This window comes from Amycolatopsis sp. NPDC104587 (genome assembly GCF_055583645.1).
In genome coordinates this window covers 113,998-156,917 of record NZ_JBVJNO010000012.1, presented here as the reverse complement: position 1 = coordinate 156,917, position 42,920 = coordinate 113,998, and the positions used below count along the sequence as shown (strand labels likewise).

General features: G+C 68.9%; 41 protein-coding genes (1 of these 41 running past the window's edge). 22 read left to right on the top strand and 19 right to left on the bottom strand.

What is annotated here, in order from left to right:
- Window positions 1-134: 134 nt before the first annotated feature.
- Complete coding sequence (locus ACZ61C_RS33650) at window positions 135-674, bottom strand: Uma2 family endonuclease (protein WP_465311903.1); 540 nt, start codon at window positions 672-674, stop codon at window positions 135-137.
- 446 nt (window positions 675-1,120) lie between these two features.
- Between ACZ61C_RS33650 and ACZ61C_RS33645 the strand changes: the two genes are divergently transcribed.
- Window positions 1,121-2,779 (top strand): TIGR04141 family sporadically distributed protein, encoded by a 1,659-nt coding sequence (locus tag ACZ61C_RS33645; protein ID WP_465311902.1) that lies wholly within the window; start codon window positions 1,121-1,123, stop codon window positions 2,777-2,779.
- Window positions 2,780-2,991: 212 nt separating this feature from the next.
- Here the strand turns inward: ACZ61C_RS33645 and ACZ61C_RS33640 are convergent, their stop codons facing one another.
- Window positions 2,992-3,648 carry a hypothetical protein gene (locus tag ACZ61C_RS33640; protein WP_465311901.1) on the bottom strand — a complete coding sequence of 219 codons (657 nt, stop codon included), beginning with the start codon at window positions 3,646-3,648 and terminating at the stop codon, window positions 2,992-2,994.
- On the opposite strand from ACZ61C_RS33640, the gene ACZ61C_RS33635 reads away from it, so the two are divergent.
- From ACZ61C_RS33635 to ACZ61C_RS33620, 4 genes are all read left to right on the top strand, one after another.
- Window positions 3,629-3,964, top strand: a complete 336-nt coding sequence (locus tag ACZ61C_RS33635; protein ID WP_465312096.1) for a Uma2 family endonuclease — start codon at window positions 3,629-3,631, stop codon at window positions 3,962-3,964. The genes ACZ61C_RS33640 and ACZ61C_RS33635 overlap by 20 nt on opposite strands.
- Window positions 3,965-4,273: 309 nt before the next feature.
- Window positions 4,274-5,560 (top strand): GGDEF domain-containing protein, encoded by a 1,287-nt coding sequence (locus tag ACZ61C_RS33630; protein WP_465311900.1) that lies wholly within the window; start codon window positions 4,274-4,276, stop codon window positions 5,558-5,560.
- A gap of 507 nt (window positions 5,561-6,067) precedes the next feature.
- Window positions 6,068-7,087, top strand: a complete 1,020-nt coding sequence (locus ACZ61C_RS33625; protein ID WP_465311899.1) for a helix-turn-helix domain-containing protein — start codon at window positions 6,068-6,070, stop codon at window positions 7,085-7,087.
- 345 nt (window positions 7,088-7,432) lie between these two features.
- A complete protein-coding gene (locus ACZ61C_RS33620) occupies window positions 7,433-7,843 on the top strand; it encodes an Imm1 family immunity protein (protein ID WP_465312095.1) in 411 nt (136 codons plus the stop codon).
- A gap of 912 nt (window positions 7,844-8,755) precedes the next feature.
- Here the strand turns inward: ACZ61C_RS33620 and ACZ61C_RS33615 are convergent.
- Entirely contained in the window at window positions 8,756-9,061 is a 306-nt protein-coding gene (locus ACZ61C_RS33615) for a helix-turn-helix domain-containing protein (protein ID WP_465311898.1), read from the bottom strand.
- Window positions 9,062-9,188: 127 nt separating this feature from the next.
- On the opposite strand from ACZ61C_RS33615, the gene ACZ61C_RS33610 reads away from it, so the two are divergent.
- Window positions 9,189-9,458 (top strand): hypothetical protein, encoded by a 270-nt coding sequence (locus ACZ61C_RS33610; protein ID WP_465311897.1) that lies wholly within the window; start codon window positions 9,189-9,191, stop codon window positions 9,456-9,458.
- A 247-nt stretch (window positions 9,459-9,705) separates the two neighbouring features.
- On the opposite strand, the gene ACZ61C_RS33605 is transcribed toward ACZ61C_RS33610, so the two are convergent.
- The 7 genes from ACZ61C_RS33605 to ACZ61C_RS33575 form a co-directional block, all read right to left on the bottom strand.
- Window positions 9,706-10,806 carry an AcrVA2 family anti-CRISPR protein gene (locus ACZ61C_RS33605; protein WP_465311896.1) on the bottom strand — a complete coding sequence of 367 codons (1,101 nt, stop codon included), beginning with the start codon at window positions 10,804-10,806 and terminating at the stop codon, window positions 9,706-9,708.
- Between the two features lie 226 nt (window positions 10,807-11,032).
- Complete coding sequence (locus ACZ61C_RS33600) at window positions 11,033-12,907, bottom strand: AcrVA2 family anti-CRISPR protein (RefSeq protein WP_465311895.1); 1,875 nt, start codon at window positions 12,905-12,907, stop codon at window positions 11,033-11,035.
- A 217-nt stretch (window positions 12,908-13,124) separates the two neighbouring features.
- Window positions 13,125-13,709, bottom strand: a complete 585-nt coding sequence (locus ACZ61C_RS33595; protein ID WP_465311894.1) for a hypothetical protein — start codon at window positions 13,707-13,709, stop codon at window positions 13,125-13,127.
- An 81-nt stretch (window positions 13,710-13,790) separates the two neighbouring features.
- The gene (locus ACZ61C_RS33590) at window positions 13,791-14,639 is read right to left on the bottom strand and encodes a DUF6283 family protein (protein WP_465311893.1); all 849 of its coding nucleotides are present in this window, start codon (window positions 14,637-14,639) and stop codon (window positions 13,791-13,793) included.
- Between the two features lie 740 nt (window positions 14,640-15,379).
- Entirely contained in the window at window positions 15,380-15,925 is a 546-nt protein-coding gene (locus ACZ61C_RS33585; RefSeq protein ID WP_465311892.1) for a GNAT family N-acetyltransferase, read from the bottom strand.
- Window positions 15,926-15,981: 56 nt separating this feature from the next.
- A complete protein-coding gene (locus tag ACZ61C_RS33580) occupies window positions 15,982-19,308 on the bottom strand; it encodes an error-prone DNA polymerase (RefSeq protein ID WP_465312094.1) in 3,327 nt (1,108 codons plus the stop codon).
- Window positions 19,309-19,701: 393 nt separating this feature from the next.
- Window positions 19,702-20,604, bottom strand: coding sequence for a helix-turn-helix domain-containing protein (locus ACZ61C_RS33575; protein ID WP_465311891.1), 903 nt, complete (start codon window positions 20,602-20,604; stop codon window positions 19,702-19,704).
- 101 nt (window positions 20,605-20,705) lie between these two features.
- On the opposite strand from ACZ61C_RS33575, the gene ACZ61C_RS33570 reads away from it, so the two are divergent.
- The 7 genes from ACZ61C_RS33570 to ACZ61C_RS33540 all read left to right on the top strand — a co-directional run bounded on the left by ACZ61C_RS33570 (window position 20,706) and on the right by ACZ61C_RS33540 (window position 25,502).
- Window positions 20,706-22,067, top strand: coding sequence for an MFS transporter (locus tag ACZ61C_RS33570; RefSeq protein WP_465311890.1), 1,362 nt, complete (start codon window positions 20,706-20,708; stop codon window positions 22,065-22,067).
- Window positions 22,068-22,093: 26 nt separating this feature from the next.
- Complete coding sequence (locus tag ACZ61C_RS33565; RefSeq protein WP_465311889.1) at window positions 22,094-22,414, top strand: carboxymuconolactone decarboxylase family protein; 321 nt, start codon at window positions 22,094-22,096, stop codon at window positions 22,412-22,414.
- On the top strand, window positions 22,411-23,184 hold the full coding sequence (locus tag ACZ61C_RS33560; protein WP_465311888.1) for a glucose 1-dehydrogenase: 774 nt from the start codon (window positions 22,411-22,413) through the stop codon (window positions 23,182-23,184). Before ACZ61C_RS33565 ends, ACZ61C_RS33560 begins: the two co-directional genes overlap by 4 nt.
- Window positions 23,185-23,218: 34 nt before the next feature.
- Window positions 23,219-24,241 (top strand): zinc-dependent alcohol dehydrogenase family protein, encoded by a 1,023-nt coding sequence (locus tag ACZ61C_RS33555; protein ID WP_465311887.1) that lies wholly within the window; start codon window positions 23,219-23,221, stop codon window positions 24,239-24,241.
- A gap of 20 nt (window positions 24,242-24,261) precedes the next feature.
- Entirely contained in the window at window positions 24,262-24,669 is a 408-nt protein-coding gene (locus ACZ61C_RS33550) for a (R)-mandelonitrile lyase (protein ID WP_465311886.1), read from the top strand.
- A 314-nt stretch (window positions 24,670-24,983) separates the two neighbouring features.
- The gene (locus ACZ61C_RS33545; RefSeq protein ID WP_465311885.1) at window positions 24,984-25,181 is read left to right on the top strand and encodes a hypothetical protein; all 198 of its coding nucleotides are present in this window, start codon (window positions 24,984-24,986) and stop codon (window positions 25,179-25,181) included.
- Window positions 25,182-25,346: 165 nt separating this feature from the next.
- Complete coding sequence (locus ACZ61C_RS33540) at window positions 25,347-25,502, top strand: hypothetical protein (RefSeq protein ID WP_465311884.1); 156 nt, start codon at window positions 25,347-25,349, stop codon at window positions 25,500-25,502.
- A 37-nt stretch (window positions 25,503-25,539) separates the two neighbouring features.
- On the opposite strand, the gene ACZ61C_RS33535 is transcribed toward ACZ61C_RS33540, so the two are convergent.
- Complete coding sequence (locus tag ACZ61C_RS33535) at window positions 25,540-27,732, bottom strand: ATP-binding protein (RefSeq protein WP_465311883.1); 2,193 nt, start codon at window positions 27,730-27,732, stop codon at window positions 25,540-25,542.
- A gap of 77 nt (window positions 27,733-27,809) precedes the next feature.
- Window positions 27,810-28,463 (bottom strand): toll/interleukin-1 receptor domain-containing protein, encoded by a 654-nt coding sequence (locus tag ACZ61C_RS33530; RefSeq protein WP_465311882.1) that lies wholly within the window; start codon window positions 28,461-28,463, stop codon window positions 27,810-27,812.
- 728 nt (window positions 28,464-29,191) lie between these two features.
- On the opposite strand from ACZ61C_RS33530, the gene ACZ61C_RS33525 reads away from it, so the two are divergent.
- Entirely contained in the window at window positions 29,192-29,680 is a 489-nt protein-coding gene (locus ACZ61C_RS33525) for a hypothetical protein (RefSeq protein WP_465311881.1), read from the top strand.
- Between the two features lie 110 nt (window positions 29,681-29,790).
- Here ACZ61C_RS33525 and ACZ61C_RS33520 read toward each other — a convergent pair whose 3' ends face one another.
- The 7 genes from ACZ61C_RS33520 to ACZ61C_RS33490 form a co-directional block, all read right to left on the bottom strand.
- A complete protein-coding gene (locus ACZ61C_RS33520) occupies window positions 29,791-29,988 on the bottom strand; it encodes a hypothetical protein (protein ID WP_465311880.1) in 198 nt (65 codons plus the stop codon).
- A 267-nt stretch (window positions 29,989-30,255) separates the two neighbouring features.
- Window positions 30,256-31,134 (bottom strand): Scr1 family TA system antitoxin-like transcriptional regulator, encoded by an 879-nt coding sequence (locus tag ACZ61C_RS33515; RefSeq protein ID WP_465311879.1) that lies wholly within the window; start codon window positions 31,132-31,134, stop codon window positions 30,256-30,258.
- 87 nt (window positions 31,135-31,221) lie between these two features.
- Window positions 31,222-31,524: a helix-turn-helix domain-containing protein gene (locus tag ACZ61C_RS33510; RefSeq protein WP_465311878.1), complete on the bottom strand. Its 303-nt coding sequence runs from the start codon at window positions 31,522-31,524 to the stop codon at window positions 31,222-31,224.
- Complete coding sequence (locus ACZ61C_RS33505) at window positions 31,521-31,697, bottom strand: hypothetical protein (RefSeq protein WP_465311877.1); 177 nt, start codon at window positions 31,695-31,697, stop codon at window positions 31,521-31,523. The genes ACZ61C_RS33510 and ACZ61C_RS33505 overlap by 4 nt, the downstream gene beginning before the upstream one ends.
- A 35-nt stretch (window positions 31,698-31,732) precedes the next feature.
- Window positions 31,733-32,053, bottom strand: a complete 321-nt coding sequence (locus ACZ61C_RS33500) for a hypothetical protein (protein WP_465311876.1) — start codon at window positions 32,051-32,053, stop codon at window positions 31,733-31,735.
- A complete protein-coding gene (locus ACZ61C_RS33495; RefSeq protein ID WP_465311875.1) occupies window positions 32,040-32,414 on the bottom strand; it encodes a hypothetical protein in 375 nt (124 codons plus the stop codon). The genes ACZ61C_RS33500 and ACZ61C_RS33495 overlap by 14 nt, the downstream gene beginning before the upstream one ends.
- A gap of 358 nt (window positions 32,415-32,772) precedes the next feature.
- Window positions 32,773-33,765, bottom strand: coding sequence for a helix-turn-helix domain-containing protein (locus ACZ61C_RS33490; protein ID WP_465311874.1), 993 nt, complete (start codon window positions 33,763-33,765; stop codon window positions 32,773-32,775).
- A gap of 280 nt (window positions 33,766-34,045) precedes the next feature.
- Between ACZ61C_RS33490 and ACZ61C_RS33485 the strand changes: the two genes are divergently transcribed.
- The 8 genes from ACZ61C_RS33485 to ACZ61C_RS33450 form a co-directional block, all read left to right on the top strand.
- Complete coding sequence (locus ACZ61C_RS33485; protein ID WP_465311873.1) at window positions 34,046-37,153, top strand: NACHT domain-containing protein; 3,108 nt, start codon at window positions 34,046-34,048, stop codon at window positions 37,151-37,153.
- A gap of 532 nt (window positions 37,154-37,685) precedes the next feature.
- Window positions 37,686-38,171 carry a YbaB/EbfC family nucleoid-associated protein gene (locus tag ACZ61C_RS33480; RefSeq protein WP_465311872.1) on the top strand — a complete coding sequence of 162 codons (486 nt, stop codon included), beginning with the start codon at window positions 37,686-37,688 and terminating at the stop codon, window positions 38,169-38,171.
- Window positions 38,168-38,479, top strand: a complete 312-nt coding sequence (locus ACZ61C_RS33475; RefSeq protein ID WP_465311871.1) for a hypothetical protein — start codon at window positions 38,168-38,170, stop codon at window positions 38,477-38,479. The genes ACZ61C_RS33480 and ACZ61C_RS33475 overlap by 4 nt, the downstream gene beginning before the upstream one ends.
- A complete protein-coding gene (locus ACZ61C_RS33470; protein ID WP_465311870.1) occupies window positions 38,476-38,853 on the top strand; it encodes a hypothetical protein in 378 nt (125 codons plus the stop codon). Before ACZ61C_RS33475 ends, ACZ61C_RS33470 begins: the two co-directional genes overlap by 4 nt.
- 5 nt (window positions 38,854-38,858) lie before the next feature.
- Window positions 38,859-39,608 carry a WXG100 family type VII secretion target gene (locus ACZ61C_RS33465; protein ID WP_465312093.1) on the top strand — a complete coding sequence of 250 codons (750 nt, stop codon included), beginning with the start codon at window positions 38,859-38,861 and terminating at the stop codon, window positions 39,606-39,608.
- Window positions 39,605-40,198 (top strand): DUF3558 family protein, encoded by a 594-nt coding sequence (locus tag ACZ61C_RS33460; RefSeq protein WP_465311869.1) that lies wholly within the window; start codon window positions 39,605-39,607, stop codon window positions 40,196-40,198. Before ACZ61C_RS33465 ends, ACZ61C_RS33460 begins: the two co-directional genes overlap by 4 nt.
- Before the next feature lie 544 nt (window positions 40,199-40,742).
- Complete coding sequence (locus tag ACZ61C_RS33455) at window positions 40,743-41,774, top strand: hypothetical protein (RefSeq protein WP_465311868.1); 1,032 nt, start codon at window positions 40,743-40,745, stop codon at window positions 41,772-41,774.
- A gap of 8 nt (window positions 41,775-41,782) precedes the next feature.
- Window positions 41,783-42,920, top strand: the 5' portion of a protein-coding gene (locus ACZ61C_RS33450) for a NucA/NucB deoxyribonuclease domain-containing protein (protein ID WP_465311867.1). The gene runs 98 nt beyond the window's last position; only the first 1,138 of its 1,236 coding nucleotides appear in the window; it begins with the start codon at window positions 41,783-41,785; its stop codon lies off the right edge, out of view.

Genomic DNA, 42,920 nt, shown 5'->3' with positions numbered 1-42,920 from the left:
GCGCTCCTCCCACGATGGGGGGAGGGACGATGCCCACAGGACACAGAACCTCCTTCTCTCCGGACGGTGCGTGGGGGTGAGGGGCCGGGGACCCGTTCCCCCCCCCCCGCGTCACCTCATCGGTTCCGGGGGCATCAGTGCGGGGAAACCAGTTCGGCCGCGCGCAGGGTCAGCGCGTACGGCTCCGTCAGGACGAGCGGCTCGTCCTCACGGCTTTCGCCGGTCAGCTCGTAGCTGCCGCCGGCCAGGCGGAAGCATTTGAGGCTGGGCACCCCGGGGTCGATCACCCAGTAGTGCGGGCACCCGGCTTCGGCCAGCCGGGCGGGCTTGAGGTGCAGGTCGATGTGCCGGCTCGACGGCGAAACCACCTCGACGGCGAGCACGGGCACGCCGACCAGGGCTCGTTCGGTGAACGTGTCGCGCCGGCCCACGACGACGTCCGGGATGAGGACCGTGTGGTCGTCGAGGACGACGTCCACCGGGGCGGGCAGGACCTCGCAGTCCGCGGGACAGACCGGGGTGAGCGCGGCGAGCAGCCGCGCGACCACCCTCTGGTGCAGCGGGCGCGGGGACGGGCTCACTAGAAGGGTCCCGTCCACCAGTTCGTAACGGCGGCGCTCATCGGTGATCAGCTCCAGGTCCCGACGGGTGAGACGGTCTCCGTGTGCGAACATCGGGACGGTCTCCATGCTGCCCCCAGTGTCGGGCCGGACGGGAATCGACCAGCCCAGGGTAGTGGGGTACCGCGCGCAGCGCGAACTGCCGCCGAGTGACCGGGCCTGGCCCGACCGGACCAGTTTCGGCGGGGTGGCGCGGCCCTGCTCGTCACGATGCGTGCGACCCTTTTTCCGGCGCCGCCCGAACAGCGCAGAATGGGCGCGAAACGCGGCCATTGGAGTGCATTTCGACAATTCTTTCCGGCGTTGTTCAGTGGTCTTCCGCCGGTTACTCGCCGATCATCTCCTGGACGCCTGACCAGTCACGATGTCACGATGAAAGCACGAACCAGGGTACCCGCCCGGGTCGGGAATCGCGTGTTCAGGTGAATTTAACCGGGCGGGAACGGGGCGGCACTATTCTGGGTGGACGCAGTTTTCCCCAGGCCCAGGCCGGTGATCGCATGGCGTCCACGTCCACCCCGAGCAAGCCCGTCTCGCTGTTCCGGCTGGACGGCGGCACGGGCGAGCACGAGCTCCTGGTGCCGCTGAAGGACGGCCAGGTCACGACCGACACCGAGGTCGACCTGTCCGGCACCCGCGCCCGGCTGGTCGCGGGCCGGTTCCGCACCGAGGTCCCGCAGTGGCTGCCGCACGCCGCGTCGCTCACCGGGACCGATCTCGCGCTCTCCTCCGAGCTGCCGTTCGCTGTGCTGCTCGTGCCGCGGCCGCCGTGGACCTACGCCGTCACCTGGGGCGCCGGGCACCTGACCCTCAACGACGAGCACGTCGAACAGGGTTTCGGCCTGCTGTTCGGGATCCGGCGGCTCGACCCGTTCGACCTCGGCCTGGTCGCGAGCGCGGCGCTGGACCCCTCGGCCCGCGCGACCCAGACGTCGATCCCTGGCGGCGGCGACCTTTCGGCGTTCCGGCTGGAGCCCTACGGGGAGCTGGTCAACCGGCTGGCCGGCACGGCGGACCTGACCGACCTCACCTACGGCCGGGTCACCGGCCGCCGGCACCGCATCCGGGCGGGCAACGCGGTGTGGCTGCCGCTGGCCAAGGACCCCGCGGCGTTCCTGACCGACCTCGACGCCGTCGGCGCGGTGGTCGACGGCCCGGACGCGCACTCGGCGCTGCGGTTCGTGGCCCAGACCCGCCCGCTGGACCGCCACGACCGGCTCGTGCCGGTCCTGGAGCGCCGGCTGGCGGAAAGCCTCGCCGGGGACGACGAGGGCCGCCTCGGGCTCGCCTGGCCCGCCGCCGCGGTGCACCAGGCGGAGAACGCGGGGTCGTTCCGGGTCGGCGGGCTGGGCCCGGGCGGCCCGTTCGCCGTCGAAGGCCGGCTGGAGCTGGGGCACCTGACCGACCGGCTGGCCGAGCTCGAGACCGGCGACCGCGTGCGGGCGATCCGCGCCGGCCGGATCGTCGCGTGCGCCGACGACGCCGGTGCGGAGGAGGCGGGCGCCGCGATCCCGGTCGCGCGGTGGCTGGTCTTCGAGACCATGATCGACCACGCCCGGTTCGTGTTCCACCAGGGGCGCTGGTACCGGATCGGCGAGACCTACGTCCGGCAGATGCGCGAGCAGGTGACGGCGCTGCTGTCCCGCCGGTACGCGTGGCCGCCGGTCACCTGGACCCCGTCCGGCGAGCCCGACGACGAGAACCACTACTGCCGCCGGGTGGCCGAGGAGCCTGGGTACCACTGCCTCGACCGGGACTTCGCGACCACGCCGCTGCACCCGCGGTTCGAGCTGTGCGACCTGCTCGGGCCGGGGAACGAGCTGATCCATGTCAAGTGGCTCGGCCGGGCGACCGCGGCGAGCCACCTCTACACCCAGGCGCTCGTCTCGGCGGACGCGCTCGCCCACGAACCCGAGGCGCTGGCCCAGCTCGCCGCCAAGGTCGCACCCGGCCGGGTGATCACCGAGCCGCCGCGCACCGTCGTCCTCGCCGCCGCGGGCCGCCGGTGGGACGTCGACGAGCTCTTCACGCTGTCCCAGGTGGCGCTACTGCGGCTGGACCGCGCGGTCCGCGGCCTGCACGGCACCCTGCGGTTCGCGGACATCCCGTTCGAGCCCAAGGCCCGCGGCCGCGCCCGGGCGGCCCGCCGACGCGGCTGAGGATCGGCCGGATCTCCCGGCCACCGCCGCGGCGGTGTGCGAAAGTGGCGGGATGAACGTCCGGATGGCCGGCCCGGCCGACGGCCCCGGCGCGGTGACCTCGGTCGCCGACCTCGCGCGGATGTCGGCGTGGACGGTCACCCGCTCGCGCGGACACTGGACGACGGCCGAGCGGGTCCTCACCCTCGGCGGCCGGCGCTGGGTCGTCGGGCTCACCCCGACCGTGGGCGGCGCGACGGCGCTGGTCCTGTGGCGTGACGACGTGGTCGTCGCGCGGCGCGCACACGACGTCGGGGCGCACCTTCGAGAATCGTCTCCAGGCTTTTGACCGTGTAGTCAAGCGCGAAGTGGCGATCGACCCACATTTGCGCTCGGTGTGAACGTGCGCCGATCCGCCAGTCGGCGAACTGAGCCTCGACCCGGCCCATGGCGGGGTCTGCCGGGCCGGCGAGGCCCTTCGCGTGCACCGCGCGGGTGTAAGGGGCGCCGATCAGGCACTCCATCGAGACCAGCATGTAAGAGATCTCGGTGTAGAACGGCCGCCCGGTCGCATGCTCGACCACGAAGTCCGGGTCCTTAACACCGTCTACGATCTGCTCGACCGACAGCTCCGGCAGCGGTGCTAGCAGCAGGTCCGTGCGGGCTTGGAAGGCGTGGCTCGCCGCCAGCTCGTGTTCGGTCATCAGGTGGTCGAAGGTGATGTAGGTGAACCGGGTCGGCACTCCGAGGGCCGAGAGGGTGCGGATCGCCAGTGCGTTCTGTTCGGCGACGCTGTCTTTGGCGAAGCGTTGCGGGCCGGAGTTGGCGGTGGTAACCGGTGCGGATCTGCGGGTCCAGGAGGCCCCGTTGGTGAACCGGCGCCCGGACATCGTCGTCTACGACGCGCGCGTGCCGGAGGAGCAGGTGCTGAGGCCCGCGGACTGCCGACTGGTAGTCGAGGTCATGTCCGCGGGCTCGGTGACCGCGGACCGGCTGAGCAAGCCCGCCAAGTACGCCGCGGCCGGAATCGGGCACTACTGGCGCGTCGAAGTCGAAGACGGCGACAGTTCTTCGCCGTGGCGCGTTATCCGGCACGTGCTGGACTCGCGCGCGCAGAGCTACGTCGTTGACGGACTCGACGACGAAGTGCTGAGCGTGGCCTCACCGTTCACCTTGACGGTCGACCTGCGAGCCCTGGCGGGCTGACCGGGCAGCGGGCAAGTCGGCGGACACAACGCCGCGCCCTGCCCCGACGCCGCCGGCGAGTCCCGGGGCCCGGCCCGGGTCAGAGGTGCGTGGTGAGCCGGCCCCCGGGTACGCCATCGATCAGCGGTTCCACTCGGTCGGGCGGCCGGGACGGGGACGGCGGGTCGGCTGGGTGCGGGTGATGATCATGGTCTTGCCTCCTGAACGCGGGCCGCTGGGCCCCGATGTGGTCACCCGGATGACTCACGACCGGGCGTGGTCATCCGATTACAGTGAATATTCTGATCCGGGGAGGGAGGCCGGCACGCCGTGGACCGGACATCGTCACGCGTTCGAGAGTCCCCGCTGGGCGCCCTGCGGGCGCTTCCCGGTGGCCTGCTGGCCTACGTCGGCGCCGTCGTCGGCCTCACCCTGGCGGTCGTCGCGGCTGCCGCGGTCACCAGCTCGGTCACCGGCCGGGACTGGGCATGGCTGGGGCTGCTGCTGGCCTGCGCGATCGCGCACCTGGAGGTCACCCAGGGCTTGGAGCGGATCCGGGAACTGCCCGAAGGCGCGCCCTACACCCACCTGCAGTCCACCTGGTACATCGCCGGGCTGCTCCTGCTGCCCCTGCCACTGCAAGTCGTCCTCATCGCGGTGACTTTCGCCTACGAGTGGGTACGGGTGTTCGCCCGGCGCGCCCCGGTGCACCGGAAGGTGTTCTCCGCCTCCACCGTCGTGCTCGGCGTCGCCGGCGCCACCCTCGTGCTCTCGGCGCTCTACCCAGGCGTCGCTGGGCCGTTCGTCACGGTGCTCGACGGGCCGCGCGGGGTGGTCGCGATCGTGCTGGTCGGGCTGATCTACCGGCTGACCAACTACGGCCTGGTCGTCATCGCGATCATCATGGACAACCGCGACCAGCCCGCCCACCGCGCGCTCGGCCCGGCCAGCGACCAGCTGATCATCGCCGCCGCAATCGGGCTGGGCTACGTCTACGCCCTGGTCGCCCTGACCCGGCCCTGGATGCTGGTGCTCGTGCTGGTCCTGGTCGTCGGCCTGCACCTGGGGCTGCTGCTGCCGCAGTTCCAGCACGCCGCCCGCACCGACCGGCGCACCCAGCTCGCCGACGCCACCTGGTGGCACGACGTGGCCGAACGCGAACTTGAGCGCGCCCGCCGCCTCGGCGACCACGTCGGGGTGCTTCTGCTGGATCTGGACCACTTCAAGGACATCAACGACCGGTTCGGGCACCTGACCGGCGACGCCGTGCTGCGCGCGGTCGCCGACGCGGTGCGCGGCTGCGTACGCGGCCACGGCCCGGACCTGGCCGGCCGCTGGGGCGGCGAGGAGTTCGTGGTGTTGCTGCCCGGCCTCGACCCTGCCGACCTGCGGTCGGCTGCAGAGCGGATCCGGGCCGCGATCGCTGCGATCACCATCTCGGGGACCGACCGTCGCACCGGCCGCGATGCGGTGATCACGCTGACGGCCTCGGTCGGCGCCGCGATGTTCCCCGACCACGGCCACGACCTCACCACGGTACTGCTGGCCGTCGACGACGCCGTCTATCGTGCGAAGGACCGTGGCCGCGACCAGACCGTCACCGCCTCAAGCCGGTAGTTACCCGCTCCCGACGCGACCCCTGCCTGCGAGAGCCTCCGACATCCGGGCCGATGATCTTGTCGTCGAGAATGCTGAGTACGAGGTCGCGCCAGTCTCCGCGCCGAGGACCGGACGTCGGGTGAGCAGGTGGTGACGGTGCTCGGCGGCGGCAACCTCCTGCTTCGTTGGATCGGGTGAAGCATCCTCTGATGTCCCCGATCATGTGGTTCCTCTTGCTCGATGCGATCGAGCGCCGTGACTACCCCGAGGTTCTGCGTCACGCGCGCGAACGGGCCGGGTGGAGCCAGCGCGAACTTGCCCGTCGACCAGGTGTCATCCGAGCGTGATCTCGCGCATGGAGGCGCGGCACCGGCGGATGGACAACGTGGACACCCTCCGGCGACTGGCTGTCCTCCTGCAGATTGCCGCATCGGCGTTCGGACTGATTACGAGGGCGTGGCGACCGGGCGTGGCGCCCCGGTCCCTCCTAGGCTGGTCAGCAAGCCCGCCCCGGAGGAGGACGATGTGCGCCGTCGCAGCTTCTTGAAGGCAGGTGGTGTGGCTATCGGCGCCGCTGTCACCGGCACCCCGGCCGCGGAGGCAGCGACGGCGGCGCATGCGGCGCTACCGGACCCGGCCGTCGTGCTCACCAGCGGACTGTCCGACGTCCTCGTCGGCAACCGAGCCTCCACCGGGCCTGCACTTCCGGCCGCCGGGCTGACCCGTGCACTCGCGGCAGCGCGCGAGTCGTTCGGCAAATCCGACTTCCTGGCGCTCGCCGGCCAGCTTCCCGCGTTGGTCCGAGCCACGGAGGCCGCCCAAGACGCGGGAGCCGCGGCCCAGGCCTACACGCTGGTCACCCGCGCGCTGGTCAAGCTCCGCCCCACAGGGACGGAGTGGATCAGCGCCGATCGCGCCGTCCGAGCGGCGGAAGCAGCAGGTCAGCCGCTCATTCTCGCTGAAGCGGAGCGGGCACTTTCCGGGGTGTGCCGCCGCGCCGGTGACCAAGACCGGGCGGGCACGCTCGTGGTGCAGGCAGCAGACCGGCTGGCGCTCGACGGCCGGGATCCGCGCCATCTCCTGCTGCACGCGAGCCTGCTGTGCACCGGCGGGTACTCCGCCGCCCGGGCTGGCGACGGCACCCGAGCCCGAGACCTGCTGACAGAAGCAGCGGCGTCCGCGAACCGGCTCGACGGCGCCGGAGCTGCACGGGCCCGCGCAAACCTGATGAGCCACCGCGTCTCGGTGGAACAGCTGCTCGGCGAGCCGGAGGCTGCGCTGCAAACCGCTCGCACGGCGAGCGGGGTCACGTTCCCCGATGTCGAGCGCGAGGGGCGCTACCTGGTCGACCTCGCGGCGGTCCAGCTGCAGCTCGGTCAACCCGGGCCGGCGTACAACACGTTGCTGGCCGCCGAACGCCGCGCACCCGGCGAGGTGCACACCCGCGCGGCTGTCCGCATCATCGTCGACGCGTTACTGGTCCAGAATCAAGCAGCCGTAACGGGAATTCGTGATCTCGCTGCCCGGGTTCACGTACCGGCTTGACGGGTCAAGCTTCCGGTGTCTCGTTTACTTCGGCGGCCATCGCAGGTGACGGCTCGTGTCGTCGGGACCTACCGGGCTTTGACCGCTGCTACGAAAGGTGATTGATGTTCGGCTGGCTAATGAGCACTTTGGTGATCGTGGTGCTCTTCGGCTGTCTGATTGCAGCTATTTTCCGCGGTAGCACTGGTGCGGCGTGGCTTGAGTACAAGCTTCTCGTCTGGCGGCGCCGCCGCCGTGATCGAAGGTCGTAAGCGCGGCCGCATTCGGCTCCCCTGCGGGGCTGGCGCTCCGGCTGAAACCGGACGGCACCCGCACCCACCACCGCTACGAAGGACGCCAACCGTGATGCACGCCTGGTACGACGCCGAAGCCGATGAGGCTACCATCGTCAGCTCCGCCGACGAGCTGACGACTGTGCTCGACGCGGTGGCGGTGCTGGACGCCCCGACGCTGGTGAACCTCTACGCGCAGCCAGACGACTTCCCGTGGCTGGAGATCGGCCTGCACGGCGATCGGGGTGTGCTCCGCTACGTCGGAGACGATGCACCCGATGGCCTGGTCAGCAACACCCCAGACGGCTCGACTGCCGAGATCTCGTACTTCTACATGCGCAACGAGAGGCCCTTTCCGCCTGGTTCTGAGATCGCGGCCACTGACGTCCGCCGGGCCGCGCTCGCCTTTTACAGCTCCGGCGGAAAGCAGCCCGGCGACACCACCTGGGCGACGGAACGACCAACTGCGGAACGCACCGCATAGCCAGGTCGGATTGCCGTCGCACGTCAGCTGCGGAACACAAGCGCAGTGACCATGTGCGCGAGTTCCGGTTCTGATCGCGACGGGTCTGTCGTTTCACGCAATCGCGGTTGCCCTGGACGATGGCGGGAGGACTTGAACGGTCCGGTCCCGCGCCGCCGGAACCGTGTTCCGGTCGTCGGCGACGTGGCCGTGAGCAGTGTCGAAGGCGCCGGTGAGCCTCATCGTGGGCGTGCAGGGCGCGCCCGGTCTTCTGCGATGGTCCATGTCCGAGCCCAGAGAACGTCCTCGTTCTCGATGACGCTGGGGTCCGCGGGAGGGAGAGGACGACCGTCGGCGAGCAGGTCGTGCCGTGTTACTTCGGCGACTTCGTAGCGGGAGTCGGCACCGGAGAGGTGAGGGCAGACCGTGCGAGCGGCGGTGAGGCAGCGGGGGTGCAGTGCGGTGTCGGACACGACGTGGTCGCCATCGAGCACGACGAGACCGAGGGCGGGGATCGGCTCGCCGCAGACCTGGCACAGCCAGGCGTCCTGGGCGCGAGCTTGCCGGGCGGCGTCCACCAGCCGCCACCACGGTCTCCCGTTGGACACCGGCGTCAACCACGGGTGCGGAAGGCCCCGAGTACGGGCCGAGGCCAGCCGGCGCCCGGAGCGGGCACGTCTTCGCCGCGGCGCACCCGGGCGCGTTGCGCCCGCCACAGCGCCACCGGCAGTCCGGCTGCCGCGCACTGCGGGTCTGTGCACTCGAGCCACTCTTCGAGCTCGCCGGCGAGCGTCAGCTCGCCTCGGCAGTCCCGGCACTGGAACGCCCCGCTGCGGAGTGGTGAGCGGTGTGGAAACTCGGAGATCATCAACGTGGACGAACTGGCCCGGTCGACACCTTCCGACGCTTCAGGTCGGATCATCGGCAACTGGCTCACGGCCTATGGTCCTTCGGTGCCAAGGGGGTCAGGGCGATCGACAAGTGCATCTGCAGTGCCGCGGCGATGCGCGCGAGCACTGGGAGGGTCGGGATCGTGCCGCCGGCCTCGAACCTGGCCATCGCGGACTGTGTCATTCCTGCGCGCTCGGCCAATTCGGTCTGCGTCCAGCCTTGCACCTCGCGTAGCTTGCGCACTTCGGCTCCCAGATCGAAAGCTAGCCGAGCAGCGTTATAGGCGTGGTGTGTACGGTCAACGCCGAGTTCCTCGCGCAGTTCACTCCACGTAGCGCGATCGGTCATGTTTACTCCTCGTCTACCGTGCCTGATCCAGAGTTCGATCTTACTCGACCTATAGCGTCAATGCTATTCGGGGCGTCGGATTCGCGTGAACCGGCGTGGTGGCCTTGGCCGGCGGACGCTGCCCGACGTGCGCGACGGCCAACGGCGATCGGATCGCACGCGGTACGAGCGGGCCCGGTCCAACGACAGACTCCACGCCAAGCCCAACGAGCTCTCCTACCGGGACAGCCTCGGCCGCACCGACGGCGATCGTGAAGGGAGTGCCACCAAGGTGACGTTCATGACCTCGCCCGCTCCGCGAGGCACCACGATCACCCTGTCGTGCGATCACAAGCCCACTTACCAGGGTGTCGTCCACTCGGCGAGCACCCCGCGGAGCCGGCGCCTGGTCTGGTGATGCAAGCCAGGCGGCGTCGCGGTCAGCTGGCAGAGTGCCTCGCTGTTTCGTGCCTCAGCTCGATGTCGGAATGAGGCTCGGCGCGACGTTGAGCCGGTGAGGTTGGGGCCGGTCCAGGCCGGAGCCCAAACAACGTCGTCGCACTCCTGCCGGCCCATGGCCGTAGTCAGCTGTGCACTTGAGCGAGCTCTTCTGGCTCAAGAAACTCCTGTTATGGCCCGGTTAATCGGAATGAGCTTGCCGGGCTCTAGGTGTCCTGTCGCGGTCCGACGGTGACGACCTTGTGCTCGGTGGCGCCACCGGCGGGGTCGGTGACGAGGTCGAGGTTCACCCAGGAGGGTGTGATGAACCAGAGGATCGGGGTGGTGCGTCCGCGGCCGGTCCAGTAGGTGCGGAAGTGCCCGCGTCGCTGGTGTGTTGTGGGGCGGCGTCGGCCGTCGCCGGTTTTCGCGGGTGCCTTGGCTGCGACGCGGCGGGCGGTGTGGAAGGCGGGGCCAAGCCGCCAGCCGACCTTGATCATGCGGGCGGGTTTGGCGGCCTTACCGGTTTTGCCCTTGATCCGGCGGTGACCGGCGGGGCGGACGACGATGGTGTCGGGTTCTTCGCTGCAGAGGTAGACCAGCACGTTAACCGCGGTGCGAATGAGTTCGGTCAGCCAGGTCCGCATCCGGTCGGAGAGCATGAGCATGCCGGGGTCGGCGGCGAACGCGGCGAGGGTGCGGTCGACGGCCTGGTCGACGGTGAACTGGTCTTCGCCGACGGGGATGGTGACCCGGGTCAGGTCGGTGTCGATCCGCTTGCCGTGCTCGTCGAGCAGGGCGGTGACGAACATCAGGCCGAGCCGGTCGCGGTTCTGGTCATGGCTGGAGCACAGCCGTCGCGGCTCGCCGGCGTTGCCGTAAACGTAGAAACCGATGATCTGCCCGCCGGCGCCGTCCGGGGTGACGGTCGGGATCGGCTCCGGAAAAATGACCAGCGGGTTGGTGTGGGGCAGGTAGCTGAAGATCGGACCAGGCAGCTGTTCAGAGCTGCTGTCTGCCAGCTCGGCCAGCATCTGCGGGTGCAGGGCGTAGATGATCCTGCTGGATGCCCAGATCCGGCGGATGGCCAGCGCGGTGATGCTGCTGCGCGCGGCGTGATGCAGTTCGGCCGGCACGTGGTCCGGGACCGTGATGGTGGATGACGCGCCTTCTGCCGTTGCGCGGATCTGGTCCCAGCATTCGTTCCTGCGGATGAACTGCTCCTGCGCGGCCATCTGCCGGTCGATGTCTTCCACGATCGTTGTTGCCTGCGATCCCAGACCGAATTCCGTGCTTACCTGCACCGCGCTTTGCCTCTCGTCTTTCACAACGTCACCCGAGGTGAACAACCGAAATCTCCGAAACCACGATATGCCTTTGCGGCCGAACGCCGGGGGAGGGCCCCGCCTGTGTGTGTTCTGCGCCAGGTCTCAGCTGGCCCGGGGCTTGGCGGTGTTGTCAGGCGGCCGGCGCGAGGGCGAGCGACGACTCGAGTGTGATGAAACGCCGGGAAATGGTCCTCGTTTCCAGGCATGGCTCGCATCTCGTGGTCGCTTAGGACGTGGGCAGGTGAGGTCCGAGGTAGCCGATGCAAATCAGCCCGGTGTCGTTGAGCGCGTCGAGGAAGTGCAGGCGCGGGTGCGGCGGTGACTGGCTGATACGGATGTGCGGTAGATACAAGGCCTTCCCGGCCGGATTTACCACCTCGGGCGCCACGCGTTCGCGTTGGCGTCGAAGACGTGGGTTGGTCAACACCGTCTCGCTTTCGCTCCTCGCGACCTGCGCCGACGAGATCTTGGCCCCGTCGACATCGGCCTCGAGATAGGCTATGAAGCTACGCAGCGACGTCGGCGGCGGTCCCGCGTGCGCGGCGCGCGCCCGGGCCGTCGCGTAGGCGGAGAGTGCTTCGATCGCCCGCCACGTGGTCGCCATCCAGTCCCGCCGGGCCGGCAACTGGGAGGCGAGTCCCTCGAGCTCGGGGCTGCACCACAGGTACGGCAGCTTGGCGGCCGCCTTCACCAGCTCTGTCCACGACGCCCACTCGGTCTGCTGGCCGGGTTCGTCCTCAGCAGTTTCGCCGTCGGCCGCCGCGGCGAGGAGGGCTGGTGACCAGCCGGAGCGTTGCTCATGGCGGTCCAGTTCGGCGCGGGCGTGCTGCAGCTGCGCGGTCAGGTCGTCGATGACCGCGCGCGCCGCGGTGTTCTCCTCCTCGCGTCGCCGCAGCTGCTGCTGCAGTGACACGAGGTGCTGTGGGCTGCCGACGGTCGCGGCTTCTGCCCGGTAGCGCAGGACCGCGCCGGTGAGGCGGCGACGCGCCGCGGTCAAGCGCTCGATTTGCGTCTGCTGGGCGGTCGCGCGGGCTTCCAGTTCGATGGCGTGCGCCTGCAGGGCTTCGTTGGCGCGCGAGGCGTCCAGCAGGCCGGCGCGGAGCTGGGCAAGGTCCGTGGCGGTGGAGGCCAAGTGCTGGTCGAGGTGTTCGTCGGCGCGTCCGAAGATCAGCGCGGGTTCGGCGGCTCCCTGCGCCCAGATCGTCTGGAAGCGCGTCGGCCCGAGATCGTCGCTGCCGTTCTGACGGGCCTCGTGCAGTGCGGGCCCGAGATCCCAGCCGACGGTGAAGATCTGCGCCGGCTTGGCCTTCCCGTCCTTCCCGCCCTGACGGTTCTTTCCCCGGCGGTGCGGGGCCGGGCGGTTCGCGATGTCCGGGTCGGTGCTGCAGAGGTAGAGCAAGACGTGCAGGGCGGCGTGGGTCAGCTGGGTGATCCAGGTTTTGACCGCGCCAGTCGTCGCTATGGTCGCGGATTCCAGCGCGAACGCTTGAAGGGTGTTGTCGGTGGCCTGCTCGATGGTGAAGCGTTCACGCCCGACGGGCACGGTGAAGCGGGTGAGGTCGACATCGAGCTGTTTGCCCTGGCTGTCGAGCAGACTGGTCGCGGCCATGACGCCGAGGGCGTCACGCTGGGGATCGTCGGTCGAGCAAAGCCGGCCTTGCGTCTCGGCGCGACGCCCGAAGAAGTAGAAGGCCACGACGCGACCGTCGTGGCCGTCCGGGGTCGTGACCGGCAGCGGCTGCGGAAGCACCACAAGCGGGTTGGGACGCGGAACACAGGTGAAGATCTCGCCGGGCAGTTCGCCCGAGGTGCTGTCTTCCAGCTCGGCCAGCAGGTGCGGGTGGATCGCGTAGACCGTGCGCTTGGAGGTGCTCCAGAGCTGGTTGATCGCCGCGGCCATGATGCTGCCGTAGAGGTTTGCGTGCCATCGCTCCGGCACGATGGACGGCACGATAAGGCGAGGGGCGCCGCCGGCGACGTCGCGCACCAGAGTCCAGCAGTCGAACTTGCGGACAAACTTCTCCTGGCCGGCCATCCACCACGCCAGGCGGTCCACGATGGCCGGGGCCTGTTGGTTCAGGCCCAGCTCGACAGCCGACATGATCTCGGTTTCTCCCGGTCTAGGGTCGCCGTCGCACGAGACGGCCAGAGCTTTCGACACCTGGGGCTGCGGCCCCCGGCCCCGTCCGCAGTGACTGAGTGTAATACCGCGTGTGCTGGGTCAGTGCCGCGCGGTCAGTGTCGTGCCGCCGCGGCTCGTCGCGCGCCTGAGCGGACCCCGCATCCGTCAGCCGGCTTGCTGCGGGATCCTGTCGGGATCAGTACCGGGCGCAGCAGTGGCGGTTGGGGTGCGCCGAGGTGATCGGCGCCGTTAGGGCGTCGGAGGCGGAGCTCACGTCGGCGGGGTTTCCCGCCGGCCCGAGTGAGCTTGTTGGTAGGCCGTGGGTGAGCAGGTCCCAGCCGGTGCGGTGCTGTTCGAACAGCACGGTGTGGGTGCCGAATCGGGTCTCGTGATCGCGCAAGTAGTCGGCGCTGAAGGGCAGACCGAGGTAGGCGCGTCCGTCGGCGTCCCAGGTCGGATCCTCGACCGTGCCATCGGGCTGGGCGCACCAGGCGTGCTCCACCGGGAATCCGGCGGTGTGGAGGGCGAAACCCTCGACGTACACCAGCCCGTAGGTTTCGGCGTGCAACGTGGCGTTGCGGTAGCAGCGCTTCGGGAGACCCTGGGCGCGGTCCGGTGGAAGGGGCTCTGGGGTGAACCAGCGTCCGTGTTCGAGCACGAGCGCTTCGACGCTCGCGTGCCGGCGGTCCGGTCGCGGCGGGTAAGCCTCGGCCATCGCCTGCAGGAAGCTGGTCAACGTCGCCTGGCGGGCCGCGAGCGGGCCGGCATCGAAGGTCGTCACGCCCGGACCGTCCCGAACGTCAGCGCCAGGCGCGGGGGTGGATTCGCAGCTGGTGGAAGGTGTGCCGTGCATCGTGTCGTCCTACGCCTGCTCGCGCACGAGCGGGACAGGCTCGAACACTCCGTCGTCCAGCACACCGGCGGCTGCGAGGGCGCCGCGCAGCTCCTCGGCGAGATCGGTGGCGTCGATGCCGGTGTCCTCACCGGAGCACTCGACGACGAACGCGCGGATCACCTCGGTGGCGGACTGATCGCCGGGATGATGATCGTGGCCAGGGACGTGCAGGTGCCCGGCTGCGGCGAGTCGGCCGGCCAGCAGCGTCGCGTCGTCGGGAATGGCGTCACCGAGGTCCATGCCGGCACTGGCCACCATGAAGCCGCGAATGATCCCCGCTGCCCGCGACACAGCCACTGCGGATCGGTCGAGGGCGATCGCGTCGGAGTCGGCGGGCGCCGTCGAGGAGTCCGTGTCGAGGTAGGGGCGGCTGTCGCGGCACGGCGCGAGCACCGGATCGTTAGGGTCGACGCCGTTGGCGACAGCCATCTCCCGGTAACTGTCGTACAGCGGTCGGTCGCTGGAGACCGCGGTGGCAACGTCGGGCCCGTGCATGCGGACGGCCAGGTTGTGGGCGGCGCCGCGCAGCAGGAAACCAGCGCAGGTCAGCGGATCGTCGGGCTTGCTGCCGTGGCAGCCGAACCTACACGTGGCCTGGTCGTAGGTGGTGCGGGCGGAGAACCGGAAGACCTCCGGCGGGAACGCCCCGACCGACGAGTCGCGCAGCCACGGACACCGCAGGCAGGGTTTCTCCTGGTAGCCCCCGCCGGGGGCTTCGATCGTCGTGACACCCCACCCATCGGCGCCGGGACGTACACGCACCACACGGGCGCTCGGCGGTGCCGGTTCTGTGGTGTCTTCGGGCGTGTCGGGCACGGCGGCTTCTCTCCCCTCGGTGGCGTGTGAGGGAGTGTAGTGCGTCGCGTCCGCGATCTTTTCGTTGTTCCGACCGAGCCCGACGTCGCCGGTGTGCGCCGTCGGTGTTCGGAGAGTGCACAGCGAATGGAGGATTCGCTCACGTGCAGAGACGGCGTTAGTCAACGCCTTGACCGAAGGTGGCAAAATACGACCCGGTCGGCTGCAGGTTACACACTGCTAGGGCCTCATTTGCATGTCGCGATTTTGCTTCCGAGGGGATGACCGTAAGCTCACGCGGCCACGGTCTGTTTTCCGTGGTCGAGCCGGAGAACGTCTCCGGTGTCCCGTCGATTCCTCGACGGGAGTGGCACAAAGGGTGGTGGTCGGTTGCCGCGCGAAGAGCGCTGCAGCAAAGAGAAACCAGTCAAGCAACACCGACACGAGCTCGTGGTCAGCGTCAGGGTGAACCTCACGCTGACCACGAGCCATCTCGCAATCGCTCTGCTCCTAGTGCTTCTGGCTTCGCATCCTGGTAAGTACCTGTAGCAAGCGATTCTTGCGGCTCGGGGCGCGATCCACGGACCGTGCCCCGAGCTTACCCAAGTTGGCCAAATTCACGAAATTGGCCAAATTCACCATCTGCCGTTGCTGACTGGAACGACGTCAGCGGCGGATGTCGGGATGAGCCTGAGGAGGCAATTGGCGAACAACTGGGCTGCGACCTCAACGAATATGCTGGTCAAGTCCCGCAGGGTTCGCTACTGCCGTTGATGGACGCAAGACGTTCCGGGGCGTGGATACGAGATGCGGGCACGGAACGCCTGCGCCACGGCGCCGTCGGGCAGCGGCGCGGTCCGGCGGTAACCGGCGGTGCGGACGTGGGCCGCCTCGATGAGCGTGCGGCCGTAGCCGAGCCGGCGGTACCCAGCGACGACGTGGACGTAGTCGACCGATGCGACCCGGCAGGCGGGACAGCAGGTCAGGGTGAGGGTGGCGACGACCGCGCCGTCGAGCACCAGCTCGAGCCGGCCCGTCAGGGCGCCGGCCGGGGGCGGATGCGCGACCAGCACAAGCCCCTGCTGCGGCGCGGCCTCCGGCGGATGCCGGACCATGACATCGAGGTGGGCCCATTCGGCCAGCCGACGCTCGGCGGGGTCGAGGGCTTCGATGCGGCGGCAGACCTCGCAAAGGGTGCAGTGGAGCCGATAGCGGTGGCTGTAGGGCTGGGTCATGCCGTAGTGCGTCAGGTAGTCCTCGCGCAGGCACCGGGTGGGGATGCCGTTGGCGGGGCGGATCGGGAGCAAGTCGCCGTACTCGCCGCGCGCCCCGGATGCGACACCGCCGACAGGCTGCCCGGTGGTCACCGGAAGTCACGCGAGGGCGCGGTCACCATGGACAGGTCCAGCGCCTCGATCCGGTCGGCGACGAGGGTGACGACGCCTTCAGCGGCCTGGACCTGCCCGCGGATCAGCAGCGCCGAGCTGGCCCGCGCGACCAACCGGTTGCGCTGCCACAACCCCGGCGAGACCAACACGTTGGCCATCCCGGTCTCGTCCTCGAGGTTCAGGAACGTGATCCCGCCGGCCGTGGCGGGTCGCTGCCGGTGGGTGACCGCGCCGCCGACCCACACCCGCGTTCCATCCTCGACCTGAGCGAGCTCGGCGGTGGTGATGGCGCCGCGTTCGGTCAGCAGCGTCCGCAGGTACTGCACCGGGTGGGAGCCGGGGGAGACGCCGGTGGCCCACAGGTCCGCGGCGGTGACCTCGAACCGCGTCATCCCCGGCAGGGCCGGGGCGTCCAGCCCGGGCACGATCCCGGGCAGGTGACCGGGCCGGGTGGTCGCGGCGGCGCCGGCGGCCCACAGGTCCTGGCGGCGGTCGCCGCCGAACCCGGCGAATGCCCCGGCCGTGGCGAGCGATTCGACAGCGCAGCGCTTCAACTGGACGCGGCCGGTGAGGTCGCCGATGCTCGCGTACCGGCCGTGGGCATGGCGCTCGGCGACGATCTGCTCGGCGACGTCGTCACCGAGATGACGGACGCCGGCGAGCCCGAGCCGCAGAGCGACGCCGCCGGTGCTGTCGGGGTCGGGTTCGAGGGTGGCGTGGGCGAGGCTTGAGTTGATGTCGGGTTCGCGGACGGTCACGCCGTGGCGGCGGGCGTCGGCGACCAGGGTCTGGGGTGAGTAGAAGCCCATCGGCTGCGCCCGCAGCAGCCCGGCGCAGAACGCGGCCGGGTAGTAGTACTTGAACCAGGCGCTCGCGTAGACCAGCAGCGCGAACGACATCGAGTGCGCTTCCGGGAAGCCGTACCCGGAAAAGGCGTGGATCTGCTCGAAGATCCGCGTCGCCAGTTCGCGGTCGAGGCCGTTGCGCGCGCAGCCGCCGAAGAACCGCGCCATCAGCGCCTTCATCTTCGCGCTCGACCGTTTCGCGCCCATCGCGCGGCGGAGCTGGTCGGCTTCGGCGCCGGTGAAGCTCGCGACGTCGACGGCCATCTGCATCACCTGCTCCTGGAACAACGGCACCCCGAGCGTCCGATCCAACGAGCCGGCGAGCAACGGGTGAGCGTGCTGCCACTCCTCCTCGCCGCGGCGGCGCCGGATGTAGGGGTGTACCGAGCCGCCCTGGATCGGCCCGGGCCGGATCAACGCGACTTCGACGACGAGGTCGTAGAACTTCCGCGGCCGCAACCGCGGCAACGTCGCCAGCTGCGCCCGGGACTCCACCTGGAACACCCCGACCGCGTCGGCCTCGCAGAGCATGTCGTAGACCTTCGGGTCGGCCAGGTCGAGCTTGCCGATGTCCACCGTGGTGTCGTGGTGCTCGGCGACGAGGTCGATCATGTAGTGCAGCGCGGAGAGCATGCCGAGGCCGAGCAGGTCGAATTTCACCAGGCCGACGGTGGCGCAGTCGTCCTTGTCCCACTGCAAGATCGACCGATCGGCCATGGACGCCCACTCGACCGGCACGATCTCCGACACCGGCTGCTTCGAGATCACCATCCCGCCGGAGTGGATACCGAGGTGGCGCGGGAAGTCCTCGATCCGCCCGGCGAGCTCGAGCACGTCGGCGGGGATCTCGCCGGCGGTCTGCTGTTTCGTCGCGGCGACGCCGCCCCAGCGGTCGACGAGCTTGCCGTAGGCGTCCTGCTGGCCGGGGCTGTGCCCGAGCGCCTTCGCCGCGTCCCGCACCGCGGAGGGTGCCCGGTAGGTGACGACGTTGGCGACCTGCGCGGCGTGGAACCGGCCATGTTTCTCGTAGACGTACTGGATGGCTTCTTCGCGGCGGTCGGACTCGATGTCGATGTCGATGTCCGGCGGCCCGTCCCGCTCCGGCGCCAGGAACCGTTCGAACAGCAGGTTCCACTGCACCGGGTCGGCGTGACAGATCCCGAGCGCGTAGCAGACCGCCGAGTTCGCCGCGGAGCCGCGGCCTTGGCAGAGGATGTTGGCTTTCTTGCAGAAGCGGACGATGTCCCACACCACAAGGAAGTAGCCGGGGAAGTCGAGCTGCTTGATCACGTCCAGCTCGTGCTCGAGCTGCGCGTACGCCCGCGGGTTCTTCTCCCGGGAGCCGTATCGGGTGGCGGCGCCGGCCCAGGTCAGGTCGGCCAGGAACGACATCTCGTCATGCCCGGCGGGCACGTCGAACGGCGGCAGGTCCGGGGCCACGAGCTGCAGGTCGAACGCCACCTCGACCCCGAGCACCGCGGCCCGGCCGACGGCGCCGGGGTAGCGGCGCTCGAACCGGCGCCGCTGCTCCATCCCCGAGCGCAGGAACGCCTGCCCGGACGGCGGCCGCCAGCCCTCGAGCTCCTCGGCCGACCGCCGGGCGCGGACTGCGGCGACGGCGTGGGCGACCGATGCGTCGGTGGGGGTGGCGTAGTGGACGTTGTTGGACACGACCGTCGGCAGCCGCAGCTCGCGGGCGAGCTCGTCGAGCGCGTCGTTGGCCGCGTCGTCGAGGGGCTGGCGATGGTTGATCAGCTCGACGGCGACGTGGGAGTGGCCGAACCAGTCGACCAGACGGGTCAACTCGGCCCGCGCGGCGGCGGCGCCGTGCTGGGCGAGCGCGCGGCGCACGGGGCCTTTGCGGCAGCCGGTGAGGACGACGACGTGCCCGGCCAGCTCGTCGACCACCTCCTCGAGGTCGTAGACCGGACGGCCTTTCTTGCCGCCGGCGATCTGGGCGTGGGAGATGACGCGGCAGAGCCGGTGGTAGCCCTCCTGCTGCCGCGCCAGCACCAGCAGGTGCGATCCGGCTGGGTCCGGCTCGCCGGCCTGCGGCGCGGGCAGGTCAAGCGAGAGCTCGGCGCCGAATCCGACCCGGACGCCGAGTTCGCGGGCGGCGTCGTTGAACCGGACCGCCCCGTACATCCCGTCATGATCGGTGAGCACCAGCGCGTCGAGCTCGAGCCGAGCGGCCTCCTCGACGAGGGTTTCGGGGTGGGAGGCGCCGTCGAGGAAGCTGAAGTTGGAGTGGACGTGCAGCTCGGCATAAGGAGCGCGGAGGCGTTCGCCGCCGTCGTCGCGGCCGCGACGGTCACGCAGGTCGTCCGGTGCGCCGGCGTAGCCCTCGCGCTTGCGTGACCAGGCCGGCGAGTCGCTGCCGTCACCGAGCATCGGCGGGCGTCCGGAGGCGATCCGCTCGACTTCAGACCAGGGCACGCTCGGGTTGTTGAACGCCACGACAAGCTCCCACACCACACCAGGATCGCTGTGGGAAGCCAGCGACTACAGTTCGAACGCAAGTACGACTACGCCGCCCGATCCTGAGCCATCGGAACTCCGGTGTCAAACTGTGACGACAGGTGATAGTTGGCATCTACAGAGGACAGTTGGCAGATTAGAGCTGGCCGAAGTCAGTGCTAGGCAGAGCGTGCAGCACGTGGCTATGGCGACAGCCGCTGAAGCTGGTGATGTGGCCGGCTCGCGCGGCGGGCTGTCGGGGGATGCGAACCTGCCCGAAGTCGCACGGGTCGGCTCGTGATTGCACGGTGAGGGGCGGGGCTGGCGCGTCCGACGGATGAAGCGCACGTGCACTGACGCTTCCTCGGGAACGTGGCTAGGCGAGGCGAACCGCTACTTCGCTGGGGTGGCCGGCTGTGAGACGCTGGCTGCCCAGTTGGCCAGCAGCTGGAGCCGCTCGGCCGAGTCGGAATCGGGACGGGCGGCGTAGGCGGTCAGCGTCAGTCTGGTGTCGGCGGACAGTTCCATGGCTTCGAAGTCCAGGGTGAGTTCGCCGACGACCGGGTGGCGGAAGCTTTTGGTGCCGGTGCGGTGCAGGCGGACGTCGTGGGCGGCCCAGCGAGTGCGGAAGTCTTCGCTGCGGGTGGACAGTTCGCCGATGAGGTCGGACAGGTCGCGGTTGTGCGGGTCGCGGCCGGCTTCGGTGCGCAGGATCGCCACCGGCGTCGCGGATGAGACTTCGTAGTTCGGGAAGTAGTCGCGGGCCGCGGGGTCGAGGAAGTGGAACCGGGCGAGGTTGGGCGGGGCGGCTTCGCTGGTGCGGGTGGGACTGTCGAATACCGGCGAGTACAGCGCACGGCCGAGCAGGTTGGTGGCCAGGATGTCCAATCGTCCATTGCGGACGAACGCGGCCGTGGTGGTCATGCTGTCGAGGATCTGCTGCACGACTGGGCGGACGCGGTACGTGGATCGGCGGCGCTGCCCGGTGGCGGCGCGGGGCCGACCGGTGGCGTTGGCGGCCCGGGCGAGGTCGAACAGGTAGACCCGCTCGGCTTCGTCCAGCTGCAGTGCTCCGGCGATGGCGTCCAGGACGCTGTCGGAGACGCCGGCGAGGTTGCCCCTCTCGACGCGGGTGTAGTAGTCGGCAGAGACACCGGCGAGCATCGCGACCTCTTCGCGGCGCAGGCCCGGTACCCGGCGGTTGCCGCCGTAGTGCTGCAGCCCGGCCTGCTCAGGCGTGATCTTGGCCCGGCGGGTGAGAAGGAAGTCGCGGACCTCGGTGCTCTTGGCGTTCACGTCCTCCACGGTACGACGCGCCCCGAACGCGAGGGGGGTTCTGTCATGACCCGGAAAGACGCGACCTGCCGCGCGCACGGACACCGGCGTTGCATCGAGGTGTGAGCACTTCCGCAGACATCACCACCGCACCCCGGACCGCGGCCACCTCGGCGTTCGCAACCCTGGCCGCAGCGCTGCTCGGGTTCTTCGTTGTCACGCTGGACGCGGTCATCGTCAACGTCGCCCTCCCGGCCATGCGTGCCGACCTCGGCGGCGGCATCACCGGCCTCCAGTGGGTCGTCGACGGCTACACGCTGACCTTCGCCGCGTTCCTGCTCTCGGCCGGGTCGCTGAGCGACCGGATCGGCGCGAAACGGGCCTTCGGGCTCGGCATCGGCTGCTTCGTGGTCGCGTCGCTGGCCTGCGGGCTCGCCCCCGGCCTGGCCGCCCTCGTCGTGTTCCGCTTCGTCCAGGGCGCCGCCGCGGCGGTGGTGATGCCCTCGTCGATGGCGCTGATCGGCCAGGCGTTCCCCGATCCGGTGAAGCGCGCCCGGGCGGTGGCGATCTGGGCGATGGGCGGCGCCGTCGCGTCCTCGGCGGGCCCGATCCTGGGCGGTCTGCTCACCTCGGTCAGCTGGCGGTGGATCTTCCTGGTCAACGTCCCGGTGGGGGCGGTCGCGCTGGTCCTGCTGACCCGGGTGACGCGCTCGGGGACGCACCGGGTGCCGTTCGACCGGGCCGGACAGGTCACCGGTGTCGTCGCCATGGCCGCGCTTGTCTGCGGGACTATCGAAGCGGGCCGCCGCGGTTTCACCGACCCGGCCGTGCTGGCCGCCCTGACGCTGGCAGTGCTCGCGGCGGCGGCGTTCGCCGTGGTCGAGGCCCGCGGAGCGCATCCGATTGTGCCGGCGGCGCTGGTCCGGTCCAGGACCGTGGTCGCGTCGGTGGTGATCGGGTTCGCGTTCATGGTCGGCTACTACGGGATGCCGTTCGTGCTGAGCCTGGTGCTGCAGCAGCGGGGGCTGAGCGCGCTGGACACCGGCGTGGTGTTCCTGCCGATGATGCTGGCCGGGCTCGTGCTGACCCCGGTCGTGCCGCGGGTGGTCGAGCGCACGGGCGCCCGTCCCGCGGTCGTGGCCGGGCTAGCGCTGATGACCGCCGGCCTGACGGTGCTCGCTGTCCTGCCCACGAGCGCTCCCACTTGGGTGACCGCTGTGGTGATGGTCTTCGTCGGGCTGGGCGGGCCGACGGTGATCCCGCCGGTGATCGCGGTCCTGCTTGGCGCCGTCGGTCCGGCGCGCGCCGGGACCGCGAGCGGGGTGCTCAACACCAGCCGCCAGCTCGGCGGGGCGCTGGCCGTCGCCGTGTTCGGTGCGCTGCTGGCCGGCCCGGCGGGGATGCGGATCAGCCTGCTGCTCGCCGCTGCCATCGCCGCGGGTGCGGCGCTCGTAGCGGTCGCGGGGCTGGGTACCCGCCACTGAATCAAGATCAACGAAAGGAACCCGACATGCCCGACAGGGCCCCCTCCGGCGCGGAGAAGATGTTCGGCGACTTCGCACCCGGTCTGGTGCACTTCACCGACGACGTCCTGTTCGGCGAGGTGTGGAAGCGCACCGAGCTGACGCCGAAGGAACGCAGCCTCGTCACGGTCGCCGCGCTGGCGACCAACGGCAACACCGAGCAGCTCGTCTTCCACCTCGGCCTGGCCAAGGAGAACGGCAACACCGAGGCCGAGCTGATCGAAGCGCTCACCCACCTGGCCTTCTACGCCGGCTGGCCCCAGGCGATGGCGGCCATGGCCGTGGCCAAGAGGGTGTTCCGCTCGTGACGGCGAACCCGGCCTACGACTTCAGCGGGCAGGTCGCCTTCGTCACCGGCGCCGGCTCGGGCATGGGCCTGGCCACCGCACGCGCCTTCGCCGAAGCGGGCGCCGCGGTCACGCTGGCCGACGCCAACACCGATGCCCTGCAGACCGCCGAGCGGCACCTGAGCGACGCCGGGCACCGCGTGCTGGCCCAGCGGTGTGACGTCGCCGACGAGAAGCAGGTCGCGGCTGCGGTGACGGCCACCGTGGAGCGGTTCGGCCGCCTCGACGTCGCGTACAACAACGCCGGCATCCAGGCACCGGTGACCGACGCCGCCGAGGAGACCGCGGAGGCGTTCGACCGCGTCAACGGGATCAACCTGCGCGGGATCTGGGCGAGCATGAAGCACGAACTCGCCTGGATGCGAACACAGGGCTCCGGCGCGATCGTCAACTGCTCCTCCCTCGGCGGGCTCGTCGGCCTCCCGGGACGCGCGGCGTACCACGCGTCCAAGCACGGCGTCATCGGCCTGACCCGCAGCGCCGCGCTCGAGTACGCGCCACGCGGGATCCGGATCAACGCCATCTGCCCCGGCACCATCGAAACCCCCATGGTCACCGCCATGTTCGACACCGGCGACCTCGACCGTGACCAGGCCGCCGCCGACCAGCCCATCGGACGGCTCGGCACCGCCGAGGAGATGGCCGCGGCCGTGCTGTGGCTGTGCAGCCCCGGCGCAAGCTTCGTCGTCGGCGTCGCCCTGCCGGTCGACGGCGGCTACACCGCCCGCTAAACCCACTACCGACTGATCAGCTAGGAGAACCCCCATGCGCGGAGCAGTGATCCACGCCCCCGGCGACATCCGCTTCGAGGACCGCGCCGACCCGTCCATCCAGGCCCCTACCGACGCGATCATCCGCCTGTCCGCCACCTGCGTGTGCGGCTCGGACCTGTGGGACTACCGCGGCATCAACCCGGTCACCGCGCCCACCCCGATGGGCCACGAATACGTCGGCATCGTCGAAGAGACCGGCCGCGACGTCACCACCATCCGGCCCGAGCAGTTCGTCATCGGCTCGTTCTTCGCCTCCGACAACACCTGCGACATCTGCCGCGCCGGCTTCCACACCTCCTGCGTGCACCGCGAGTACGTCGGTGCCGGCGGTGCCCAAGCCGAATACCTGCGCGTGCCGCTGGCCGACGGCACCCTCGTCGCCACCCCCGAGGTGCCCTCCGACGACCAGCTGCCCAGCCTGCTGGCCGCCTCCGACGTGCTGGGCACCGGCTGGTTCGGCGCCGTCGCCGCGGACGTGCGGCCCGGCTCGACCGTCGCGGTCGTCGGCGACGGCGCCGTCGGCCTGCTCGCGGTCCTCGCCGCCCGCGAGCTCGGAGCGGAGCGGATCATCGCCATGAGCCGGCACGAGCCTCGCCAGAAGCTCGCCACCGAGTTCGGCGCCACCGACATCGTCACCGAACGCGGCGACAACGGCGTCGCCGCGGTCAAGGACCTGACCGGCGGCCTCGGCGCGCACTCGACCATCGAAGCCGTCGGCACCCAGGAGTCGATGCTGCAGGCGATCCGGTCGACCCGTCCCGGCGGCGCGGTCGGCTACGTCGGCGTCTCCCATGACGTCACCCTGCCCGGCGAGGAGCTGTTCTACTCTCACGTCCGGCTCCTCGGCGGCCCCGCTCCGGTCCGGCGGTTCCTGCCCGACCTGATCGGCCGCATCCAGTCCGGCGCCATCGACCCTGGCAAGGTCTTCGACCTGCACCTGCCCCTCGACCAGGTCGCCGAGGGCTACCGGGCGATGGACGAACGCCGCGCCATCAAGACCCTGCTCCGCCCCTGATCCACCCGAAAGGACCCACCATGGAACACAGCTCCGTCAACGACACCGCCCACGCTCCCGCCGAACGGTTCACCGGCGACGTGTACGTCACCCCGATCAAGACGCCCACCCCGCCGTCGCGGCTGGTCGCGTCGCTGGTTCGGTTCACCCCGGGCGCTCGCACCAACTGGCACTCCCACGTCCTCGGGCAGACCCTGCACGTCACCGAAGGCGTCGGCTTGGTAGTCAACCGCGATGGTCAGGTGATTCGGATGCGCGCCGGGGATACGGTCTGGACACCGCCCGGGGAAGAGCACTGGCACGGCGGCACCAACACCACCTGCATGAGCCACCTCGCGATGCTCGAAGGTCCCGAGGAAGGCGGCGACGGCACCACCTGGCTCGAACCCGTCACCGACGTGCAATACCAGACCGCGCACCAGGAGTAACCCGACGTCAGTGACAGGACTCGGGGTACCCGCGACTTTGAGCTGCGAATGCGCCTATCGACGCTTCAGGCCGAATTCCGTGCCAACTAAGTCCTGTAGCTCGTGCCATCTGCCGTCTGCGCTGTCCTCGCACACCTGGTCGATGTAGCGCCTTCGTGCCAGCTAGCGTCGGCAGTCACACAAACCGGCGTGACGGCGGTAACCGCAGGTGAATGGGGGCAACACGCTTGAACGAGATGCGCGGCAGGAGGCGCTGAACGTGGTTGACTGCGCGATGGCACCATTAGGCCGAAAGATTGAACTGGGGAGGACGTATGGCGGACGAGCCGGACCTGACCGGAGCGACGGTGTACGAGGCCGCAGAGCGGCCGTCGCTCGGCGGTGGACGCTGGTACGCGTTGTCCGATGACACGACCTACTTCAAGCCGACGGACGGGCAACTACGCCCGTCGATCATCGCAGCGCACACGCTCCGCGATCGCCCCGTCTGGACCGAGGTCTCCGGCGACTGATCCGGTCGACGCGCGGTAGATCGCGTCGAACTCTGTCGAACGACAGGCCAGTCAGCCTCAGGTCTGTCCAGCTCAGTCATCGCTCGACAGGGGCAACGGTTTACGAAGTGTCCTCACGGGGCCGACCTGGTCATCGAGATCGACTCCGCACACAACCCGCGCAGGGTGGAGAAGCTGCAGTTCGCCCACGCCGCGGGCGCGGTCAGCAGCTGGATCCGCTGGCGGGCCGGCCCGCTGCACGAGATCCCCGGCGTCACCGTCATCGACCTGCGTCCCACCTCCGGCGGCGGCGCTCAGGACTCGTCGGTCCAAGCTCGGTAGAGGCTCCAGCCTGGACGCCTTCTACCAGCGTCGCGGTTCAGGTGTGGTCGAGGTCGTCGAGTTGGTGTTGGACGCGCTCGGCGTCGGCGTCGCGGCCTTGGTCCCGGTACAGCTCCAGCGCCTCCCGCCACACCGCGCGCGCCTGCTCATACTGGCCGAGGGCAGCGTGGGGATGGCCCATGCTGTCGAGGTTGTCCGCGACCTGGTAGGTGTTGCCGAGGGTGCGGCGCAGGGTGAGGGCGTGGTGGTAGTGGTCGAGGGCCTGATGGTGGTCACCGGTGTGGTGCGCGATGTAGCCCAGGCTGTCCAGGGTTTCTGCCTCGCCGGCGGGGTTGTGGTTGTGGCGGTGCAGGGTGAGGGCGGCCTGGCAGTGCTCGCGGGCGGTGTCGAACCGGCCCAGGCGCGCGGCGTACCAGCCCACCTGGTTGAGCGCGCCGGCTTCCCATACCGGCTGGTCGAGGGCGCGGTAGTGGTCGAGGGAGTGGTGAGCGTGCTCCAGGGCCTGCCGGTCGTCCCCCCGTCGTTCCCAGGCGATCGCGAGTGCCCGGTGGGTGTGGGCCTGTTCGGTGGGGTCGTGGTAGCCCACGGCTAGGTCCAGGGCCCGCTCCAGGTGGGTGGTGGCCTGCTCGTGCAGGCCCAGCCGGGAGCAGGCGAAGCCGAGGAGCCGGTGGGTGCGGCTGCGGGTGGCGGGGTCGGGCAAATGGTCGGCGGCCTCCAGTGCGGCCTGCCACGTGGTGACCGTGTCGTGCCGGTGTCCCCGCCGTAGGTGGAAGTCGGTCAGGTTCCAGGCCAGGTGCCAGACGGTGTGATGGTGGCCGAGAGTGGCGGCGGTGCGCTGAGTGGCCAGCAGGGTGGCGTGCTCGGCGTCCAGCCAGGCCAGCGCCGCGGCGGTGTCGGGCAGCGGGTGCGGGTGCACGCCGGGCGCCGGCGGCTCGGGTCGCACGAGCACGCGGTGGGGTTCCAGGAGGCGGGCGGCGGCGTGGGCGGTGTGCAAGTGGAAGTCCCCCACCCGGGTCAGGGCCGCGTCCCGCACCTCCTCGGTCAGGGTGGTGTGGGCGATGTCCGTGGCGTAGCGGCGGATCAGGTCGTGCATCGCGTAGCGGCTACCGGGTCGCAGTTCCAGCAGCGAGGCGTTCTCCAGCCCCTTCAGCGTCCGGCGGGCGGAGCGGGCGGGCAGGCCGGTGAGGGCGGCGGTGGCGGGTGGGGTGGTGTCGGGGCCGGGGGCGATGCCCAGCAACGCGAACACGGTGCGCTGGGTGTCGGTGAGGTAGCGCAGGGACCAGGACAGCACGGTGGGCAGGCTGGCGGCCGGGTCGGTGTCGTGGTCGAGCGCCTCCAGGCCGAGGTCGCGCAGTTCGGCGGCGGCTTCGGCCAACGCGATGTCGGGGCGGGTGCCGGCGGTGCGCGCTGTGATCGACAACGCCAGCGGGTGGCCCCCGCACAGCCCGATCAGCTCGTCCACCGCCTCGGGTTCGGCTGCGACGCGGTCGGCGCCCAGGCGGGCAGTCAGCAGGCCGCGGGCCTCCTCGGGGGACAGGACGTCCAGGGGCAGGTGGCGGGCGCCGTGCCGGTCGATCAGCGAGTCCAGCCGGTGCCGGCCGGTGACCAGCACGGTGCAGGACGGTGAGCCGGGCAGCAGGGGGGCGACCTGGTCGCTGGTGGCGGCGTTGTCCAGCACGATGAGCATTCGCCGCCCGGCCACCTTGCTGCGGTAAAGCTCGGCTTGGGCGTCGAGGTCGGTGGGGATGCGGTCGGGCTCGACGCCTAGGGCGTCGAGGAACCGGCGCACCGCTGCCGCCGGCTGCACCGGTTCGCCGGTGGGGCTGAAGCCGTGCAGGTCGACGAACAGCTGCCCGTCGGGAAACCGATCCAGGTGCCGGTGTGCCCAGGCCAGGGCGAGCCAGGTCTTGCCGATGCCCCCGGCACCGCCGATCGCCGAGACCAGCACCGTCGCCCCCGCACCTGCCGGGCCGGCGGTGGAGGCTGCGGTGGTCGCTTCCCGCGTGTCGGTGCCTGGTCCCTGCGGTGCAGGGGCGTCGGTGAGGGCGCGGTCCAGGCGGGCCAGTTCCGCGGTCCGGCCGGTGAACTGTCCCGGTGCGGCGGGCAGCTGCCGCGGGATGGGCGGCGCGGGTCGCGGTGGTGGCGGGTGCAGGTTCAGGTCGCCGTGCACCACACCGACGGCGGCACCGTGATCGGTGGCGACGAGGTCACCGTGGATGCTCGTGGTCACCGCGGTGCCGGCGTCCGGGGTGGTGCCGGGGTGGGGCGGGTCGGCCGCCGACGTGGTGGGCCCGTGGTCCGCGTCGGCTAGCGAGGGTGGTGCGGCTGCTGCGCAGAAGGCGGTGGTGTGCCGATGGTGAAGTGGTCGCCGGTGGCCGCGCCGATCGTGATTCCTGCTCCAGTGCCGTGCACGCCGCCGGTAATGTTCACGCCTCGCGACCCGGGAGCGCTGGTGCCGGTGGCCGCCGAGTCCGAGGCGCTCGACGATGAGGTGCCTAGTGCAGGTTCGACCTCACGGAGTTGGTGGACCAGTGCGCCGATGTCGAGACGGGTGCGTTTGCGGCGCACCCGGACGCCCTGGCAGCGCGCCAGGGCCCGGATGCCGGCGGGCAGCTCGTCCTCGAGTGGGTGCATGGCGTCGCCGACTAGAACCGGGACGACCCGCACCCCGGCCGCAAACGCCTCGGTGATCTCGCGGTGGATCCAGTCGGCCGGGTCGTCGATCCGCCGTCCTCCAGCCGGGGTGGTGAGGGTCAGCCAATCCCGGTCGATGACGACCAGCAGCACTCGGCAACTTCGAACCCGGTTCAGCAGTTCCTCGACATAGTCCGCGCCGGGCGAGATGGAGTAGCAGTCCAGAAAGACCTGCTCGCGGCCGAAGGCTGCGGTGAGGTCCCGGTCGAGCAGCTCGCTCATGCTGCGGCTGTCGTCACTGCGGTAGTTGATGAACACCTGACCCACAGCGGCTCCCATCCGCACCTTGTTCCGCACTGGTCGATTGCCGATGATCAGGATGCCCCATCAGGAGCACAAACGCCCGCCCCAGCACCCGCGGTGGATAGAAACTGTCCACTATGTGACCAATGGCCGACGTACCTGCATGGGTCACGGGGCGCCCGACGCCTAGCGAGGTGGCAGGTGGCCGGGGCGGGTCCGGGGGCCGGAGCTACCTGAGGTTGGCACGACCAACTCGGCAGCTAGCCTGCTCTCTAGCGAGAGCCCGATATGAAATGGGCCAAGTAGTCTGACGCGAACTTCCGTCGGTCGCGTCAAACTACCTGGCCTGTTCCAGCTCACCGCGCCGCGGCAGGCCAGTTGCACTGTCGCTCGACAGAGCGACAAGCTAGTTGGTCATCCGACAGGCATTCTGGTCACTCTCGTGGCCGCGCGACATCGAACTTGGCCATTCGGCGGGCCTCAAGCCGAGTGTGATCACGCGCTGCGGCCTTCGAGCTGGGTGACATTGTCGGTCCCTACGGTGTCGGTGCTCGGGGTGCGACAGTCGGCTAGAGGGGAGAGCGCGGCGCGGTCGTTACCGTCGGTCGAGGAATCACCCTTGACCGTGTGGGCCTACCAAGGCTCCCGGCCAAGGCCGTGCACCCACGCCTTGTCCAGCACGTCCTGGTGGACGAACGTCGGGCCGCCGCATCACCTGGCGGTTTCGCGTCTCGAACGCCAGTCTTGGACGTATGAGCACTATCTGTGTCGCGCTCGTCGCGGCGGTAGCGTCGCTTGGCGGTGTCGTGATGGGATCGGTACTCGAGCCGATCAAGTTGGCCGCCGCCCGACGGGCTCGTGCGCGTGAACTGCTTATGGAGAGATGCACGAGCTTCGTCGAGGCTGCGGTCAAAGCACGACCCCGGTCCCTTCAGATCAACCGTCTTCACCGAAAGGTCAATGGTGGCAATGAGGTCGACGCAGACGACCTTCGGACGGCCGAAAAGGACTACTGGCAGGCTCGTGATGAGATCATTCGGCTGGCTAACGTGTTTCAACTGAGCGGCCCAAGACATGTTGCTGACCTCTCTCACGATGTCCGCAACGCCGACTACGGGGTCCGCGAGAATCATCAGGCGCCCGATCGAACTGGGCCTGGCTCGATCGATGACGCCGTGGATGCGCCGGACGACTCGATCAAGAGCTTCATGGAGTCTGCCCGTCGGCACATGCAGCGGTGAATCGGCTGGCGGGCGCCGCGAGCTAGCTCTCGTGGATCTTGTTCCGCAGGGGTAAGGCTGACCTACCGCGACTTTCCGGACCGGAAAGTCGTGCCGGGGCGCCGGATCGCTTAGGTCACCAGACCGCGACCTTCGGCGAAGGCCATCACGCGCATCGGGGACTTCGGCTTGGCGACGTTGTTCGGCGCGCCGTTCCACGGCACCAGCTCGAGGACGTCGTACACGGCGGCCAGCTCGGGCAGAAGGTCGTCGGGGAGCGCGCAGATCTGGTCGAGGACGCGCGGGTCCGTCTCGATGCGGTACGCCACGAGGGCTCTACCGGCGGAACAGCGCGCGCATGTCGTCGAGCGACACTCGCCGACCCGCAGCCGCGCGGTGTGTACGCGACGGGCGGCGTCGTGGAAGTAGGTGCAGGGCCAGAACCGGCCTGCGCGTGTAGGGCAAACCGCTGGCGCCCCGGGCTCGGGCAGGTGCCGGGCCAGGTCGTTGATCGCCTCGGCGGCCCGCCCGGCCGGGCTGTCCGCTGCGAGAATCACCCCGGCCATCGGCCGGACGTTCGGCCCCTCCATCGCGGTTCACGCCATTCCCTGTTGCCCCGTCGGCGTCAGCAGGCCGCCGGAACCGGTCGAGGCCGGCGAGAAGGTCGCGTTACTGCGTGAGACCGATCCTCCGGGTGGTACCCATTGTTCCGCTTGGGTTTGCAGTGAGCGCACGAGGCTGCTGTAGGTCTCAACGGTGGCTTCGTGGGTGAAGAACGCACTGCCCTTGACGTGTTGCACTGCGACCGCGAATGCGTCACCGTCGTCGCCTTCGTAGACGACGAACGGTTCGAGCAGGCCAGGTGCGCATCGTGCTGCGGGTACGAAGGACACGTTGCGCTTGGCCGGAGTTGTTGCAGCGGCGATCTGAGCGCGCAGTTCGGCTGGGGTGCAGATGCCGGGTCGTGTCGCGGCCTCCCCGATCAGATAGGTGTAGCGCGTTCGTCGCGAGGTCGACGACGTGTGCTGAAGTGACGGTGCGGCAACGGATCGCATGTCGCGCTGGTGGTCGGGAGGCATGGTCTCCCGCAGTGCGCAGGAGTAGGCGATTGTCCGCAGCGCTTCGGGGAACACCATGGGTGACCATTCGAGCACGTGGGCTGAGTGCTGTTCGTAGGCTGCGCGTAGTACGTCTGCCTCGTGGTCTGTGGAGGTGACGAGGTCGCTGTGGCGGACGTGTGCGGCGAGTTTCATGAGTCGTTGGTGGTCGGCTGGTGGAACCTGCAGGTATCCGAGAATGTGCGCGACCGTGGTGTCTTTCGGTGTTCGCTGGCCGAGTTCGAAGGCGGACAGTTCGCCGGCGTGCAGGCCGAGTCGGTCGGCGAGCTGGCGGACGCTGAAGGTGGTGCCGTGACGGGCCTCGCGCAGGCCGCCGGCGAGCGCGATGACTGCCGGCCGGACGATGAATTCGGGCATGGTTCGAGCGGTTCCGTTCAGGTGCGGAGTGCGTTTTGGTGGTCATGTTGGCGGTGCGCGGCGCGGCCGCGGGTCGGCCGGGAGTTTTCAGCTCGGCTTGCCGCTTCGGCGCAGCGGCACACCTTCGGCGATCAGCATCTTGCGGGCCTGGCCGTAGCTGTGCCCGTAGATCGCGCCGACCTGACGGATCGTGGCGCCCTCGCGGTACCTGGCCTCCATGCCGGGTGGCATCGGCGGAAGCTGGATCTTGGGTGGGCGCAGCTGCACGCCGTTGGCGATGAGCGTGTTGCGCACCTGCCGGTAGCTGTGCGGCATCGACGCCATGATCGCGTTGATCGTCTCGCCGGCCTCGTACCGGCGGCACACCTCCACCACCTCGTCCGGGCTCACGTCGGCTTCCCAGCGCCGCGTTCCGGCGCCCGGCGGCACGGCGGGACGTACACGGTCAGCTTCGCCAGGCACGTGCTGCACTTCCGGGCGTCGGGGTGGACCGGCGTGCCGCACGCCTTGCACGTGAACTTCAGCGGGAGCGGCGCGCGTTGGACGCTCAGCCTGACGGTCATCGGGACACTCCGGGCTCGACGGGCATCTGCGTGCATCACGGCGCCGTCGGGGCGTCGATGAGCGCGTCGATCACCTGGGCGGGCTCGAGTGCGACCGCGGCCAGGTAGAGCCGCGCGGCGACGTACTGGCAGTGGTCAGCGAGCCCCATGATGTCGACGGCGGCGTCGTCCGGGAAGGCGGCCAGCCGCTCGGCCATGGCGAGGATGATGCGTAGCTCGCGGGCGGCGTCGGCGGTGACCGTCGCCGGGTCCGGCCGGACTGCCGTAGCGACGCGCCAGCGCTGCAGCAGCCGCGCCCCGGCCTTGATCAGGTCGTCGCCTGCGTCGCGGCAGGCGTCGTGGTCATGGGTAGGCACAGCGGGTCACCACCTGGAAGACGTCACCGGCGAAGCCTCCAGTGACGTTGGTGCCGGTACGTGGGTGCGGAACTCGCGCCCACGTGTGCGTCGCGCACGGCGGGCACACCCGGATGCGGGGCGGGAGCACTCCGCGAGCGTCGATTTCGCAGCGCAGGCCGATCTCGCGCCGAGCGTGCTCGAGCGGATACCCGGGCCCGAGCAGGCACCACGGCCGCAGCAGGTCAAGCCGGCGGTTGGCGAGCTCGGCCACGAGGTAGAGGTGGGCGCGTCCGTCCGCGTCTAAGACGTGCCACGCCCACCGCGCGCCGGGAGCAAGCAGCTCCAGCCGCGTGAAGGGGCGCTCGTCGATGGCGGTCATCGCCACCGTTTCGGCAAGGAGCGGGGCGCGCGGAACCTCGGCCAGTACGCCGCGTTGACCTTCTTCGCGGCGGCGGAGTCGGCCTTCGAGAGTGGCTCGCCGATCTTGCGCGGGCGCCTGAGCTGACGGAACGCGGCATCCACCTCGGGGGTGCACTCGTCCTCGCTGGTGGTGGGTGACGGCGCGGAGGGCGGGGGTTTGTCGGTGGCCCGGTCGGCAGAAGTTGGCCGGGTTTCCTGTCGGCCCTCGTCGGGGAGGGCCTGTCACCGTCACGCGCCGTCACGCCTGAATCATCGGACGTCCCATCGCGGCTGGTGAAGGGGTTGAGTGATGCGCGTGCTGATGCGCATCACCTGAATCAGCTCGCGGCGCTCGCCTGATCGAGTCCGTCGCGGTACTCGTTCGTCCACTCGGCGCCCTGCTGGTCCTGCGGGAGGTTGCCGAGACCGGTTCGCAGGTGGTCGACGGCCACCGGGTGATCACCGAGCGCGAGATGTGCGAGCCCGCTGTTCAGGCGCTGGAACGTGGGCGTCAGCCAGTACGCCGTGGCCGGCGGCTCGTCGCGTGCGGACTCGTCGATCATCCCGTCCGCGGTGTCGAGCAACCGAAGGGCCTCGTCCCGCTCGTCGATCTTCGCATAGCCCTGCGCGGCCTGAATCGCGTCGCCGATTCGCTGGGCGATGTGCGCGCCTGGGGTGTGGTAAGCGGTGAGGAACCCACGGATCATCGCCCGCGGCCGGCCCTGCTGCCGGGCGAGATAGCCGCGGAAGTTCAGCGCCTGCGCGGCGAGAGTGCCGTCCTCGGCCTCATCGGCCAGGCCCTCGGCCTGCTCCAGCAACCGCACGGCCTGAGCGTCCCGACGAGCTTCGGCGTGCAGCCATCCGGCGAACTGGACGTGCTCGGACGCAACACCCGCCAGCTGCAGCCTGAGCGGACCGTTCACCTCCTTCAGCAGGTCGCCCACCATCTCGGTCTGCGCCAGCGACGCCGGGATCAGAGGGACCGGGCCCAGCACGTCGTCGAGGCGCCGCTGGGCAGCGAGGCTGTCCGCCAGGGCGGCGATCGCGGCCTCGTCGATCCTGCCGGGGAATCGCACGCTGTAGGCGATGCGGTCACGCTGGTCGGCGTCCAGCGGGCCCACGTCGAGCGGGGACCACAGCGCGAGCAACTCGCCGTCGGCGCCGAGGACGTCGTCCAGCCGGGCGGCCGTGCTCTCTTCGGCGTGTTGAAGGCCGGACTCGTAGCGGGACAGCGTTGCTTGGGAGACGGGCACGCGTGATGCGAACTGGCGTTGCGACAAGCCGCTCGCCGTACGCAGACGGCGCAGCGCGTCGCCGAATGTCTCGGCCATCGTGCTACCTCGGTTCGCGGAGTAGGCCTCTCCGCGTGCCCCCGGGAGCTACCCGGGGGCGTTCCTCCGCGAAGAGGTGCCCGATCAGTTTATCGGTCCTTCGTCTGGATGCAGGCGACCAGAGCGCCGGCGCCCTTGGCGCCGAGCCAGCCGCGAAGTGCCGCCGGATGCCCGCGGCGGTCGGCATCCACGTCGGTTCCACTGGCGTCTGCCCGCGACCCAGGGCTAGGAAGGGCGTGTCTGGCGCTACCTACCGAGAGGCTCGGCTAGGTTGAACGCGGTGAGCCTCGAAGCCTCGGCGATCGCGCTGACCACCGCGGTGATGAAGGCCGCCACGAAAATCTGGCTCGGTGACCGTCCGATCGCCGCCGACGCCTCAGCAAAGGTGTTCGACCTGCTGGAGAAGCAGGTCACCGGTCTCAACGACCGCCGCAAGCTGAAGCTGTTGTTCACCAACCTCGAGGACCGCGTCGCCGACCGGATCCTGTCGTTCCTCGACGTCGAGTTCCGGGGACTGCCAGACAACGAACGCGCCGCGGCTGTGGACGCGGCGCGCGAGACATTCGAACGCGCCGCGCTGACAGACGACGACCTGTTCGCTACCGACCTCGACGCAGGGTTCCTCTACCGCTACCTGCGCCGCACGGTCCCCGGGGTCCCACGCGAGTTCCTGCTCTCAACCGATGCAGCTGAGCTATACCACCGGATCCTGCGTGAGTGCTGCGCGTACCTGGTTCAGGTGACCACCACCCTGCCCCGATTCCAACCCGGCGCACTGATTCAGATCCTGCGTCGCGGGACGGAGATCCTCGAGACGGTCCGGAGCGTGCTGGCGTCCATGCCGGAGCGCCGCCACCCGGACGACTTCGCCGCGGACTTCCGCCGGCAGGTAGTGGCGGCGCTGGACCGGATGGAGCTGTTCGGCGCCGACCTCGCCGGACCGACGCGGATGTACCGGCTGTCGGTCGCCTACCTCAGCCTGAGCGTGAGCGCCGACCACAGCGGCCCGCCGGTCGACCGGATCGAACAGGTTTTGCCGCTCGCCTCCCGGATTTTGCTACGTGGTGAAGCCGGCTCCGGCAAGACGACCGTGCTGCAGTGGCTGGCCGTGCAATGCGCGAGCCAGCAGCTGATCAACGTAGCCGGTTGGGATGAGCTTGAGCCGTTCCTGCTGCGGCTGCGTCGTTTTACTGACACGAAACTTCCTACACCTGAGCGTTTCCTCGATGAGGTCGGCCGGCACATCGCCGATGAAATGCCGCCCCACTGGGTGCAGCAACGCCTGCGCAGCGGTAAGGCTGTCGTATTGGTGGACGGGATCGATGAGCTGGCGGCCGAACGCCGGTCGGAGATCCGGACGTGGCTGAGCGAGCTGATCAGCGCGTTCCCACGGGCCCGGTACGTCGTCACGACCCGGCCGGCGGCCGTCGAGCGGGACTGGCTGGCTGCGGAGGCGTTCACCGAAGTGACGCTGCAGCCGATGACACCGCGCGACGTCCGGACGTTCGTTGCCCGCTGGCACGCCGCGATGCCGGCCGACGATGCCGTCACTGACCGTCGCGACGCCCTGATTGCAGCCATCGGCGCGCGGTCCGCGTTGCGGCGCCTCGCCGAGACCCCGTTGCTGTGCGCGCTACTCTGCGCCTTACATCACACACGCAACGGCCACCTGCCACACAACCGCATGGAGCTCTACGACGTCGCGTTGCGCATGCTGCTGGAACGCCGCGACGTCGAACGCCGCGTCGAACCCGACATCCAGCTGTCCTTAACTGAAAAACAGGTCCTGCTGCGCTACCTCGCTTACTGGATGGTCCGCAACGGCCATACCGACGTCCCGGCTGAAGACGCCGAGGCCCGGCTTGCGGCGAAACTGACGTCGATGGGACAGATCGACGCCACGCCGCACCAGGTGTTCCGTCACCTGCTCGACCGTGGTGGCGTGCTGCGCGAACCGACGCCCGGCCGGATCGACTTCGTGCACCGATCGTTCGGCGACTACCTCGCGGCGAAAGCAGCGGTAGAAGAAGACGACATCGGCTCGCTGGTGGAGAACGCGCACCGGGACGACTGGCGTGACGTCGTGGTCATGGCGGCGGGGCACGCCCACCTCGAGCAGCGGACGACGCTGATCAAGCAAATCCTGGCTTCAGGCCGCAGTCGCGCCGATGTTGAGGATCCGGACGATCTCAAACGTGGTCTGGTCGCTCTCGCCTGTCTGGAGACCTCCCCGGAACTCGATCCCGAGCTGCGTTTGGCGATCAAATTCCGCACCTCGTATGTTGTACCGCCGCAGGCGTTCGACATCGCCGAGGAACTGGCCGCGGCGGGCGAGTTCGTGCTCGATCTGCTCGCCGGGCCTGTCCCGGAAAAGCCGGAGGTTGCCGCAGCGACTGTGCGCGCTGCCGCGTTGATCGGCGGGCCCGTTGCCATGGAGCTGTTGACGCACTACCGCGGGCAGACGGACCCCGCAGTGGTGGCAGAGCTCGTGAAGGCACGTGTGAGGTTCGACCCCGCAGAGTTCGCCGAGCGTGTGCTCGCTGACAGCCCTCTCGATGACTGGCTCATCAGTGTGTCGGACCCGGCGATGCTCGCCGGTATGGAGCATCTGCGCTACTTGCGCTCACTCACTTGCAATTTCGGCGACGGTCACGGGTCGCTTGAATTCGTCCGACATTTTCCTCAATTGCGCGAACTGCAGGTCTCAGACGGAGCGGGATTCGACATGGAGTCGCTCGCTGGCACTCCGCTGGAGCACCTCGCCCTGCTCGATCCAGACGTCCGGTTTCCGTGGTCGTCCTTCGACGTGTCACCTCTCGCTAAAGTTCCAAGCCTGGCCCGGCTGACCGCTGAGGTCACCACGCACGGATGGGATCAATTGGCCGAGCTCGCGAAATTGTGGAGACTGGAGCTGAGCTATATCGCGCAGCCAGAGCAGTTGGCAGATCTGGCCCCGTTGGGGGGACAGTTGCGTTGGCTGGACCTCCTCTATGTCGATCACCTGTACGACCTATCTCCACTATCGTTCCTCGTTGCCCCCGAGACGCTGGGCTTCGAAGGCTGCGACGATCTACGAGACATCTCCCAGCTCACCCGATGGTCAGAGTCGTTGACGCGCTTGGAGATACATCGCTGCCCGGTCGCGGATTGGGCACCTCTGACTCATTTGATCGGTCTGCGAGAACTTCGCCTCGGCATTTACCAGCCGTCAGATTTAAGCTTCCTGTCAGGCTTGAATTTTCTGCAGCGCCTGTGGCTCGGCGAACCAGGACAGGCTGATCTCAGTCCGCTAGCCCGGCGGTCAGGTCTCACCGTGTGGGTTGGGAAGGACACGGAGCTGTTCGGCGAAGGAGCGCTAGGCCCGGGCTGCACGATCAGACGATTCTGACACGTCAGCGGAAACATCGTCGGCGCCGGTCTGTTGAGCTGTCAGCCGCCGCGGTGCGGGCGCGCTCGCGTCGACGACCGCGATGACGTGCACTAGATGGCAGGTGTCGGCGACGTTCGACGCCTAACGGCCGGTAGGCTGCCGAGTCGTTGTCGACGAGGGGCAGCGCACTGCGCGCGGTAGCCGCCGATAGCTGATCCTTCCCCAGGTGGAGCGCGAGGGCGGCGCCTCTACGGTCGTCAAGGCGGCCGACCATTTGACAGGCGATTCGTGCGTCTCGGGGTGCGATCTTCGGACCTACGCACTGTGAGAACGCAGATGATCGGGTCTTGCCAGTAGGGGAGGCCTGATAGGGCAGGCGATGTCGAGCTGCTCGCCATTGTCAGCGCGGAGTAACGGGTACGGCCCATCAACACGAGCTTCGATCAGCTACCCTGACCCGCGTGGGGTCACCAGCCTGCGACCACCAGTGACGGCCGCAGGTCCTGACCTCGCGAACTGCGTGTCGGGAACGTGGGGAGGCGACACCGACGTGGTGTTCAACGCAGGCGTGATGCGGCAGCAAGCCGCAGCACTCGATGAGGAACTCGGCCGGGTCCGGTTCACCGGCCAGTCCCGCGACGGTGCGGTGACCGCGACCGTGAGCGGCCACGGCCGTCTCATAGACCTCACGATCAGTACCGCCGCGGTGCGCGGCCCCCACCCGCACACCGTCGGGCCCGACGTCGTCGCGGCCGTGGCAGCCGCCCGCCGGCAAGCCAGCACCGTCGCCGCCGTGAAGATGCGCGCCGTCCTGGACAAGGACCAGGCGTGGCAGCCCGCTCCCGTCCCGCCACCGGGCGACGTCGCCGTCGACCACTGGGTCGGCCCCGCCCACGACGACCGTGTGGAACCCGGCCCAGCCTCGCCGTCGGCGTCCGCGCGGCCCCATCGGATGGAGGTCGAGGAGGAGAACTTCGAGAACCTCGACTTCCTCACCGACGACAACGACGAGCACGAGGAACGGGGACGCTGGTGAACTACCAGGACGAGCTATACAACCTCGCGCGGGAAATCGACACCGCCGTGGCCGCGGTCACGCAGACCGCCCGCGGAGCCGAACAAGCGTCGCTGCAGTGGCCGCTGCCGGGCGAGCTGGGCTCGGTGACGGTGTCCGGCGCCGGCGAACTGACCGCCGTGACCCTCGACGTCACCGAGATGCACCAGTACTCCGCCGACGCCCTGGCCCGCACCCTGCTACAAGGCATCCGGGACGCCGAACACCGAGCCGATCAGCAACGCGGCGACACCGTCGCCGCGGCCGTCACCGAAACGGGGCTGGCATGAGCTTCGACCCCAACGACATCTCCGGCCGCGGTTACCGGGTTTATCCGGAAGCCTTGCGCAAAGCCGCCGACGACGTCGCCGGCGCCGCCGACCTGGTCACCACGTTCGCCCAGACGGATCTCGCCGGGACCCTGCTCGGCGAATTCGATCTGGGCTTGCCTGGGACGTTGACGACGATCATGCCCAACGTCCACGGCGCGGGAACGGCCGAGCAGTACAACCGGGCCATCGAGACCATCCGCGGGGTATCGGCCAAGAACGCCGAGACTCTGCAGCGCCTGGCCCGGGCTCTGCAGACGGCTGCCTCCTATTACGAACAGCAGGACGCCGCCGAGTACGAGCGGCTCAAGAAACTCGGGGGAGGCCTTCGGTGAGCGACATGCCGTGGACGCCGTGGACGACGGGCCCGCCGGCACCCGTCACGCCACCCCAGGCGGGCAAGCCCTACCCTGCCGACGCCGACGCGACGATCCGCTACTGGGCCGAGTTCATCGGCGCCCACGGCATCGTCACCTTGCTGGACAAGCTGCGCGTCTTCATCGCCGGTGACATCGGCAAGGTCCTCCAGCTCGCCGACAGGTTCGCCAACGAATCGTCCCTGTCAGACGCTGCCGGCAAGCTTACCGACGCGCAGCTGACCCTGTCGAAAGCCTGGCACGGTGACGCCGCTGATCAGTTCAACGGCTACGCGGGCAAGGCCGTGACCGTCCTGGGGCAGAACCAGAACTCGTTGATCAGCCTGACCAACACGATGTCTTCCATCGCCCAGACGATCATCGACACCTACAAGAACCTGCTCACCACCATCGGCAAATGCGCCATCAACCTCGCCCAGCTCGGCGGGAAGATCGGCATCGCGATCGCGACATCGACTGTCATGCCTCCGCTGGCCGTCATCGGGTTCAAGGACGTCGCCGACGCGATCAACTCCGCGTTCGCGACCTTCTGGACCGACTGCCTGACGCTGCTCGGCGGGATGATGACCGACATCGGCAAGCAGATCGGTAACCGCCTTCAGCTGTCCATCATCGAAGCCAACTTCGCCGAGTTGCCTGACATCGGCGACAGCACAAGCGTCATCGACGACCCCGCTCGCTGGCAGGTCAAGCCCGGAGCCACCCACTCATGACCGAACGCCGCACCCTCTGCGCCGTCATCGCCGCCCTCGTGATTTCGGGGTTGACCGCCGGCTGCTCACCCAGCCGCCCGCCGAATCCGGCTGAGCCGTCGGTGTCGGTCCCGCCGATCCCCGGGGTCGGGATGAGCGGGGCGGGCCGGTTCCGCGCTGATCCGTGCGCTGCGGTCACCGTCGAGCAGCTCAGTGCCCTCGGTTTCATCGGCGGTGAACGCAGCCGCGACGGGAACCGGTGTGTCACCAAGTTCGGCGCCGTCGCCAACGTCAGCACCTCGAACCGGGGCGACAGCTTGCAGATTTTGTATCAAGAGCACGCCTTGGGCCACGACACCGGCAACCACTGGGAGCCGATCACCGTCGAGACCATCTACCCGGCCGTCATCGTCTCCATCGACGAGAACGTCCCCAGCAAGCAGGCCGATGGGCCGCGCGGCTGCACCCTGGCACTCGCCGCCGACAACAGCACCCTCGCCTATATCAACGCCGCCACCGCCGACCAGCCCGAAGCAGGTCCGTGGCAGCACGATCCCTGCGGTGCTGCGCAGAAGATCGCCGCATTGACCGTCGCCAACCTGACTGCGTAGGCGCTCCGTACCGGCTTTGTCTGTGCCTCAGACTCACGGCGATCTGGCGTGCCCGGTCCGAGCCGCTCGCCGTCGAACCTGGCCGGGACGGCTACCTTGTCGCCCAAACGGACCGATCGGCGCCTGCGCTGGCGACGGGTGGAACCACGACGGGATCTGGCCGGTGAAGATCATCTTGGGAGCTGGGCAAGGCCGGCGATGACGGGGTCGTGCTCGGGCCCGGAGCGCGGAGTGCCGTCGGGGTTCCACTGATTTGCGATGGTGATACCTGGTCGAAGCCTAGATCCGGCGCTACGTCCGCCGCCACGCCGAGGACCACGACCTCACCGTCACGGGCATCGCGCGGGGGCTCGGCTGGTCGGCCGACGTGCGCAGAGGTCCATTCGAGTGAACCGGATTGGACGTTATCAACCTCGTGAGGGCGCCGTGCGTGCTCGACGAGGAGCCGGAACGAGCCGGACTTGTTCTTGCTGGAGGGAACTCGTATGTATTCTGCCGAACCCGTGGCACGCGACTGTCCGCCTGGTCTACGTCGGAGCCGACCATGACCGCGCGCTCGCGGTGGCCGAGAACGCTCGCGCTCACCGCGGCGGTCTTCGCCGCCGCCGTGATGCCCGCAACGGCGATCGCCGACACCGCCGCGCCGTCCGAACCCACGATCTCTGACTTCAGCCCGGCCGCGGCCGGAGACCGCGTCCAACGCTCAGGCACGCTTTCCCATGACCTGACCGGAGACGGGATCCCGGATCTACTGGCTCGCCAACCGGATCTGAACAACGGCTCGATGTGGGTCTACCCGTCCACAGGCAAGCTGCAAGGCCTCTCGACACTCGGCGCCAGGACATTGGTGGCGACCGGCTGGAACATCTACAACTGGGTCGGAACCGCCGAGATCACCGGCGACAACGAGGAGTACGAGACTGTCCCGGAATCACCGGCTGATGTGCTCGTGCGACGCACGTCCGACGGCGCACTGCTGGTCTACCCGCACAGCGGCAAACTCAACGGCACCAGCACCCTCGCCGCTACACCGATCGTGGTGGGCCGCTCAGGCTGGAACGCCATGGTCTCGATCAGGCTCGCGGACGTCACCACCGACGGGTTCGACGACATCGTCGCCATCGACAACCAGGACAAGATGTGGGTCTACCCCCACAGCGGCACGTTCGACGGCCTCAACACCTTCAAAGCCCGCGTCCAAGTCCGCGCAGGACGGCCGCTATGGGACATGAACACGAATTGGAGCCGGGAAAACCCGGATATGATCGCCGCGTCCATCGCCACCGGCCGGCTCACCGCGTGCAAGCACACCAATACCTTTGACGGCCTGAACACCTTCGCCACCGATGCCGCGAACTGCCCCGATCTCGCACCGGCCGGCACCTTTGGCGGAGACACCACAACGTGGATCTCCCTCATCGACGCCAACGGCGACGGCCGCGACGACGTACTCAAACGCACCACCACCGGCGCCCTCATGCTCTACCCCTTCCGCGGTTGGACCCCCAACGCAGCTCTAGGTACTCCGGTGCAGATCGGCACCTCGGGCTGGAACGCCATGGACCTGATCACATGAGGACAGCAATGAGAAAACGCACCCTGAAACTCGCCGGCGTGCTCACCCTCGCCACAGCCCTGTTGATTTCCCCGCAGACTGTGTCGGCTGACCCCGGCACCCGGACCACTGCGCAGTCGGCTGTCGCCTCCTACACCTATGAGTCACGGATCGATGACGCCGACCTTCCGACCGACCCCGTCACCTTCGACGAGTGCGACCACCAGCACACCAGCAATGAAACTTTCTGGTACAAGAACCGATACAATATCTGTCAGAGTCGCGCACTAGACGTGGCCAACTATGTCGTACGAAATGGTGTTCTCGTCAAAGTAGGAACAGTGCATTTCGGATACACCTTCATCGGGGTTGCCACCGATAAGGCGAGTGAAATCAAGTTCAGTATGCGGGTCAAGTATTTAGGGACAGAGGGCGAACTTGTTCCCGAATATACCCTGGCGTTTCTATTTGACTGTGTCACGCTTGACGAGGACCGTGTCAGCAACTGTGAATACGCACATGCTCCCATTGAGAAGCCTATCGGGATGTGGATAGCTCCTGGCGGCGACACGCCTTTCGGTTGGACCGCGACCACCTCCACCACCTCGGTTCCGCCCGACGACGCCTTGCATAAGTATCACGATGAGTATCGCGGGAAGTTCACCTTTGGGGTCACGTCAATAGTAAGCGGCAGCGGTGTCACGACGCCAAATCCTAATCTAGTCGGGCCCGATCAGTTTCGCTGCGACTCGGCGACGTACGCCACTCGCGGTAGCCGCTGCGTCTTCACTGGCGTGGTACCGACGATGCTGTTCGATCTTAATAACGGCGAGTACAAGGAATCTTCCCTGTTTATCAAGGCGGCGCAAGAGCTTCAGTCCGAAATTGTCAAAATCAACCCGCAGCTTAAAGGAAAGAAGGTGCCAGGGAAGTTTGGTGAAAGTAAGCTCAGTTACCTGTACTCCGGATATGACGTCGACAACTCAAAGAAGGGATCCAGATCGAAAATACGACGCGTCTGTAAAGCAAGCGTGACAACTGGTCCTTATACCAAGGATCAGAACGGGAATCCTCGGCAATGTGATGAGTACCCCTTCGCGGGCACCTATCAGAACGCGGCCAAGGTCAAAGAGAACAGCGGCTGGAGCTTCGCGGCCAAACCGATCG

Excerpts from the sequence above, each read along its gene's own strand:
- ACZ61C_RS33565 (WP_465311889.1), top strand. The coding sequence starts at position 22,094 with ATGCCCGACAGGGCCCCCTCCGGCGCGGAGAAGATGTTCGGCGACTTC.
- ACZ61C_RS33460 (WP_465311869.1), top strand. The coding sequence starts at position 39,605 with ATGACCGAACGCCGCACCCTCTGCGCCGTCATCGCCGCCCTCGTGATT.
- ACZ61C_RS33645 (WP_465311902.1), top strand. The coding sequence starts at position 1,121 with ATGGCGTCCACGTCCACCCCGAGCAAGCCCGTCTCGCTGTTCCGGCTG.
- ACZ61C_RS33505 (WP_465311877.1), bottom strand. The coding sequence starts at position 31,697 with ATGACCGTCAGGCTGAGCGTCCAACGCGCGCCGCTCCCGCTGAAGTTC.
- ACZ61C_RS33470 (WP_465311870.1), top strand. The coding sequence starts at position 38,476 with ATGAGCTTCGACCCCAACGACATCTCCGGCCGCGGTTACCGGGTTTAT.
- ACZ61C_RS33515 (WP_465311879.1), bottom strand. The coding sequence starts at position 31,134 with ATGCCCGAATTCATCGTCCGGCCGGCAGTCATCGCGCTCGCCGGCGGC.
- ACZ61C_RS33495 (WP_465311875.1), bottom strand. The coding sequence starts at position 32,414 with ATGACCGCCATCGACGAGCGCCCCTTCACGCGGCTGGAGCTGCTTGCT.
- ACZ61C_RS33620 (WP_465312095.1), top strand. The coding sequence starts at position 7,433 with ATGCACGCCTGGTACGACGCCGAAGCCGATGAGGCTACCATCGTCAGC.
- ACZ61C_RS33545 (WP_465311885.1), top strand. The coding sequence starts at position 24,984 with ATGGCGGACGAGCCGGACCTGACCGGAGCGACGGTGTACGAGGCCGCA.
- ACZ61C_RS33455 (WP_465311868.1), top strand. The coding sequence starts at position 40,743 with ATGACCGCGCGCTCGCGGTGGCCGAGAACGCTCGCGCTCACCGCGGCG.
- ACZ61C_RS33650 (WP_465311903.1), bottom strand. The coding sequence starts at position 674 with ATGTTCGCACACGGAGACCGTCTCACCCGTCGGGACCTGGAGCTGATC.
- ACZ61C_RS33600 (WP_465311895.1), bottom strand. The coding sequence starts at position 12,907 with ATGTCGGCTGTCGAGCTGGGCCTGAACCAACAGGCCCCGGCCATCGTG.
- ACZ61C_RS33615 (WP_465311898.1), bottom strand. The coding sequence starts at position 9,061 with ATGACCGATCGCGCTACGTGGAGTGAACTGCGCGAGGAACTCGGCGTT.
- ACZ61C_RS33490 (WP_465311874.1), bottom strand. The coding sequence starts at position 33,765 with ATGGCCGAGACATTCGGCGACGCGCTGCGCCGTCTGCGTACGGCGAGC.
- ACZ61C_RS33465 (WP_465312093.1), top strand. The coding sequence starts at position 38,859 with ATGCCGTGGACGCCGTGGACGACGGGCCCGCCGGCACCCGTCACGCCA.
- ACZ61C_RS33555 (WP_465311887.1), top strand. The coding sequence starts at position 23,219 with ATGCGCGGAGCAGTGATCCACGCCCCCGGCGACATCCGCTTCGAGGAC.
- ACZ61C_RS33525 (WP_465311881.1), top strand. The coding sequence starts at position 29,192 with ATGAGCACTATCTGTGTCGCGCTCGTCGCGGCGGTAGCGTCGCTTGGC.
- ACZ61C_RS33550 (WP_465311886.1), top strand. The coding sequence starts at position 24,262 with ATGGAACACAGCTCCGTCAACGACACCGCCCACGCTCCCGCCGAACGG.
- ACZ61C_RS33640 (WP_465311901.1), bottom strand. The coding sequence starts at position 3,648 with ATGTCCGGGCGCCGGTTCACCAACGGGGCCTCCTGGACCCGCAGATCC.